The 57,671-nt window shown below is 63.9% G+C and carries 49 protein-coding genes (2 of these 49 running past the window's edge); 22 read left to right on the top strand and 27 right to left on the bottom strand.

What is annotated here, in order from left to right:
• From ABEA18_RS20015 to ppgK, 9 genes are all read left to right on the top strand, one after another.
• On the top strand, positions 1-232 hold the final stretch of the coding sequence (locus ABEA18_RS20015) for a hypothetical protein (RefSeq protein WP_345452091.1). 452 nt of this gene lie to the left of the window's left edge; only the last 232 of its 684 coding nucleotides appear in the window; its start codon lies beyond the left edge, outside the window; its stop codon occupies positions 230-232.
• 469 nt (positions 233-701) lie between these two features.
• Positions 702-1,916: an ROK family transcriptional regulator gene (locus ABEA18_RS20010; protein WP_345452089.1), complete on the top strand. Its 1,215-nt coding sequence runs from the start codon at positions 702-704 to the stop codon at positions 1,914-1,916.
• Complete coding sequence (locus ABEA18_RS20005; RefSeq protein ID WP_345452087.1) at positions 1,913-2,878, top strand: carbohydrate ABC transporter permease; 966 nt, start codon at positions 1,913-1,915, stop codon at positions 2,876-2,878. The genes ABEA18_RS20010 and ABEA18_RS20005 overlap by 4 nt, the downstream gene beginning before the upstream one ends.
• Entirely contained in the window at positions 2,871-3,686 is an 816-nt protein-coding gene (locus ABEA18_RS20000) for a carbohydrate ABC transporter permease (protein ID WP_284982621.1), read from the top strand. Before ABEA18_RS20005 ends, ABEA18_RS20000 begins: the two co-directional genes overlap by 8 nt.
• 41 nt (positions 3,687-3,727) lie before the next feature.
• Complete coding sequence (locus tag ABEA18_RS19995) at positions 3,728-4,978, top strand: ABC transporter substrate-binding protein (RefSeq protein WP_345452084.1); 1,251 nt, start codon at positions 3,728-3,730, stop codon at positions 4,976-4,978.
• Positions 4,979-5,074: 96 nt separating this feature from the next.
• Positions 5,075-6,262, top strand: a complete 1,188-nt coding sequence (locus tag ABEA18_RS19990) for a glycoside hydrolase family 15 protein (protein ID WP_345452082.1) — start codon at positions 5,075-5,077, stop codon at positions 6,260-6,262.
• The gene (locus ABEA18_RS19985) at positions 6,259-8,511 is read left to right on the top strand and encodes a glycoside hydrolase family 31 protein (RefSeq protein ID WP_345452080.1); all 2,253 of its coding nucleotides are present in this window, start codon (positions 6,259-6,261) and stop codon (positions 8,509-8,511) included. The genes ABEA18_RS19990 and ABEA18_RS19985 overlap by 4 nt, the downstream gene beginning before the upstream one ends.
• A 39-nt stretch (positions 8,512-8,550) precedes the next feature.
• Positions 8,551-9,549: an aldo/keto reductase family protein gene (locus ABEA18_RS19980; protein ID WP_345452078.1), complete on the top strand. Its 999-nt coding sequence runs from the start codon at positions 8,551-8,553 to the stop codon at positions 9,547-9,549.
• 65 nt (positions 9,550-9,614) lie between these two features.
• Positions 9,615-10,418 carry a polyphosphate--glucose phosphotransferase gene (gene ppgK, locus ABEA18_RS19975; RefSeq protein ID WP_345452076.1) on the top strand — a complete coding sequence of 268 codons (804 nt, stop codon included), beginning with the start codon at positions 9,615-9,617 and terminating at the stop codon, positions 10,416-10,418.
• Between the two features lie 111 nt (positions 10,419-10,529).
• On the opposite strand, the gene ABEA18_RS19970 is transcribed toward ppgK, so the two are convergent.
• The 7 genes from ABEA18_RS19970 to ABEA18_RS19940 form a co-directional block, all read right to left on the bottom strand.
• Positions 10,530-12,179 carry an HNH endonuclease signature motif containing protein gene (locus tag ABEA18_RS19970; protein WP_345452072.1) on the bottom strand — a complete coding sequence of 550 codons (1,650 nt, stop codon included), beginning with the start codon at positions 12,177-12,179 and terminating at the stop codon, positions 10,530-10,532.
• 75 nt (positions 12,180-12,254) lie between these two features.
• Positions 12,255-15,440: an efflux RND transporter permease subunit gene (locus tag ABEA18_RS19965; RefSeq protein WP_345452070.1), complete on the bottom strand. Its 3,186-nt coding sequence runs from the start codon at positions 15,438-15,440 to the stop codon at positions 12,255-12,257.
• Between the two features lies 1 nt (position 15,441).
• Positions 15,442-15,906 (bottom strand): hypothetical protein, encoded by a 465-nt coding sequence (locus ABEA18_RS19960; RefSeq protein WP_345452068.1) that lies wholly within the window; start codon positions 15,904-15,906, stop codon positions 15,442-15,444.
• A complete protein-coding gene (locus ABEA18_RS19955) occupies positions 15,903-19,100 on the bottom strand; it encodes an efflux RND transporter permease subunit (protein ID WP_425550556.1) in 3,198 nt (1,065 codons plus the stop codon). Before ABEA18_RS19955 ends, ABEA18_RS19960 begins: the two co-directional genes overlap by 4 nt.
• Positions 19,101-19,376: 276 nt before the next feature.
• A complete protein-coding gene (locus tag ABEA18_RS19950; RefSeq protein WP_345452064.1) occupies positions 19,377-20,369 on the bottom strand; it encodes a hypothetical protein in 993 nt (330 codons plus the stop codon).
• Positions 20,370-20,792: 423 nt separating this feature from the next.
• On the bottom strand, positions 20,793-23,558 hold the full coding sequence (locus ABEA18_RS19945) for a response regulator (RefSeq protein ID WP_345452063.1): 2,766 nt from the start codon (positions 23,556-23,558) through the stop codon (positions 20,793-20,795).
• A 139-nt stretch (positions 23,559-23,697) separates the two neighbouring features.
• Positions 23,698-24,585, bottom strand: a complete 888-nt coding sequence (locus tag ABEA18_RS19940) for a ribonuclease Z (RefSeq protein WP_345452061.1) — start codon at positions 24,583-24,585, stop codon at positions 23,698-23,700.
• A gap of 105 nt (positions 24,586-24,690) precedes the next feature.
• Between ABEA18_RS19940 and ABEA18_RS19935 the strand changes: the two genes are divergently transcribed.
• Entirely contained in the window at positions 24,691-25,665 is a 975-nt protein-coding gene (locus tag ABEA18_RS19935) for a dienelactone hydrolase family protein (RefSeq protein ID WP_345452059.1), read from the top strand.
• Positions 25,666-25,735: 70 nt separating this feature from the next.
• On the opposite strand, the gene ABEA18_RS19930 is transcribed toward ABEA18_RS19935, so the two are convergent.
• Together ABEA18_RS19930 and ABEA18_RS19925 are read right to left on the bottom strand one after the other, a co-directional pair.
• A complete protein-coding gene (locus tag ABEA18_RS19930; protein ID WP_345452057.1) occupies positions 25,736-27,292 on the bottom strand; it encodes a polysaccharide deacetylase family protein in 1,557 nt (518 codons plus the stop codon).
• A 118-nt stretch (positions 27,293-27,410) separates the two neighbouring features.
• Complete coding sequence (locus ABEA18_RS19925; RefSeq protein WP_345452055.1) at positions 27,411-28,541, bottom strand: PDDEXK nuclease domain-containing protein; 1,131 nt, start codon at positions 28,539-28,541, stop codon at positions 27,411-27,413.
• Positions 28,542-28,729: 188 nt separating this feature from the next.
• Between ABEA18_RS19925 and ABEA18_RS19920 the strand changes: the two genes are divergently transcribed.
• The 5 genes from ABEA18_RS19920 (at position 28,730) to ABEA18_RS19900 (ending at position 33,476) form a co-directional block, all read left to right on the top strand.
• Positions 28,730-28,924: a DUF1918 domain-containing protein gene (locus ABEA18_RS19920; RefSeq protein ID WP_345452053.1), complete on the top strand. Its 195-nt coding sequence runs from the start codon at positions 28,730-28,732 to the stop codon at positions 28,922-28,924.
• 67 nt (positions 28,925-28,991) lie between these two features.
• Complete coding sequence (locus tag ABEA18_RS19915; RefSeq protein WP_345452051.1) at positions 28,992-29,480, top strand: DedA family protein; 489 nt, start codon at positions 28,992-28,994, stop codon at positions 29,478-29,480.
• 32 nt (positions 29,481-29,512) lie between these two features.
• Positions 29,513-30,316, top strand: a complete 804-nt coding sequence (locus ABEA18_RS19910; RefSeq protein WP_345452049.1) for a thioesterase family protein — start codon at positions 29,513-29,515, stop codon at positions 30,314-30,316.
• Positions 30,316-31,092, top strand: coding sequence for a lipoate--protein ligase family protein (locus ABEA18_RS19905; protein ID WP_345452047.1), 777 nt, complete (start codon positions 30,316-30,318; stop codon positions 31,090-31,092). Before ABEA18_RS19910 ends, ABEA18_RS19905 begins: the two co-directional genes overlap by 1 nt.
• 56 nt (positions 31,093-31,148) lie before the next feature.
• Positions 31,149-33,476 (top strand): FdhF/YdeP family oxidoreductase, encoded by a 2,328-nt coding sequence (locus ABEA18_RS19900; RefSeq protein WP_345452045.1) that lies wholly within the window; start codon positions 31,149-31,151, stop codon positions 33,474-33,476.
• A 56-nt stretch (positions 33,477-33,532) separates the two neighbouring features.
• Here ABEA18_RS19900 and ABEA18_RS19895 read toward each other — a convergent pair whose 3' ends face one another.
• Together ABEA18_RS19895 and ABEA18_RS19890 are read right to left on the bottom strand one after the other, a co-directional pair.
• Positions 33,533-33,790, bottom strand: coding sequence for a mycoredoxin (locus ABEA18_RS19895; RefSeq protein WP_236811230.1), 258 nt, complete (start codon positions 33,788-33,790; stop codon positions 33,533-33,535).
• Between the two features lie 124 nt (positions 33,791-33,914).
• Positions 33,915-34,304 carry a hypothetical protein gene (locus tag ABEA18_RS19890; RefSeq protein ID WP_345452043.1) on the bottom strand — a complete coding sequence of 130 codons (390 nt, stop codon included), beginning with the start codon at positions 34,302-34,304 and terminating at the stop codon, positions 33,915-33,917.
• A gap of 184 nt (positions 34,305-34,488) precedes the next feature.
• Here ABEA18_RS19890 and ABEA18_RS19885 point away from each other — a divergent pair, with 184 nt between their 5' ends.
• Positions 34,489-35,709 carry an MFS transporter gene (locus ABEA18_RS19885; RefSeq protein ID WP_345452041.1) on the top strand — a complete coding sequence of 407 codons (1,221 nt, stop codon included), beginning with the start codon at positions 34,489-34,491 and terminating at the stop codon, positions 35,707-35,709.
• Here ABEA18_RS19885 and ABEA18_RS19880 read toward each other — a convergent pair.
• From ABEA18_RS19880 to trxB, 3 genes are all read right to left on the bottom strand, one after another.
• Positions 35,699-36,946, bottom strand: a complete 1,248-nt coding sequence (locus tag ABEA18_RS19880) for an APC family permease (protein WP_345452039.1) — start codon at positions 36,944-36,946, stop codon at positions 35,699-35,701. The genes ABEA18_RS19885 and ABEA18_RS19880 overlap by 11 nt on opposite strands.
• Before the next feature lie 4 nt (positions 36,947-36,950).
• Complete coding sequence (locus tag ABEA18_RS19875; RefSeq protein WP_345452037.1) at positions 36,951-38,201, bottom strand: Nramp family divalent metal transporter; 1,251 nt, start codon at positions 38,199-38,201, stop codon at positions 36,951-36,953.
• An 81-nt stretch (positions 38,202-38,282) separates the two neighbouring features.
• A complete protein-coding gene (gene trxB / locus ABEA18_RS19870; RefSeq protein ID WP_345452035.1) occupies positions 38,283-39,260 on the bottom strand; it encodes a thioredoxin-disulfide reductase in 978 nt (325 codons plus the stop codon).
• A gap of 66 nt (positions 39,261-39,326) precedes the next feature.
• Here trxB and ABEA18_RS19865 point away from each other — a divergent pair, with 66 nt between their 5' ends.
• A complete protein-coding gene (locus ABEA18_RS19865; protein ID WP_345452033.1) occupies positions 39,327-39,845 on the top strand; it encodes a GNAT family N-acetyltransferase in 519 nt (172 codons plus the stop codon).
• A gap of 38 nt (positions 39,846-39,883) precedes the next feature.
• Here ABEA18_RS19865 and ABEA18_RS19860 read toward each other — a convergent pair whose 3' ends face one another.
• Positions 39,884-40,576 carry an NUDIX domain-containing protein gene (locus tag ABEA18_RS19860; protein ID WP_345452031.1) on the bottom strand — a complete coding sequence of 231 codons (693 nt, stop codon included), beginning with the start codon at positions 40,574-40,576 and terminating at the stop codon, positions 39,884-39,886.
• A gap of 16 nt (positions 40,577-40,592) precedes the next feature.
• Here ABEA18_RS19860 and ABEA18_RS19855 point away from each other — a divergent pair, with 16 nt between their 5' ends.
• Positions 40,593-41,381 carry a DeoR/GlpR family DNA-binding transcription regulator gene (locus ABEA18_RS19855; protein ID WP_345452029.1) on the top strand — a complete coding sequence of 263 codons (789 nt, stop codon included), beginning with the start codon at positions 40,593-40,595 and terminating at the stop codon, positions 41,379-41,381.
• 21 nt (positions 41,382-41,402) lie between these two features.
• Here ABEA18_RS19855 and ABEA18_RS19850 read toward each other — a convergent pair whose 3' ends face one another.
• The 3 genes from ABEA18_RS19850 to ABEA18_RS19840 all read right to left on the bottom strand — a co-directional run bounded on the left by ABEA18_RS19850 (position 41,403) and on the right by ABEA18_RS19840 (position 44,914).
• Positions 41,403-41,999 (bottom strand): TMEM175 family protein, encoded by a 597-nt coding sequence (locus ABEA18_RS19850; protein ID WP_345452027.1) that lies wholly within the window; start codon positions 41,997-41,999, stop codon positions 41,403-41,405.
• A gap of 184 nt (positions 42,000-42,183) precedes the next feature.
• The gene (locus ABEA18_RS19845) at positions 42,184-43,227 is read right to left on the bottom strand and encodes an NAD(P)-dependent alcohol dehydrogenase (protein WP_345452025.1); all 1,044 of its coding nucleotides are present in this window, start codon (positions 43,225-43,227) and stop codon (positions 42,184-42,186) included.
• A 124-nt stretch (positions 43,228-43,351) separates the two neighbouring features.
• Positions 43,352-44,914, bottom strand: a complete 1,563-nt coding sequence (locus tag ABEA18_RS19840) for a CehA/McbA family metallohydrolase (protein ID WP_345452023.1) — start codon at positions 44,912-44,914, stop codon at positions 43,352-43,354.
• A gap of 235 nt (positions 44,915-45,149) precedes the next feature.
• Here ABEA18_RS19840 and ABEA18_RS19835 point away from each other — a divergent pair, with 235 nt between their 5' ends.
• Positions 45,150-45,392 carry a hypothetical protein gene (locus ABEA18_RS19835; RefSeq protein ID WP_345452021.1) on the top strand — a complete coding sequence of 81 codons (243 nt, stop codon included), beginning with the start codon at positions 45,150-45,152 and terminating at the stop codon, positions 45,390-45,392.
• 88 nt (positions 45,393-45,480) lie between these two features.
• On the opposite strand, the gene ABEA18_RS19830 is transcribed toward ABEA18_RS19835, so the two are convergent.
• The 4 genes from ABEA18_RS19830 to ABEA18_RS19815 all read right to left on the bottom strand — a co-directional run bounded on the left by ABEA18_RS19830 (position 45,481) and on the right by ABEA18_RS19815 (position 48,138).
• Positions 45,481-46,095 (bottom strand): DUF305 domain-containing protein, encoded by a 615-nt coding sequence (locus ABEA18_RS19830; RefSeq protein ID WP_345452019.1) that lies wholly within the window; start codon positions 46,093-46,095, stop codon positions 45,481-45,483.
• 135 nt (positions 46,096-46,230) lie between these two features.
• Positions 46,231-46,659: a hypothetical protein gene (locus tag ABEA18_RS19825; RefSeq protein ID WP_345452017.1), complete on the bottom strand. Its 429-nt coding sequence runs from the start codon at positions 46,657-46,659 to the stop codon at positions 46,231-46,233.
• A gap of 193 nt (positions 46,660-46,852) precedes the next feature.
• Complete coding sequence (locus ABEA18_RS19820; protein ID WP_345452015.1) at positions 46,853-47,683, bottom strand: slipin family protein; 831 nt, start codon at positions 47,681-47,683, stop codon at positions 46,853-46,855.
• 269 nt (positions 47,684-47,952) lie between these two features.
• The gene (locus ABEA18_RS19815) at positions 47,953-48,138 is read right to left on the bottom strand and encodes a hypothetical protein (protein ID WP_078108763.1); all 186 of its coding nucleotides are present in this window, start codon (positions 48,136-48,138) and stop codon (positions 47,953-47,955) included.
• 98 nt (positions 48,139-48,236) lie between these two features.
• Between ABEA18_RS19815 and hrpB the strand changes: the two genes are divergently transcribed.
• From hrpB to ABEA18_RS19800, 3 genes are all read left to right on the top strand, one after another.
• A complete protein-coding gene (gene hrpB, locus ABEA18_RS19810) occupies positions 48,237-50,951 on the top strand; it encodes an ATP-dependent helicase HrpB (RefSeq protein ID WP_345452013.1) in 2,715 nt (904 codons plus the stop codon).
• A gap of 69 nt (positions 50,952-51,020) precedes the next feature.
• Positions 51,021-51,773: a M50 family metallopeptidase gene (locus ABEA18_RS19805; protein ID WP_345452218.1), complete on the top strand. Its 753-nt coding sequence runs from the start codon at positions 51,021-51,023 to the stop codon at positions 51,771-51,773.
• A 113-nt stretch (positions 51,774-51,886) separates the two neighbouring features.
• Complete coding sequence (locus ABEA18_RS19800; RefSeq protein WP_345452011.1) at positions 51,887-54,064, top strand: elongation factor G-like protein EF-G2; 2,178 nt, start codon at positions 51,887-51,889, stop codon at positions 54,062-54,064.
• Positions 54,065-54,085: 21 nt separating this feature from the next.
• On the opposite strand, the gene ABEA18_RS19795 is transcribed toward ABEA18_RS19800, so the two are convergent.
• The 5 genes from ABEA18_RS19795 to ABEA18_RS19775 form a co-directional block, all read right to left on the bottom strand.
• Positions 54,086-54,751: an alpha/beta hydrolase family protein gene (locus ABEA18_RS19795; RefSeq protein ID WP_345452009.1), complete on the bottom strand. Its 666-nt coding sequence runs from the start codon at positions 54,749-54,751 to the stop codon at positions 54,086-54,088.
• Between the two features lie 2 nt (positions 54,752-54,753).
• Complete coding sequence (locus tag ABEA18_RS19790; protein ID WP_059389303.1) at positions 54,754-55,374, bottom strand: L-threonylcarbamoyladenylate synthase; 621 nt, start codon at positions 55,372-55,374, stop codon at positions 54,754-54,756.
• Between the two features lie 27 nt (positions 55,375-55,401).
• The gene (locus tag ABEA18_RS19785) at positions 55,402-56,202 is read right to left on the bottom strand and encodes an ABC transporter permease (RefSeq protein WP_345452216.1); all 801 of its coding nucleotides are present in this window, start codon (positions 56,200-56,202) and stop codon (positions 55,402-55,404) included.
• Between the two features lie 76 nt (positions 56,203-56,278).
• The gene (locus ABEA18_RS19780; RefSeq protein WP_345452007.1) at positions 56,279-57,265 is read right to left on the bottom strand and encodes an ABC transporter ATP-binding protein; all 987 of its coding nucleotides are present in this window, start codon (positions 57,263-57,265) and stop codon (positions 56,279-56,281) included.
• Positions 57,262-57,671, bottom strand: the 3' portion of a protein-coding gene (locus ABEA18_RS19775) for a LolA family protein (protein ID WP_345452005.1). It continues 676 nt past the right edge of the window; only the last 410 of its 1,086 coding nucleotides appear in the window; its start codon lies beyond the right edge, outside the window; it ends in the stop codon at positions 57,262-57,264. Before ABEA18_RS19775 ends, ABEA18_RS19780 begins: the two co-directional genes overlap by 4 nt.

The following is a 57,671-nucleotide window of genomic DNA, read 5'->3' as shown; positions in this document are numbered from 1 at the left end:
ATGGCTGGGAGGCATTGCTTGGGACCGATACGCCGGGGACAGCAGAGGTCGTCCAGCCAACCGTGCGGTGGCCGTTTGGATTGACGGCGTCGAGGTGCAGGGTGTGGAGATTGACACTGACCCCCTCGTGTATGGGGTTGCGGCGTCCCTCGGAGGGGGCGGGGTTTTGACGGCGGTCCTCCCACGCGATGAGCTCGGCTTCATACGCATTGAATTCGCGAAACGCCCGTGAGCTGTGATGACATCCATAGTGAGGGGGCCAGGGTGGAGCATTCAGGCACTGCGGCCGTTGTAGCCGTGCTGCTCGAAGTGCCGCGGGTGTCCAAACTCTCGGGGTTCGCGGCAAATAGCCACCAGTTTTGCCAAGTAATCAGCCCCAATCGCCAACTGGCCTCCGATCTCACATTTAGTCCTTCCTCCTCCCGTTCCACCGTTTTATGAGATAGACCGCCAGAGGGCCGCTCCGATTGCAGGAGCGGCCCTCTGGCGTTGATACCGGTGAGGTGTTGCGTCCCGGTCTGGTGGTCGACCGACTTGCCGCCTGCTCCGGTGGGGGACTAGTCCTTCCGGCGGATTCAGTCCGACTATCTTCGTAACCCAGCTTCTGCTTCGCGGACCTTTTCTATTAAGTCAACCGAGCCCTTGACGTGAGCTGCATCATAGTTCTAATCTTCATTTAGTCGTAAATAAAGGAGAATACAATGGTTCGGCCGAGCGGCAACGCTGACGTTACGCGGTCTGCGATCCTGGCATTTCTTGGTACCTCCGGAGGGGCTTCCCGGGCTGACTTGGCAAGGGCACTCAGCGTCTCCCCGGCTCTCATGACCCAGCTCATCAAAGAGCTCATCGCGGATGGCCTCGTGAGGGAACTGGCAATGTCTCCCTCCAACGGCGGTCGTCCTGCCCGGATGCTGGGCCTGGCCACCGCCGCGGGTCGCGTGGTGGGTATGAAGATCTCGAAGGACCATGTCGCCTTCGTTGAAACGGAACTTAGCGGGCATGTCGTCCGGTCAGACACCAGGGCATACGACGCTTCCTCGATCACTTCGCTTTCCGACGTCGTCTCACTCGTCCATTCATTCGTTGGCGAAGACCGTGTCACCCCCCTTCTGGGAATAGGTGTCGGTGTTCCCGGATCGGTGGACGCGCAAGGTAGTGGTGTTGTTGATTCAAGCCTCCTCGGGTGGCGGCAGGTACCGCTTGGAGCGGTTCTGAGCCGGGAACTCCATGTCCCGGTCCTTGTGGAGAACAATGTCAACGCCCTCGCTGTAGCCGAACGGCTCTATGGCTCGGGCCGCGAGCATGCCGAGTTTCTGGTTGTGACGATCGGCGAAGGCGTCGGTGCTGGATTTGTTACCGGCGGCGCCGTCGTGCGCGGCAGCAGGGGCGGTGCCGGCGAAATCGGTCACATACCAGCAGTTGCGGATGGACCTCTTTGCACCTGCGGCAACCACGGATGCATTGAGGCCCTGATCGGGGAAAAGACACTCGTCGCGCGGGCGCGGCAATCCGGAATCATTTCGTCGTCCGCCACCATGGCTGACCTGCAAGAGCGCGCGAACGACGGCGACCCCCTCGCGCAGGATATCTTCCGGGAAGCCGGTCAGCCGCTGGGTCGAATCGTCGCTGGGCTCGTGCAGATCCTGGATCCGGAGATTGTCATTGTCAGCGGGGAAGGAACCCGCGCATGGCGCCATTGGGCAGCAGAATTCGAGCGATCTTTCCGGGGTGCCCTGACGGCGGACCGCCGGAGCATTCCTGTGATCGTCGAGTCCTGGGATGACGAGGCCTGGGCGCGCGGAGCAGCCGCGCTCGTGGCGTCTGCGCCCTTCTACAGCGAAGAAAGTTCAGGTGAGCAGGGGAGACGGGTTCGTGCCCGGCTCACCCACGTACCGGCGGAGGTCGGAGGATTGTGACAGCACTACAAGACTCGAGGTCCGGCAGCCCCGGATCCACGGCAACTACGAAGCGCTACAGAGGACCCGGGGTTCGGCGTAACGCCACCGGCCCGCGTCTCAAATACGGGCTGACTGTCGCAGCGTTCCTCATCCCGAGCGCGTTGCCACTCTTGTTCTTCACCATCATTCCCATGTTTTCCGCGTTTTGGATCAGCCTGAACCAATGGAATCTAGTCGGCCCGATGAAATGGGTAGGCTTCGGGAACTACGGCAAGCTCATCGGCGACCCGGGCACGCAGGGCGCCTTCCTGCACACCATCTACTACATCGTCGGATACCTGCCGCTGGTGTACATCGGGGGGCTGGCAATAGCGCTTGCGCTCAATTCCCGGATCAGGGGACGCAGCATGATGCGCGGCCTCTACTTCCTCCCCGTGGTGACCAGCTGGATAGTTGTTGCCCTGGTCTGGCGTTGGCTACTGAATCCCAGCACGGGAATCGTCAACTGGCTGCTCGGACTCATCGGGGTGACAGGGCCGGGGTGGTGGACAGATCCGGCATGGTCCATGCCTTCGATCATTGTGGCTTCGGCGTGGAAGGACCTTGGCTTTGTGATGGTGATTCTGCTGGCTGGCCTCCAAGCCATTCCGGAGGACTTGTACGAGGCCGCGACCGTCGACGGCGCCGGCCGGTGGAGGCGGCTGTTCAGCATTACGCTTCCCATGCTTTCCCCCTCGACCTTCTTTGTCGTTGTGTTGTCGCTGATCAACGGATTCCAGGTCTTTGACCAGGTCTATGCCATGACCGGAGGCGGCCCCAACAACTCTTCCCAGGTGGTGGTCGAGCAGATTTACGACCTCACGTTCCGCTACGGCAGGGCCGGCGAAGCATCGGCTCTGTCATGGCTGCTGTTCCTTTTCATCCTAGTCATCACTCTGATTCAGGTGCGCGGTCAAAAGAAATGGGTCCACTATGCGTAAGCAGCGCCCCTCGATCACCCTGAACATCCTCGTCCTCGTTGGCGCCCTCATGATGGTCTTCCCTTTTCTTTGGGCGTTCGTCACGTCCATCAGCCCCGGCGCAGGCCTCTCCGCGACGCCGCAACTTATCCCGGAGAATCCTTCACTATCCGCCTACGCTCAGTTGCTCCAACGGCTCCCGTTTGCGCAGATCGTGCTCAACAGCCTGATCCTTGCCATCCTCACGACGGTGTTCCAGCTCGTCACCAGCTCACTGGCCGCCTATGTCTTTTCCCGGATGCCCTTCAAAGGGCGCAACGCGGTGTTCGCCGTGTATCTGGCTACCATGATGATCCCGATGCAGGTGCTGGTCGTCCCGTTGTTTGTGGAAATGAAAAGTCTGGGCCTTATCGATACCTATCTCGGCGTATTGATGCCGGGGATCGCCAGCGCCTTCGGAGTGTTCCTCCTACGGCAGGCAATGAATTCTGTGCCGCAGGACCTCGACCAGGCCGCGACATTGGATGGGGCTGGCCACTTCCGGATCTTCGGCCTCATTGTTCTGCCCTTGGTCCGCCCTGCGCTGGCCACACTGACGGTGTTCGCGTTCCTCAACAGCTGGAACAGCTTCCTTTGGCCGCTGATTATCCTGCGCACTCCCGCAATGAAAACCCTTCCCGTGGCGTTGGCAGGACTGCAAGGCCAGTACACCACCCAATGGGACATCGTGATGGCCGGATCAGTGGTCAGCGTCCTGCCAATGCTCGCCCTCTATATCTTCACCCAGAAGTACATCATCCAAGGGGTTGCGGGCACCGGACTCAAATAGACCGGATCGGCCAGTTTCCTCACCTATCAATGGAGATACACATGAACAAGAAGCCCCTGGCATCGCTGGGTCTAGCTCTCACCGCAATCCTGGCCATGTCAGGTTGTGGAACGGCGGCAAGCTCAAATGTTGCAAGCACCGAAAAAGTAACCATCAAATACTCAAACTTCACCTCGAACGGAGGCAATGAAAAGAACCTGGACACCATTGTTCAGGCCTTCGAGAAGGCCAACCCGAACATCACAGTCCAAGTCACTACGTTGCCCTACAAGGACTACGCCACGGCGCTCCAGACAGACCTGGCCGCCGGAACCCAAGCCGATACTTTCGACATTGAATACGCGAACCTGCGTTCCTACGTGGCCAATGGGGCCGTCGCCCCTCTCGACGGAGTTGACGGTTCCAAGTACAAGCAGTCCTTGCTGCAGTCCTACCAGTCGGACGGCAAGCAGTACGCACTGCCCAGTTCCTTCTCCGACGTCGTCCTCTACTACAACAAGGTACTCTTCGACGCCGCCAAGGTCGCCTACCCGACAGCCAGCTGGACCTGGGCCGATGAAACGGCTGCTGCGAAGAAGATCACAGACAGCGGCGCGGGTGTCTATGGAGACTTCCAGAACGTGAGCTTCTACGAGTTCTACAAGGCACTGGCCCAAACCGGTGGCAAGTTCCTCAACGACGACGGCAAATCCGTAGCCTTCAACTCGCCCCAGGGCATCAAAGCGGCCGAATGGCTGGCAGGGAAGAGCGGAACCACCATGCCCACACCCGCTCAAGGCGCCGGGACCCCGGACTTCGACACGAAACTGTTCAAGGACGGCAAACTTGGCATGCTCCACAGCGGCATCTGGGTGGCCAGCAGCTTCGCCGATTCACCCAAAAGCTGGGACATCGCCGTCGAACCCGGAGACACGCAGAAGGCAAGTGCGGAGTTCTCCAACGCCATTGGTGTTTCTGCCAACTCGAAGAACAAGGCCGCAGCCCAGAAATGGGCCGAATACATGACCAGCTCAGACGTCATGGCACAGACCCGCATCAGCGCAGGATGGGAACTTCCCGCCACCTCCGATGACTCAGTCCTGAAGCCGTATCTCGCAAAAGACAAGCCGGCAAACCGCAAGGCCATTTTCGACGCCCTCGACAACGTCGCCCTCCCGCCGGTCGTCGGCGACAACCAGCAGAAAATGGTCGACATCATCACCAATGCCCTTGGCGAAGTAGAAGCGAAGCGCTCCAGTGCGGCCGATGCCCTGAAGGGCGCCGCGGACCAAATCAACGCTCTGCTGAAATAACCGGGCATAGCCCGAACAAGGCCGGTGAGCGGGCCGCGGTAACACCGTGAGCTGCTGGCGGCACGGCGACCCGCTCACCATCTGAAAGAGAAGCCAATGATCGACAAATCAAAGCAAGGTCCAACGGTAATGCGCAACGGAGATCCCGCGGTCCGTTCGATAGTCCAGGCCGGCATCCGTCTCATCCTGGAACAGCAGACCCCTGGGGGCGCCTACCCGGCAAGCCCGTCGTTTTCCGCCTACGCCGGGTACTGCTGGTTCCGCGACGGCTCATATATCGCTGACGCCATGTCCGCCGCCGGGCACATCGAATCCGCCGAACGGTTCTTCGACTGGTGCTCGAACGCCTTGACTTCCCGTACGGGAAGGATCCGCCGTATCGTGGCTGAAAGCCTTGCCGGCAGGCCGGTGGCCGGCGACCAAATGCTTCCCACGCGTTTCACTCTCGACGGGGCCGAAGGAAGCGATGACTGGTGGGATTTCCAGCTCGACGGATACGGTACATGGCTTTGGGCCTTGGCTGAGCACAGCGCCCGCCATGACCGGCCACTCGCACGCTGGGCTGAGGCCATTGACCTCACAGTCGACTACCTTTCTGTCTCCTGGCAACGGCCCTGCTATGACTGGTGGGAAGAGTCGGCCCAGCACGTGCACGTGAGCACTCTGGGTTGCATCGCCTCCGGATTGGCCAGCATCGCCCAAAGCGGGCTGATCGAGGAGTCACTCTCAGAACGGGCCGCCTCGACCGCGCACCAGATCCGCCGTCGAGTCCAAGACGAAGGTGTCCAGGACGCCCATCTCACGAAATGGCTGGGAACAGACACGGTAGACGCTAGTCTCGTCTCGCTGATTGCTCCGATGAACTTCCTGTCCCCGCACGGTCCCTTGAGCGCAGGGACCATCGCGGTCATCGAGGAGCAGCTCACCGTCGACAACGGAGTTCACCGGTATCTTGCTGACACCTACTACGGCGGTGGCCAATGGCCGTTGCTTAGTTGCTTCCTAGGCCTGGCCCATGCCGCTTCCGGAAACAGGACCCGAGCCCATGAGCTCCTGGAATGGGCCGCGTCGACCGCCGGCGCAAACGACGAACTTCCCGAACAGGTCGACCATCACCTTCTTGACACCGATCATCTTCAACCTTGGAACGAGCGCTGGGGTTCCTCGGCAAGTCCGCTGCTGTGGAGCCACGCCATGTTCATCCGTCTCGCCATCGCCCTCGGCCTCCCGTACGACACCGCCGATCTGACTCCTGCTCCAACAGCGAAAGAGAGCGCTAAATGATCCGCCACAAGCCATTCGGTTCCGGCCACCCGTATGTGGACGACACCGATCAGCGCAGCCCGTCCCATCCTGTCGCGGGGGAGCCCGTCACCTTGGGCGTGCGAACTTCCCCGGAACTGACCGACGTTATCTGCGAACTCGAAGTCACCGGTCGCGACGGCGCTGTCACGAAATTGATCCAAACCCTCGAACGCGTACCGGCAGCATCCCGCGGACAGGTCATCGATGGAGGCCACCTGGCATCCGCCCAGGCCAAACTCGCCCGTTCGGCCAGCGGCTGGCAGGTAACCCTCGCGCCGGCGGAGCCCCAGACCACATACAAGTACCGCTTCACGGCGCAGACCCGAAGTGGAGGAACTCAAAAGACGCAGTGGTTCAGCCATACCGCCGCCACCTGGGCTGCTGCCAGCCAGGCTGTTAACGTCATTGGAGCTGACCGCGTGATCGCCGACTCCGTTGAGGTGTTGCACGACGGCGTCAGGCCCTTGCGTGTTCGTTTCGCACTCCCGTTGGCCTTGAACGAGCGTGTCACCGGTTTTGGCGAACGTTTTGATGCCCTCGACCACCGGGGCTCCAAGCTGGACGCGGTCGTTTTCGAGCAATACAAGAGCCAAGGAGCGAAGCGGAAAACTTACTTGCCCATGCCTTTCGCCCATGTAGTAGGCGGAGACGGCTGGGGATTTCACGTCGAAACTTCCAGACGGACTTGGTACGACATCGGTGCCTCCGACGAAAACCGCCTCGTCATTGAAGCCGAAGTCGGCCCCGAACCCCTGAACGGGGACACTCTTCTGAACCTAAGGTTCTTCGAAGGAACTCCGACGGCGGTCCTGAAGTCCTTCCTGTCCGTCGCCGGCAGCGCCAAGGAGCTTCCGGACTGGGTGTTCAAGCTCTGGGCGAGCGGAAACGAGTGGAACACCCAGGCAGAAGTCATGCGACAGATGGATCGGCACCGGGACACCGGGATTCCGGTCGGGTCCGTCGTCGTCGAAGCGTGGAGCGACGAGTCTACGTTCACGGCATTCCGCGACGCTGAATACGAGCCGAGTCCCGATGGCTCACCGCACCATCTCAGCGACTTCACCTTCCCGGAGCATGGTGCCTGGCCGGATCCGAAGGCCATGGTGGATGACCTTCACGCCCGGGATATCCGGGTGGTTCTGTGGCAGATCCCGCTTATCAAAATGCGACCCCACCCACAAGGACAAGCCCGATTCGACGCGGAGGCCGCGATTCGTGACGGTCGGCTCATCCGTGAGGAGGCCCCGGACGGCAGCCTGCGTCCCTACCGTAACCGAGGGTGGTGGTTCCCGCTCAGCCTGATGCCGGACCTGACCGATCCGGAAGCCGCCCGATGGTGGACGGAGAAGCGACGCTATCTCGTCGAAGAAATCGGCATCGATGGATTCAAGACCGACGGCGGGGAACACGCCTGGGGCGAGGAACTCCAGTACCTGAACGGAATGCGCGGAGACGAAGGAAACAACCTCTTCCCGGTCGCGTACGCCAAGGCCTACGGTGACCTTCTTGAATCCGCAGGCAAGGCCCCGGTCACCTTCAGCCGCGCCGGATTCACTGGTTCCCAGGGACATGGGGCATTCTGGGCCGGGGACGAGAATTCCACATGGGATGCTTTCCGTTGGTCCCTGTTTGCCGGACTGTCCGCGTCAGCATGCGGAGTCTTGTACTGGGGCTGGGACTTCGCCGGCTTCTCCGGCGACGTCCCGAGCGCGGAACTATACCTGCGGTCAGCGGCCGCAGCAGTATTCGTGCCCATCATGCAGTATCACTCCGAGTTCAACCACCACCGGAAGCCGTCGAGGGATCGCACTCCGTGGAACATTCAGGAAAGAAGCGGGGATCAGACTGTCATCCCGGTCTTCCGTGAACTCGTCGAACTGCGCGAACGCCTCGTTCCCTACCTGGCTGCACAAGCGCGGAAGGCTATCGACACCGGAGCCCCCCTCATGCGCCCGCTGTACTTTGATCACATCAAAGACGAAGAAGTATGGAAGCACCCCTTGCAATGGATGCTCGGTGAGGACCTGCTTGTTGCTCCCGTCACCGATGAGGCGGTCCGCACCTGGACCGCGTACCTGCCAGGCGGCAACTGGGTCGATGCCTGGACGGGGGAAAAATACGCAGGCCAGCGAACAGTCGAGGTATCCGCGCCGCTGAACCGCGTTCCTGTCTTCGCCAGGGCGGAAGCTTGGAACGAGATGAAGGACGTTTTCCTTCCGACGGCGTAATCAAGAACTGAACGGGACCAACAACCACGAAAGAAACCCTTGGAATACAGAAAACTTGGCCGGAGCGGCATGTATGTCAGCGAGATCGCCTACGGCAACTGGCTAACGCACGGATCGCAAATCGAGGACGACTCCGCAGCGCAGTGCGTGCATGCTGCGCTCGACGCCGGCATCAGCACCTTCGACACCGCCGACGCGTACGCTGAGACGCGTGCAGAAGCAGCCCTCGGTTTGGCGCTTTCCGGGGTCTGCCGTGAAAGCGTGGAGATCCTCACCAAGGTGTATTTCCCCACTGGGCCCGGAAAGAACGATCGCGGACTCTCTCGGAAGCACATCATGGAGGCTGTCCATGGAAGTCTCCGCAGGCTCAAAACCGACTACGTAGACCTATACCAGGCCCATCGGTTCGACTATGACACACCCCTTGAAGAAACGATGCAGGCTTTTGCTGACATCGTGCGCGCGGGGAAGGCCCACTACATCGGCGTCTCCGAATGGACGGTGGATGAGATCCGGTCAGCAGCCGCCTTGGCCAGGGAACTCAACATCGAGCTGGTCTCCAACCAACCCCAGTACAACATGCTGTGGAGGGTTGTTGAACCAGAAGTCATCCCGGCTTGCGAAGAGCTCGGGATAAGCCAGATCGTTTGGTCGCCGCTTGCCCAAGGAGTGCTGACCGGCAAATATTCACCAGGTATGGGCGCCCCTGCCGGTTCCCGCGCCACTGACCAAAACGGAGGCAAAGACACGATGGCTAGGTGGCTGGGCGATGACGTGCTCACAACGGTCCAACGCCTTCAGCCCCTGGCAGCAAGCGCAGGAATCCCGCTGGGAACCCTCGCCTTGGCATGGGTGCTTCAAAACCGGAACGTATCCACAGCCGTCGTCGGAGCCTCCAAACCAGAGCAGATTAAGGAAAACGCAAAGGCGGCAGGGCTGACGCTGGAGGACGCACTCCTGAAGGAGATCGATGAAATCCTCGAACCCGTCATTGAACGTGACCCTCGCAAAGTCGATAGCTGCCACAGCAGGCCTTGAGCACCACTAGCGGCAGTAGCGATAACAGGCTGCCGCCCTCCAACAGATCAAAGAATCGGACCAACATGCCTGTAAACATGACAAGAGCGGGCCATTTCATTGGCGTTGACATCGGTGGCACCGGCGTCAAGGGCGGGATCGTGAACCTCGAAAGGGGCGAGATTCTGGGAAGCTGCGTTCGTTTGGCCACGCCCCAACCAGCGGATCCAGAGTCCGTCGGAGATGTTGTTCGGCAGCTCGTGGAGGAACTCACCGCAGGAAGCGAAGCGGGACTTGATTCAACCGTTGGCGTCACCTTTCCGGGCATCGTCCAGCACGGCACGTCCCGATCTGCCGCAAATATGGACAGGACCTTCATCGATTTCGACATCGGCACCCATTTCTCCGACCGCATTCGGCGGCCCGTTGCCGTCCTCAACGACGCCGACGCTGCAGGACTCGCGGAAGCCCGCTACGGCGCGGGCCGGGGAACTCGCGGCACCGTTTTGGTCATTACCCTGGGCACAGGGATCGGATCAGCCCTGATTTTCGACGGAAACGTCTTGCCCAATGTAGAGCTCGGTCACATTTCCATCGATGGCTACGACGCTGAAACCAGAGCATCCGCCGTCGCCCGTGAACGCGACGGATTGGGCTGGCAGGAATACAGCGTTCGCCTGCAACGCTACCTTTCTGAGCTTGAGTTCATGTTCTCGCCCGAACTCATTATTGTCGGCGGAGGCATCTCCCAAAGAACCGATGACTACCTGCCCCTCCTCACGTTGAGGACTCCCGTCGTCCCGGCGAAGCTCAGGAACGATGCTGGCATCGTAGGCGCCAGCATTCAGGCAGCATCGACCGCGTTGGGCCGAGCTGCAACGATGGGTTGAGGACATATAACCGTTCCCAAGCCCGGCACGTTCGTGCCGCTCGAAAGCTTCGCTTCGCGAGCGCGCGCAGTTTGCCGGGGTTCACTCCGTGATCGTCACCGTGTTTCTCGTTCACCGCGCGCCTTGGTACGCGGCGCATTCCGGGAAGGGGTCGTCCAAGGGCACAGGCCAGCCCGGATCGCCTGACTCGGCCGGATCGTCGGCGCCGTCCATGTCGGTGTCGTCGTCGTCGTCGGAGTCGGGCCAGGGGTGTGCGGCCGCGAAGGCGTGCCAGTCCGGGAAGGGATCCGTGGGCGGTTCCGGTTCCGGATTCCCAGGCAGGTCTTGGTCCGGTGAGGTGTCTGTGATCGGAACATGGTCTGGCCAGCGGGGTGGTTCCCAGTCCTGGTTTTCGCTGGGGTAGTGCCGGTGTGAGGGTGAGGTCCACCCGGGCGGGTGGTCTTTGCTGGCCGGGGTGGGGGTCCATGCGGTGCGGTGTTTGAGGCGGTGGTGTTTGGGGCAGGGCTGGGCCAGGTTGGTGATGCCGGTGGTGCCTCCGTGGGCCCAAGCCAGGAGGTGGTCTGCGTCGTTGTCCAGGGAGTGGTTGTTGCAGCCCGGGAAGGGGCACTTGCCGTCGCGGAGCCGCAGCCATTGACGCTGGGCCTTGGTGAGGCGGTAGCTGCTGCGTCCGATTTCCAGCGGGGCCCCGTCGCGGGGGTCGGTCAGGACCCGGTGGAAGGAATCGGCACCGTCGGCGATCAGGCGGCGTGCCATGGAGGGCGGGATCGGCCCGTACCCGTCGAGCATGGCCGGCTCGTCCGTGGCGCCGATCAGGGACAGGACCGGGACGGTGACCAGGACCTGCGCCCGCGGGGACGGAACCCGCCCCGCCGTTCCCGCACCGGCGTCGTGCATGCCGCCGTCGGGAGTTGCACCGCTGTGGTTGGTGAGGAGCCAGATGGCGGTGATGTCGGCGCGGAGCTGGCCGAGGGTCCGGGTCTCGCCCGGGCCTTGGAGGGCGCGGGCGGCGGCGGTGGTCCGTTCCCAGATCCCGGCCGCGGTGTCTGCGGGGAGGTGGGCGGAGAACCAGGCCATGCCGTCGCGGTCCGGGAGGTATTCGACCCGCCGGTCCCGGGCGCTTTGGGTGTGGCGGTCTTCGATGCTGACGGGGTGGTGGCGCTCGCGCCAGATGCGTGCTTTGGCCCGGAACCGGGACGGAACGAGGTCCCCGGCAGGGCAGCCGCGGGCGGGGTTGGGTGCGTCGGGGTCCAGGAAGTGCGCTTCCATTGCCGCTGCCCCGGCGGGGCCCAGCCCGTCGGTTTCGTCGACGATGATGCGGGCGTGCTGCCAGGAGATCGTCCCGGACTGGAGGGCGGCCAGGGTCAGGGGCAGGCCCGTCGTCAGGGTCTGGGAATCGGAGAGCAGGGCCCCGGCGGTTCGTTCGCTGACGGTCAGGACGCAGGCCACCTCCGCGATCAGGGAGAGCTCCTGGGCTGTGGCTTCCTGCGGTGAGGACGCCGGCGGCGCCAGGGCCCTGGCTGCCTGGACGTAGTCCGCGGCGAGCCTCGCTTTCAGGGCGGCGGTCCGGGCTTCCAGCCGGGCGATTTCGGCGAGGCCGTCCAGGCAACCATCGGCCAGACTCCTCAGCGGATCGGCGCTTTCCGCGCCGGAGCCGGCGGGGGAATCAAAGTCCTGCGTGAAGGCGGCAAGCACGGCAACGGACGCGGCAACGGCCTCCACGGCCGCCCTGCCTCCCGCACTCCGGGCTGTCCTTCCATCCATACCCACAGCATCGCAGGAGGCACTGACAATTTAATGTTGGCGCCCCAGGCGCGTGCGCGAGGCAGACACTCTCGGCTAACTGGGTTCCTGCGCTCGGGAAGGAACCATTCGCCTGGGTCCCCGGAAAATGAACCTGAGTCCCCTCCGTGGAGCTCCGCTCGGGATGGACCCTGCTTTTGCGAAGCGGAGGTAGAGCGAAGGAACAATGAACAAATTGAGCAGTGTGGACGTGACAAGCCCGCCCAGAATGACCACGGCCATAGGGTGTTCGATTTCATGGCCCGGGATATTGCCCATGACTACCAAGGGCACGAGGGCAAGTCCGGTGGCCAAGGTGGTCATGAGGATCGGGGAAAGCCGTTCCGCAGCCCCGCGCATCACCAGGGCGCGGCCGAAGGCTTCGTCCTCGTTCCTTTCCAGATGCTGGCAGTGGCTGATGAGCAGGATTCCGTTGCGGGCTGCGATGCCCATGACCGTGAGGAACCCGACGAGTGAGCCGAGCGAGAGGACCCCGCCCGTGATGTAGGCGGCGAAAACTCCGCCGACCAAGGCTATTGGGAGTGTCAGCAGCGCGAGGAGGGCCAGCCGCCAACTCCGGAACGACGCCTGCAGTAAAAGGAAGATCAGGGCCAAGGCCGCTATGGCGAAAATCGTCAGGCGTTCGGTGGCCGCCTGGCGTTCTGTGTACTCACCGAGGAGTTGGACGCTGTAACCCGGCGGCAGGTTCATCTCTTCGAGGCGTTCCTGTAGCGTGCGGACAACGGTCCCGAGGTCCGCGTCCTTTTCGATAAAGGAGCCGACCTCGACTCTGCGGGAACCGTTCGTGCGGTCAATGAGGTTGGGTGTCGCTTGCACACTGACAGCGGCGACGTCGGCCAGCCGGACTCGCTGTCCGCTGGGGGTGTCGAGCGGCAAGTCTTCAATGCTGGTGACGCTGGCGCGGGTCTCCGGAGTGCTCCAAACCTGGACGTCATAGGCACGTCCGTCCCGGAAGACATCGCCGACCTCTTCGCCGGCGACGAGCGTCGCGGCTGCCCGCCTGACATCGCCGGGTTTCAGCCCATACTTCTGGGCGGCGGCTAGGTCCACCTTGACCGTAATCTGCGGCACCTCGACTTCCAGGGAAACGTGGGGTTCATTGGTGCCCTGGATGTGGTCAAGGATGGATTTGATCTTCTGGGCCTGGTCCCGAAGCACGTTGAGGTCATCGCCGTAGACCCGGACCAGGATTGGTTCGCTGGCGCCGGTCAGGACCTCTTCGATTCTCTCTTTCAGGTAGGTCTGGACGTCACGGTGCAGGCCCGGATAGCCGTCGACGACTTCCTGGACAGCGGCCACCGTTTTTTCGTAGTCGGCGTGGCGGTCGATGCTGATCCAGTTTTCCCCGGCGTTGACGCCGACGATCTCGTCTGCGGTGAACGCCTGGCCAATGTGTGTTCCGCAGTTCAGGACTCCGGGCACCTTGAGGAGCTCCTCGCAGCCCCGCTGTGAGATGCGGTATTCCTCCGCCGCAGATGTTCCGGGCTCCGAGACCCAGTGCATCAGAAAGTCCCGTTCCTTGAAGGTGGGGAACAAGGACTGGCCCAGCAGGGGAGCGATCGCCAGACCCACCAGTGCGATGGCGCCGAAACCGGCGTAGCCGTAGCGGGGCCGATTCATGGTCCGGGACAAGGCGGCGTGGTATCCGCGTTTGAGCACCCGGACCAGGGGAGGATCGCGCTGCTCCAGTTTCGCGTTGCCGAGCAGAACCAGGGCCAGCGCAGGGGTCACCGTCAGCGCGACCAGCATCGAGGCGAGGACGGCCAAGGTATAGGAGACAGCCAGCGGCCGGAAAAAGACACCGGTCAGTCCGTCGAGGAAGAAGATGGGAAGGGCCGCGACGACGATGATCAGGGTCGCGTAGACAATTGGACTTCGCATTTCCAAGGAGGCCCTGAGCACCACCGAGGCCGTTGGTTCCTCGCTGCCCAGGGCCCTATGTTGCCTTAGCCGGCGCATGATGTTTTCGACGTCGATGATCGCGTCGTCGACGACGACACCCACTGCGATGACCAGCCCCGCCAGGACCATGGTGTTGATGGAGCTCGCTGTGTAGTACAGCACGAGCGCCGCCGTCAGGAGGGAGAGGGGAATGGCCACGAGACTGATCAGCGCTGTGCGCCACTGGAAGAGGAAGGCGCCGAGGATCATGACCACCAGCAGGCAGCCAAGGAGCAGTGCGAGGCTCAGGTTGGAAATCGCCTCCTCGATGAAGCTCGCCGGACGGAAGATGGTGGTGTCAAAGGTGATCCCACTCAACCCTGGCTGGAGCTGGCGGAGGGCATCCTCAACTCCTTTCGTCACGTCGAGGGTGTTGCCCCAAGGGAGTTTTTCGACGATGAGCATGAGCCCGTGCCCGTTGTTGATGACCGCATCGCCGATGAGCGGCTGGTGGTCCTCCACGACCTTGGCCACATCGCCGAGGTGCAGCGCGACGCCGTCCTTTTCCCTGATGGTGACCTGCGCCAGGTCCGCGGGGCTGGAGACCGCCTGGACATGCCGGACGCCCATTCTCTGGTTCGGACTGTCGATGAAGCCGCCCGTGCCGATGAACCGGCCGGGGGAGTACTTCAGCAGGCCGGCGTCCACGGCGCCGGCGGTGACTTCCATGACCTCGTTGAGCGAGACGTTTTCAGCCTTGAGCCGGTCCGGCTGCACCTGGACCTGCAGCATTTGGAGCCGCTCACCCCAGATGGCGACGTTGGCCACCCCGGGTACGCGGAGCAACCGGGCGCGGATCGTCCAGTAGGAGAGCATGGACATCTCGATCAGGGACCGGTTCGAGGAGGTCATGCCGATCTTCATGACGCGGCTCGTCGAGGACAGGGGCTGCAGCATGACCGGCGGAGCCGCCCAGGTGGGCAGTGCAGAGGTCACCGCCGCCATCCGCTCCGAGACCAGCTGGCGGGCGTTCAGCAGATCGGTACCCTGCTTGAAGACAAGTACGATCGAGGACAGCTGGGGCACGGATTTGGAGCGCAGCTCATCCAGGCCGGGCATGCCGCTCAGCGAAGCCTCGATCGGGACGCTTACCAGCTCTTCCACTTCCTGCGCGGTCAGGCCCAGGCAGGCTGTCTGGATCTCCACGCGCGGGGGCGCGAACTCCGGAAAGACATCGATGGACGCTGAGCTCAACTGCACAGAGCCCAACAGCATCACCGCGCAGGCCAGTGCAACAACCACTGTCCTGAATTTGAGGCTGATGCCTATGATCCAACGCATCTCAGTGGGCCGTATCGAATTCCTCGCCGAACAATTCCTCGGCCCCTAGCGTGACCACCACCGTGCCGATCGGCGGACCCTCCTTCAGCAATGCGGCTTCGCCGGCGATTCGCTCGATACTTACCGACTGGCGGATATACACGCGGAGCTCCGGATTCGTGTAGACCCAGGTGTTGCCCTGGCTGTCGTACAGGATCGCCCCGTAGGGGACGGTCAGCTTCCCCTGCGGACCTGATGCCGCCATCCCGGTCTTCAGCCCAAGACGTTCGACGGCGCGTTCCGTCAGGGTGATGCGGTGCAGGTCCGTCCCCGGGACTTCTTCCAGGGTGGCAGGGTTGTCTGCGGCAGGCACGGCCTCGGCTTGCGGCTGGGAACAGGCCGGCAGCGACAGCGTCAGGAACGTGGCCACCACCAGGGCGACCAGGACCTTGGTGATGTGGCCCCGTCGGGAAGCTAACTTTTTCATGGTGCGTCCTCGCTCTGTGCCCGGAGCAGCGAATCGTTCCGGGTTGCGGTCCTGGGCGCCCGTTCCGGTCCGAATCGAAGCAACAGTGCGGGCAAGACAAATAGCAGGAAAAGAGTCGTGGTGAGCAGCCCGCCCCAGATGATGACGGCGAGCGGTTGGAGGATTTCCGTTCCGACCACGCCGCCGATGAGCACGAGGGGCAGCAGGGCAAGAGCCGTTATCAGGGCTGACATCAGCACGGGCATCAACCGGTCCCGCGCGCTTCGGATCACGAGCGCGGGTCCATAGGCCGCGCTGTCCTCGGACGTCAATCTTCGGACGTCCCGTATCAGCAGGATGGAACCACGCACGGCGATGCCCAGGACGGCAGAGAAAGCAGGAAGCGAGATCAAGGAGTTGATTCCGCCCGTCATTTGGGCGGCGAGCACCCCGCCCGAGAGTGCCGCAACCAGGCCCAGGAAGACGGTCGCACCTAGCCGCCAGCTCCCGAGCGCCGTCTGGAGAAGCACGAGGATTCCGGCCGCAGCGACCGCCGCCAGCAGCCACAGCCACCGGGCGCTATTCTGCTGCTCTGCGTACTGGGTGAGGATTTCCGCATGGTACGAGAGCGGGAATTGCAGCTGCTGGAGGCCCTTCTCGATGTCCTGCTGCACGTCGTTGAGCGCGCGCCCCTGAATTTCGGCCTTCACATCGATCCGGCGCGAGGTGTCATCGTGCAGGATGACCGCCTCGTTCCCGACCATGTTGACGTGGGCGACGTCACCGAGGCGCACATGCCCGCCGCCGGGGGTGTCGATCAGCAGCTCGCGGACGCTGGTGAGGCTGTTCCTGGTGGACGGGGTTCCTTTGACGATCACCGAGAAGACTTTTTGTTGCTGGTAGATGTTGCCGACTTCGATCCCCTGCAGCAGGGCAGCGGCCGCGCGCCTGACATCGCCGGGGATGACCCCCGCCTTCTGGGCGGCGGCCAGGTCAACCTGGACCTCCACGATTGGTTGTTGCGCGGGCGCGTCGACATGGGGATTGACGACGCCGCCGGTCCTGGCCAGGATTTGCCGCACTTCCTCAGCCTTCTGGCGCAGCGTTGCCATATCCAGGCCGTAAACCCGGACGGTGAATCCGGGGTCGGCCGCCTGATGGATCTGATCGATCTTCTGCTGCGGATACGTGGACACTTTGCTGGTCAACCCCGGATACCCATCTACCACGTGCTGGACGGCCGCCGCCGTGTCGCGGTAGGAGGCCTCCGGAGAAACTGTCACCCAGAGCTCCCCGGCGCTGATGTCACCCACCTGGTCCGAGGTGATGGCGCGCCCGACGTGTCCCCCCACATTGGCGACGCCGGGAAGTGCCCGGAGCTCTTGGGCGGCCGCATCAGTGATCCGGCTCATTTCCTGGTCTGATGTGCCGGCAATCGCATTCCACTGCACCACGAGGGTCCCGTCCGGCAGGACGGGCACCGTCTGATGGCCGGTGGCCAGCTGGGGCGCGAGGGCAAGCCCGGCGAGGGCGATGACCGCGGCGCCCGCGAATACCCACCGGCCCTTTCCGGCTACCCGGGACAACGCACGGCCGTATCGACTGTGTACCCGGCCCAGGGTTCGGCCATATCCGCTGTGGACCCGGCTCGCGGTGCGTCCATCCCTTGCGGTGGTCCCGCTGACGGGCAGGACGAAGACCAGCGCCGCGGTGACGGTCAGCGCCACGATCATCGCGACAGCCAGGGTGAGAAGGTAGGAAACGAGTAGCGGGCCGAAGAGCGCTCCGTCCTCGCCCGGTACGAAGAACACGGGCAGCACTGACAACGCCATGATCAGGAAGGAGTAGAGAATCGGCGTTCGCACTGCCCGCAGGGACCCCGCCACCAAGGTGCCGCTCGACTCCGCGACGCCGGGCCCGACTCCGGATCCGGCGCCGCCCCTGCCAGCGCGGACAGCGCCATTGAGGTCTTCGGCGACGTCTCCGACGATGACAGCCAAGGCCAGGATCATGCCCGCGAGGACCATGGTGTTCATCCCGTTGCCCGTCAGATACAGCACCAAGGCCGCCGCCGTCAGTGAGACCGGAATCGTGACCAGGCTGATGACCGCGGTGCGCCAGGAGCGGAAGAACGCGCCAAACATGGCGACTACCAGCAGAAGCGAGACAATCAGTGCGACACCAAGCGTGCCGACCTCTTCGTGGATGAACGATGCTTGTCGGTAGACGGTGGTATCGATCGTGACGCCGGACAGCCCGGGCTGGAGGGCATGGAGCGCATCATCGATGCCCCGGGTCACCTCCATCGTGTTCGTCTCCGGGAACTTCTCGATGACCAGGAGCAATTCGGCATCCTTGCCGGAAAGTGCATCCCCGATCAGCGGCTGGTGGTCGGTCACGACGTGGGCGACATCGCCCAACACCAGTTTTCCGGCCGGCCCCTCCAAGCTGACTTGGCCCAGATCCTCGGGCGTGGTGATCGGCAGGACGTGCTGGACCCCGAGCCGCTGGTGGCCGGTCTCCAGAAAACCGCCGGTGCCGGGCGTGGACGCCTCAAGGTAACTCAAAGGCGACACCCACACGGCGTTGCCCGTGGTAGTAATGACCTCGTCCAGCGTCACGCCCTTGGCCTCAAGTTCCCCAGGATCGACCAGGACCTGCAGTTGCTGGTCGCGGAGGCCCCAAATAGCCACGTTCGCGACGCCGGGCACTGCCAGGAGGCCGGGCTTCATGGTCCAGCGGGCCAGAACAGACAAGTCAATGGCGGACATCTCTTTCGAGGTCAGCCGAATCATCATGACCCTGCTCGTCGATGAGAGCGGCTGCATCAGGACGGGCGCGGCAGATACGTTCGGCAACGCGCGTGCCTGGGTCAGACGTTCAGACACAAGCTGGCGGGCTCGAAAAAGGTCGGTCCCAGGCTTGAACACCATCTGGATCGATGACAGGCCAGGGACGGATCTGGAATGAATGGCTTCCACCCAGGCCACACCGTTCAACAGGTCCGCCTCCATAGGGGAAGTGATCAGCTGTTCAACTTCCGCAGCGGAGAGCCCCAGGGCCTCAGTCTGGATTTCAACCTGTGGAGGGGCGAATTCCGGGAAGGCATCCACTGCCATGCCCGGCAGGCTCGTGAAGCCGAAACCCAGGACTCCCACTGCCAATGCCAGGACCAGAAACCGGAACTGCAGTACCCACCGGAGGATCGTGCCCATCATGGCCGCTCACCCGGCTCTTTGGGTGTGACTGTAGGGAAGACATAGCGGGGAGGAGACACCCCGGAATCGACTTCCGGTGAGTGCCTGTTGAAAAAGTTAGATCCCCGGTACCTGCCCACCACGCCGCTCCTTGGAACAGTGCCAAAGCGCCCCCAGACGTGTACGTCAATAATGAGCCTCGGGCAAACCCCGGGTCAACGCTCAATGCAAGGATTCTCAGGATAATGACAGGGAATTTTCCGTCTTTTCATAACTGATAGTGGTATACGCGCACTAGCCAGCAGAACCCGGCGACGAAACCTCGGCGCGGGGCGTCGTGGCGTAAACACTTGCGCTGACCTGGTAGGCGTGCCCGTCCAATTCCAGTGCCTGCCGATTGATCTCACTCAACGCAGAGTCTGCAAGCGCCTCCGCTTTGACGAGGTCCAACGACTCCTGGTCCACACCGCCAACCGCTGTCACTTTCACCAGCCCCGTGCCCGCTGAATAGAGCTTTTGCTGGTGGCCCACAGACGGTTCCAGCGGATTGTATTCATCAACAATCAACACGTCGTCGTAGCATGCGGTGGGGACGCATACCCGCTCGTGCTGCTTGAAGACAGTTCCGCAATCCAGGAAGCCCACGTCGGGTGCATGGGCCTGCACGTACCCTGGGGTGCCGGTCACCGGCTGATCCTGCATGGCGATCCCTGCCTGGGCCTTGGAAATGCCGCTGATGAAAGTGCGGGGGGCGCCGGTGAAAGTGCCGTTCTCGTACTCTTCCGGATACTCCCCGAAGAGCCAGACCGCGCCCTTCTCGGTCTGGGCAAAGAAGGCCAGCTCGGATTCCACGAGCTGTCCGTCGAAGTAGTCCCGGTCCCACATCACGAGGGTCTTCACGCCGTCTATTACCTTTGTCAGTCCGGTCACGGAGTGGACCACAGTGCGCTCCGAGGTGCCATCGGCACTCTTGACCGTGCCCTTCGTTGTGTACTGCATGCCGGGCTTCAGCGGAAACCACTTGTTGTCAATCCTGGGCGTCAACTGGAAGGCGGAGCGGTCATAGTGGATGGCGGACCCTGCCCCGCAGAACTCCGCGGCGTCCGACGTCACTGTCGCGGTCGCCGTCGACGAGGCAGATCCCGACGTCGGCCCTGTCGGCGTCCCGCTCGACGTGGCCGGGGAAGGCGTACCGCTTGGCCCGGAACACGACGCGACCGCGGACATTGCCAGAACCAGCACGAGTGCGGATCCGAACGCTGTTAGTCGTTTGCTTGGCTGGAACATCTCGGTGTCCTTTCACAACAGGCTGTTGAAAGGAGGGCCGGGACAGTGGGAGAGAGTCTTCATGCCGCACCGCCCACGGTCCAACATTTCTCAATTGTGCTCCGGCCGGCACGGAAAAAGAACAGACGGCGCACAAACCCGATGTGGCGAATGGGGTTCCCTTGGCCACCCCCGGGGGGGGCCGGCGGCGTCTGGGGTAGAGAGCCCCGAGCCCCGGGCTCCAGGGGCACTCCCGCCGTCGGCCCCGTCCAACGCCGGTCCCGGAGGGCCGGCTGGTCTGTTTCAAGCCGCGGATGTGTTCCTGTGTTAATTCAACATCTTTCCAGGCCCTGAAGCACGAGTGCCGCCTACTCGTTTTCCAAAGTACGCGCGGCCGCACACGTGGAGAGCCCTACGTAAGCAGGGCTTTCTCCGCGTCTACGGTCATTGCGTCCTAGATCCCTCCCGCTGGGGAACCCACCGGTTCAGGGCCGCGTCTAGGGCAGCCAGATCGACCGGCTTGCTGAGGTAATCATCCATGCCGGCTGCGAGGCAGCGCTCGCGGTCTTCGTCCTGGGCTCCGGCGGTCATGGCGATGATGGGCAAGCGCACGCTGCCGTTTTCCCTCGCTCGAATGCTCCTGGTGGCCTCGAAGCCGTCCATAACGGGCATGTGGCAATCCATGAGCACGGCCGCATAGGAGCGGGCGGCGATGGCGGAGACTGCCTCGGCGCCATCGGCAGCCACGTCGGCTTCGTAGCCCAGTTTCGCAACCATTTCACGGGCGACGAGCTGGTTCACCTCGTTGTCCTCCACTACAAGGATCCTTCCTTTGGAAGGCCTGGCCGGCCTCGGGGGCCGTTCACGTGCGAACGTTGGCCCGGTCCCTGGCTTGCCGGTTACCAGCCGGATCAGGCGGTCGTAGAGTTCGGAGCCGCGTACGGGTTTCGTGAGCCATTCCCGGATTCCCGCATCAGTCATATCGGTCGTGGATACCTGGGGCGCGGACGTCAGCATCATGAGCCGGAGGCCCCGAAGGCCGGGATCGCTCGAGAGCTCATAAGCAAGCTCAAGGCCGTCCATGTCCGGCATGCACATGTCGAGCATGGCAACGTCGAAGGGATCCCCCGCGGCGGCCGCCGCCCGTAACCGGTCGAGTGCCGTGCGCGCGTCGGCAACCGCGTCCGGCCGCAGCCCCCATGTGTTCAATTGCGATTCCAACACGAACCTGTTGGTGGCATTGTCGTCGACCACCAACACGCGCAGACCCGCCAGCAGGCTCGGGACCGGACGCTCCGGAATCGGCCCAGGTTCCGTAGTCAGCGGCAATCGGAGAGAGAACCAGAACGTGCTTCCCTCACCAGGGGTACTGGTCAAACCGATGTCCCCGCCCATCACTTCCGTCAGACGCCGGCAGATGGCCAGCCCCAGCCCGGTTCCACCGTACCGACGCGTGGTGGAGGCATCCGCTTGGGAGAACGAATCGAACAAGCGCAAATGATCCGCAGCGTCGATACCAATACCGGTATCGCTGACCTCGATTCGCACAAGCGCGGTTCTTGCGTCCTGGTCCTCGACGTTCACCCGGATGGCGACTTCACCGGACGCAGTGAACTTCACGGCGTTCGAAGCCAGGTTCAACAGGATCTGCCGGATCCGGCCGGCATCACCAGCCAGCTGTGCGGGAACATCGGGGTGGCAATACGCGATGAGTTCCAGGCCCTTGCCCTGAGCTGCTTCGGCCAGGAGCGAGGCGACTTCCTCCATCAGGTACTGCGGATCGAAGGAGGTGATGTCCAGGTCGATCTTCCCCGCTTCCAACTTCGAGAAATCCAGGATGTCGTTAATCAGGGTCAACAAAGCTCCGGCGGCAGTCTGAACCCCTTCGGCGTATTTGCGTTGTGTTTCATCCAGTGGCGTGTCCAACAAAAGCGTTGTCAGGCCTACGACTCCGTTCATGGGGGTACGGATTTCATGGCTCATCGTCGCGAGGAACTCGGACTTCAACCTGCTCGATTCCAGGGCCTCCTCCCGGGCGGCCAGCAGGTCAGCATCTGAGGCACGACGTGCGCTAATGTCCTGGCCGATGGTCGCAATCCCGATGACTCCGTGTTCGCCTCGGATCGGGGAGACCGTCAGGGACACGGGCACGATGGACCCATCCTTGCGCATCCGGTCTGTCTCGAAGCTGTGGGCCTGTCCGCCATTCTTGACGGCGGCCAGCACCTCGTCCTCGGCCTGGAGGTAGTCCGGAATGAGGAGCCGGACGTTCTGCCCGGTCGCTTCAGCGGCAGTGTATCCGTACAGCTTCTCCGCCCCGGGGTTCCAGCTGGTGATGAGGCCCGCGGGCGTCATACCGATGATCGCGTCAGCCGAAGACTCAACAATGGCGGCCAGGCCCTCCACTTGGGCGAGCGCCTCCCGCGCCTGGTCCTGTGCGCGCTGACGGGAAGTGACGTCACGGAAACTCCAGACCCGTCCCACGATCTCGTCCCCTACCTGTTGGGGCCGGGAATACCGTTCAAACGTCCGCCCGTCACGGAATTCCAACATGTCCAGGCTCTCCGCCCCCGGATCGGCGTACAGTTCCTGGACCTTGCCTATGAAGCCATCGGGATCCGTGAGCTGGTCGAGGACGAAAGCCAACAGCCGGCCGTCGTCGTGGGACTCCAGGAGATCCGCGGGGATGCCCCACAACTCGGCAAAGCGCTCGTTCGCCCCCGCGATAGTCCCGTCCGCCGCGACAACCAGAATGCCGTCGGCCGTGGACTCAAGGGTGGCACTGAGCAGGGAGAGGGCATCGCGGAGTTCGGCGTCAACGCGGACGCGGTCACTTACTTCCCGGATGGAGGCGACGAGTTGCATGCCCGGGGGCTCGCCTAGGGGAGCGAAGGTGACCTCAATCGGAAACTCTGTGCTGTCACGGTGGCGGCCGAACAGTTTCAGGTCAGTCCCGGCCCTGCGTACTCCAGGATCACGGGCAAAGAGATCCCGGATGGCGCCACCCTGGCCCTTGAACCGCGCCGGAAGCAGCATCTCATAGTGCTTGCCCAGCAGTTCGCTGCGTGAATAACCGAAGAGGTGCTCTGAATAGGCATTGCCGAACGTGATCTGACCGTCCGCGTCGATCACGAGCAAAGCATCCGGCACGGCCTCGACCAGGTCCCTGAAAGAGCCGACCTGATCCAGCGGCCGCATTTCGTTTGTCATTTCGGCCCCCAGAGCTGAATGGATGACAAGCCCGCCCACATCGGCGGAGCGTGGGTGTGCCGGTGTGGCCCTCCCCACGGACAGATTATCCGGGAACCTACCCGAAAGCATCACAAAATTGCCAGGTATTTCGAGTCCCCTACAACCACCGCTGCCGTTTCGGGAAGGGAACCCGGTCCAGGTCGTTCGCGGCCATGACGGCAGCCGCGCCCGACCTCGCCCCGGCTTGCTCCGCCAGCAATCCGACGTCGGGATAGCGCGACGAGAAATGGGTAAGGATGAGCATGCCCGCTTCGGCAGTTGCAGCCAACGCCCCCGCCTGCCCGGCCGTGAGGTGGCGGTACTGCGCAGCGAGGTCGTCGTCGTCGCTGAAAGTAGACTCAGCCACGAGAAGGTCAACGCCCTCGGCGAGTTCCTCAGCACCGTCACATGGCGCCGTGTCCATGACGAAGGCGAAGCTCTGTGCGGGCCTCGGCACGCTCACGTCTTCCAATCGCACGCCGCCCAGGCTCCCGTCCCGCTGCAGGAGGCTGATATCCGATCCGCTGATCCCCGCCGCCGCAAGCCGCTCCGGCAGGAGGCTGCGGCCCTCGGGCTCGACAACCCTGTAGCCGTAGGTCTCGATTCGATGAAGCAGCGGGCGCACCTCCACTCCTGCGGCGATAGGACCGGCACCACCGTGCGGATGAAGCCGAAGGTCGATGCCGGGGGACGCAACAGCCACTAGGGCACGGATCATGTCCTCGCCGGACGCGGGATAGTGCAAGTGGATTGGATGCTCCACCCGGTCCAGCGCCATGCGCGAAAGTACGCCCGGCAGCCCGAAGCAATGGTCGCCGTGGACATGGGTAATACAGATGCGCGTGATCTGGCTGGCCGAGACGCCGGCTTGGATCATCTGCCGCTGGGTGCCTTCTCCAGGATCGAAGAGCAGGCCCTCGCCATCCCAATGGAGCACGTATCCGTTGTGATTGCGGGTCCTGGTCGGGACCTGGGAGGCGGTGCCGAGAACCACGAATTCACGCATGGAACCGAGTGTCTCATTACTTGGCGCCTACACCCACCCTCCTGGGCACCCTTGCCCGGTGACGGTCTTCGGAGGAGGATATGCGCCACACCCAGGAGGCCTGCCATGATCCAGCTCGGGAAATTTGAAAAGTACCTGGTCGAGGAATTCTTCGACGACTACCGCTCGGGCGACATGTCGCAGCGGGCGTTCATTCGCCGGCTCGCATTTATCACCGGGAGCATGGCCGCCGCCTCCTCGACGATGCTGCAGCTCGGATGTACTCCGGATGAGGTCCCGCGAAGCACCGATCCCATGCCGAGCCCCGAGGCTTCATCCGCCCGACCCGCGGCGACGGCGACTGCCGGGCAGGTACCGGGGGCGAAGAGTCCACTTTCCGTACCTGAGGGAGCCTCTGGCCTTGTGACCGCTACCGTCCGGTTCCCCGCCGGCGGAACCGGCATCAGCGCGTACCTTGCCAGGCCTGAGGGGGCAGATGCGGGACCGGCCGTGCTCGTCTGCCATGAGAATCGCGGACTTACCCCGCACATCCAGGACGTGGCCCGCCGGTTTGCCAATGCCGGGTACGTTGCCTTGGCACCGGATCTCCTGAGTCGGGAGGGAGGCACACCGAGCGTGGATGCCGACGCCGTGCCCGGAGCGCTGACAAGGGCAGGGGCCGAGCGCCATGTTTCCGACTTTTCCGCGGCCTTCGATTACCTCCGGTCACTGGATTTCGTGGACGGGGAGCGGATCGCGATGAACGGCTATTGTTTTGGCGGCGGCATCACCTGGCAATCCGCGACCGAGATACACAGCCTGAAAGCCACAGCTGCCTTCTATGGCCCCGCGCCTGAGCTGGACAAGGTTCCATCAATTAAACCGGCCGTCTTTGGCGTCTATGCCGAACTCGACCAGCGCATCACCGGCGCAATGCCGGCACTTCGGGATGCGCTCGAAGCCAACGGCGTCCGCCACAAGCTCACTGTCTATCCCGGCGTCGACCATGCCTTCCACAACGACACCAGCCAGCGGTACAACGAAACCCAGGCGACCGCCGCCTGGCAAGACATGCTGGCCTGGTTTGGCGAGCACGTCTGAGTCCATGCCCTGTTGCTTCCCTAGTTCACTGCGTCAATTTGTTCACTGCGTCGTCAATTTGTTCACTGCTTCAATTTGCGATGATAGTGGCGCCACGGGTTGGCGACCACGTGATCAAGCCTCCTTGGTAATTCTGGGTTATGGAACCACCCGCTGAGGCGTACTCCTCGCTTGTCGGGTAGCCCAGGCGGCCGTTTTCCCAGCCTTGGGAGGCCCAGGCGGCGTCGATGGCTGCTCTGGTGATGTGTGCGCCGGTGGCCGGTGACCAGTGGATCTGTCCGCCTTGGAATGCTTGGTATGCGCCGCCGTTCTTGAGTCCGGTGATTTCATTCGTCATGGGGTAGCCCAGGTAGCCGTTTTCCCAGCCTTGGGAGGCCCAGGCAGCGTCGATGGCTGCTCTGGTGATATGTGCGCCGGTGGCCGGCGACCAGTGGAGCTGTCCGCCTTGGAATGCTTGGTATGCGCCGCCGTTCTTGAGTCCGGTGATTTCATTCGTCATGGGGTAGCCCAGGTAGCCGTTTTCCCAGCCTTGGGAGGCCCAGGCGGCGTCGATGGCTGCTCTGGTGATATGTGCGCCAGTGGCCGGCGACCAGTGGATCTGTCCGCCTTGGAATGCTTGGTATGCGCCGCCGTTCTTGAGTCCGGTGATCTCATCGGTGACAGGCAAGCCCAAGGGGCCGTTTTGCGCTCCCTGTGCTGTCCATGCGGCGCCGATGGCTCCGCCCGTGGTGTGCCCGCCCGCAGGTGGTGGTGGCGGTGGTGGCGGCGGCGTTGTCGACTGCCCCAAGGCCTGGGCGACGGTCCGGACCGATGTGGTTCCGTTGGCAGTCCGCGCAGCCAGCCAAGTGACGAATGTGTCAAAGAGCGTTGGGCTAATGGTCAGCGTGGGATCAGTTCCGACCGCGATGTGGTGGAAAGTCAACTCCAACCATCCGCCGGTGCTTTCGGCGTTGGTGACAAGGTCCTCCAGATTCTGGAGGGTCCATGTGCTGTCGACTTCGTCCGGGGCCTTGGTGACCAGGGGATTTGCCGGGGGAAGGGTCTCAGCAAACGGGCAGCTCGGGCAGCTGGCCGGCGAACGGATGTCGCCCAGCCCGCGTGCGCTGGCAAATCCACAGCTCTTTACATCAGCTTGGACGGACGCATTTTCGGCGGCAAAAGGATAGGCGAAGTTGTTCACCTGAAATCCCCAGCTTTCCAGCGTCGACTTGCCGTTGCAGATTTCAGCGCTTGCGGCTGCCGCGGTGAGCGTGGTGAGATCCGGGTGAGTAACCGTGTGGCCCCCGATCTCGTTGCCGTCGCCTGCAATGGTGTGCAGATCCGCCTGCGTGAGGTAACCCGGGGTGCCGATCCAACTAGTGGTAATGAAGAAGGTTCCCACCAGCCCGTGGGCTTTCAACACCTGTTCGGCGGCAAGCTGGTTGCCGTTGCCGTCGTCGAAGGTCAAACTCACGATGGTGGTGGCTGCTGCCCTCGCGGGAACGGCGACTCCGCTGAGGGCTCCCGCGGTGAGCAGCAGGGCACCCAAGACGGCGACGATCCGCTTGTACTTTTTCGGTTTGTTTATCCGACGAAACCCGGCCGCTCGTGGGCCTTGCTTCCCGAAACGCTGATCCAAGCTGCGCATGGCTCCTCCACGAGACGAGGGGCCCCCAGGCGGCGTATGAATGTAGGGTACGCCTTCAATCGCGCAGGGTGAACCCAAAAAACGGGCAGCGGCCGAATTCACAGCTTGCGTTCAGGTTCTATGGCAGGGCACGTCCCGCGCCCGCGACGTTTGCCGGTTCGTCAGCAAGTTCGGCCTCAAGGAGTTCGATGCTTGGCAGGCTTGAGGCGAGTACCTCTGGCAGCGATTCGATGATTTTGCTTTGCCACTCCGACACGCCGATGGGCAGGTTGATTCCCCGCAACGCGTACTTGGCCACCACGTTGTTCTTCTCCTTGCAGAGCAGGAGCCCGATGGTTGGCTTGTCATCGGGATGCGCCAGAAGATCGTCCACGGCTGACATGTACATGCCTAGCTGGCCGACAAATCCAGGCTCGAACTTCACTGCCTTGAGCTCGATCACAACATAGCAGCGGAGCTTCAAGTGATAGAAGAGGAGATCGGCGAAGAACTCATCGCCGTTGATTTCCAATCTGACCTGCTCGCCGACAAAGGCAAACCCTTGGCCCAGTTCCAGGAGGAACTTCTCCACATGCTGGACGAGCTGAAGCTCCAGCTCCCGCTCGTTGCGGCGGTCAGTCATGGCGACGAAGTCGAACACATACGGGTCCCTGGTGGCTTGTTGGGCAAGGTCCGAGTCCGCCGGCATCATGGTGGTTTTGAAATTGGTAATCGCTTGCCCGGAGCGCTCGTGGAGGCGCGTTTCGATCTGGTGGGCAAGAACGTTGCGCGACCATCCGTGTTCGACGGCGGCCGCTGCGTACCAGAGGCGGGTCGCGGCGTCGTCGAGCTTCTCAAGCAGCGCGATCTGGTGGTACCAGGGCAATGTTGCAAGCGGCGCTTGCAACATTGGGAACTCCGGCCAAGCCTGGGCGAAAGTCTTCATGTAGCGGAGGTTGCGTGGCGAGAATCCCTTCGAACCAGGAAACCGGGCCTGTACGTCCGCCGATAGGCGGGTGACGACTTTGGAACCCCAGCCTTGTTCTGATTCCCGCTCTGCCAGGTGCCGGCCGATGGACCAATAGGAGGCAAGCAAAGCCTTGTTCGCTGCTGAAATGGCCCGTGAACGTCCCGCGCCGACCTCCTTTGAGACGCTGGCAAGCAGCTCGGGGTACCAGTCCGGCATGGACGTGCGCGCGGGAGGAGCCGCGAACGACGCCGCTGCTGCCGCCGTCGTGGCCTGTTCCGGTTTCAGTTCTTGACTTGGCACTGGCTGCCCTCTTCTGTAGCGACGATGTACGGCGACGCAGTTTGTCAGCCATGTCGTCAAACGTAGGGGAGGGGACTGACACTTTAGGCGCTGCGACGTTGCCACTGCCCGGCCAATTGGATGGGCACCTGCGGCCTGTTCCCACGACGGCCCAACACTCGTAGTCTGAATGCTGGGAGGTGGTTCCTGTGGAAGCAGCCCAGGGAGATCGGATCATCATTCATGGCAGGACGGTCGGGGCGGCCGACCGGCACGGCGAGATCATCGAAGTCCGCGGTGCAAACGGTGCGCCGCCGTATTTCGTGCGTTTTGACGATGGCCACGAGACCATCCTGTATCCGGGTGGTGATTTCACGATCGATCGCGCAGTCGGGGGTTCGTGACCCGCGGACCGGCCGCCGCGTTCAGCTAAGGTAAGACTTAGCTGCGGAGACGACCGGGGAGGGACGCGTGGACCAGATCCTGGACCTGCCGTTTGAAGTGGCGCTTGCGGCACTCTTCGCCGTTGTGATGGTCCGGGTCAACGCGACGTACTGGATCGGCCGCAGCGCGGCGGCTGGACTCGAACGCACGCGTTTCGCACGCGCCCTGCATCGCCCCAAAGCCGGCAAAGCGCAGGCCTTGATTCAGCGCTTTGGCCCCTACGCCGTCGTGCTGACCTTCCTGACAATCGGACTCCAAACCGCCGTCAACCTGGCTGCCGGGGCTGCGAGAATGCCGCTCAGCCGGTATCTCCCTGCGGCAATAGTAGGCTCGGGGATCTGGGCGTTCGTCTACGCGACGATCGGCCTGGCGGCGATGGATGCCTGGCTCGCTGTCATGGCGGCCTCCCCTTTGGGTGCCGCTCTCCTGGCCCTCTCACTTGCCGGACTGGCAGTCTGGCTGGTCATCCGGCGTCGCCGTCGGACGGCTGTGGCGCCAGAAGATACAGTGGTCTGAGTTCCATTACCGGACCGGCGAAAGGGCAGGCGTTGAGTATTGAGCTTCCGGACCTTGCGGAAGGCAACTTCTACTACGAATCGCTCGGGAACGGGCGGTTCCGCTCAACCATCCACGCGCAGGGCGCATGGAATCCGCACGAGCAGCACATGGCGCCCGCATCGGGCATTATGGCTGATGCGCTGCTCCGCCATGAGCCCCGCGACGACGTCCGGATGGCCCGCCTCAGCTATGAAATCCTTGGATTGATCCCGGGGGGCGAATTCGAAATCACCACAGCCACGGTCCGCCCCGGCAGAACCATTGAACTGATCCAGGCGGAACTCTCGGCGGCAGGACGCGTGGCTATCCGGGCCACCGCCTGGCGTATGGCAACCAGCGACACGAGTGCCGTCGCCGCCATTGAAGACGTTGAAATGCCGGCCCCGGACGAATGCAAGCCGTGGGACGGTGCAAGCGTGTGGCCGGGCGGCTACATCCGGTCCTTGGAAATGCGGATAGCGGAAGGACACCGGGCAGGCTCGGGCAAAGTCTGGATCCGTACGGAGCATCCCCTCACCGATGCGGCGGACAGCTGCGATGTTGCGAGGCTCGTTGGACTCGTGGACACAGCCAACGGTATTGCCGCGCGCGTTTCGCCGGGCAAGAACAGCTACATCTTTCCCAACCTTGACCTGCAGATCCACATGTACCGTGAACCTGCGGGCGAATGGCTAGGCCTGGACAACATGGTCTCCTTCGGCAATGACGGCATCGGCCTGACGTCCACAGTGCTTCACGACATCAGCGGCCCCTTCGGCCGCGCGGAGCAGATCCTCACGTTGAGGAAGAGCTGATGGTTGAGGACCTCGCCCTGACACAGCGCACGCTCACGGTGGTGCGCCAGGAAGAGTCGCTCGGCGTCGCTGGTGACCTGGACTTCGGGATCGAGCTCCTCAACCGTGCCCGCAGGGGGCTTCTGGCGCCGACGCTGCGGTTGTACCGGCCCCGCCCGACCGTGGCGTTCGGGCAACGCGATGCCAAGCTGCCGGGATTCCAGGCCGCGTCCGAGGCTTGCCGGGACCTCGGTTTCGAACCGTTGATCCGCAAGGCCGGAGGCCGGGCAGCGGCCTACCACCGGGGAACCTTGGTGATCGACCACGTCGAGCCGCACGCCGACGCGATTGCCGGGGCGAAGGCCCGTTTCTCCTTCTTTGGCGAGCTCCTCGCGGGTGCGCTCCGCCGCGTCGGCGTTCACGCCGCCGTCGGGGAGATCCCCGGCGAGTACTGCCCGGGTGAGTTCAGCGTCCACGGCCTGGATCCGGATTTTCCAACACACCAGATCAAGCTGGTCGGCACCGCCCAGAGGGTGGTCTCCGGGGGATGGCTGTTCAGTTCGGTGATCGTCGTCGAGAACTCGGCACCCATCCGTGAAGTCCTCACTGCCAGCTATGGCGCCCTCGGACTGGAGTGGGATCCGGCCACGGCCGGGGCGGCCAATGACCTTTTGCCGCAGCTGGACGTACCCACAGTGGAGGACGCCGTCGTCGCGGCTTACGCAGAATACGCCGAACTCATCGACGGCGATTTCCAGAGCCTGCTCCCTGTGACGAGCACCAGCACGCCGTTGTAGACGAAAACCGCCAGGACTACGCTTGAGGCCACAACCAAGTGGACCGAGGTAGAACAATGGGCAAGAAACCATCCGTTGTCCACGATTCCGACGCGGACCTCACCGTCGGACCGCCGAAGCGATCCGCCGCGGGTTTGCCCAGCCTGGTGGACTCCTTACCCCATGCGTTGAGCCAAATGGGACCGTCCCGCACCTGGAAGTCCCTGCTGGCCATGAACCAGAAGGACGGCTTCGACTGCATGAGCTGCGCCTGGCCCGATCCTCCGGAGCGGAAGCTGGCCGAGTTCTGTGAGAACGGCGCGAAGGCCGTCGGGTGGGAGGCTGATCCGCTCAAGGTTCCGTCCGGTTTCTGGGACGAGAACGACGTCGATTCCCTCGCCGGGCGCTCGGAATACTGGCTGGGCCAGCAGGGCAGGCTCGTGGAGCCCGTCTACAAACCTGCCGGTTCGAGCCATTACAGTCCCATCAGTTGGGACAATGCGTTTCGGATCGTTGCCCGTGAACTTAATGCCCTGGAATCGCCCGACGAGGCCACCTTCTACACGAGCGGCCGGACGAGCAACGAAGCCGCGTTCGTCTACCAACTCTTCGTCCGGGCCTTCGGGACCAACAACCTGCCCGATTGCTCGAATATGTGCCATGAGTCCACGGGGCTGGCCCTCGGTGAGACAATCGGCGTGGGCAAGTCCGCCGTCAGCTACACGGACTTCGCCAAGGCTGATTTGATCATCATCATGGGCCAGAACCCGGGGACCTGCCATCCCCGGATGCTCACCGCCTTGGAAGAGGCAAAGCTCGCCGGTGCCAGCATTGTCGCGGTGAATCCTCTTCCGGAAGCCGGACTCATCAACTTCAAGAACCCACAGCGGCCCCGTGGGCTGGTGGGCAAAGGAACGGACCTGGCGGACCAGTTCCTGCAGATCCGCCTCGCAGGGGACATGGCGTTGCTTCAAGCCGTCTCCAAGCGGGTGCTGGACGCGGAGAAGGCAGCCCCCGGGGCAGTCCTGGACCATGCGTTCATTGAGGAGCACTGCCAAGGCCTCGAAGAGTTCCAAGCCCACATCGACAAGCTGGACGAGCAGGACGTCCTCGCCGCAACGGGCTTGAGGGCGGAGGAAATCGATGAGCTCGCCTCCCGCTACCTGCGCGCGGAGAAGGTCATCATCACCTGGGCCATGGGCCTGACCCAGCACAAAAAGGCCGTGGCGACCATCAAGGAGATCGTCAATCTGCTCCTGCTCCGCGGAAACATCGGCAAACCCGGCGCCGGCCCGTCGCCGATCCGAGGGCACAGCAACGTCCAGGGCGACCGCACCATGGGCATTTGGGAGAAGATGCCCGAGCCGTTCCTCAACGCCCTGCAGCAGGAATTCGGATTCGATCCGCCGCGGCACCCGGGCGTCGACTCCGTGGACAGCATCCGCGGCATGCGGGACGGCCGGATCAAGGTGCTCGTCGCACTCGGTGGAAACCTCGTGCATGCGATGTCGGACACCACGGCGGCCGAGGCAGCCGTCCGCAAGACCCGCTTGTCAGTCCAGATTTCCACGAAGCTCAACCGTTCCCACGCCGTGGTGGGGGAACAAGCGATGATCCTGCCGACGATGGGCCGAACGGAAATAGACCGCCAGGCGAGCGGCGAGCAGTTCGTCACCGTCGAAGACACCGTCTGCGCGGTACACCGTTCGGCGGGAAGGCTGGAGCCGATCTCCGACAAAGTCCTGTCTGAAGTGGCGATCGTGTGCCGCATGGCCGGGAAGGTACTCGGCGATAAAGTCCCCGTTGATTGGTGCGGTTTCGAGGCAAACTACGACTCAGTGCGCGAGCACATTTCCCATGTGGTGCCGGGCTTTGAGGACTTCAACCAGAAAGCCAGGAGCCGTGACGGTTTCGTCCTGCCCCATGGCCCCCGGGACGAGCGGAAGTTTCCCACCATCACGGGGAAGGCAATGTTCACGGTCAACCACCTTGAGACTATCCGGGTCCCGCAAGGGCGCCTGCTGCTCCAGACAGTGCGCTCCCACGATCAGTTCAACACGACCACGTACAGCATGAACGACCGCTACCGGGGCGTGAAGAAGGGCCGAATGGTGCTTTTTGCGCACCGCGACGACCTGGCTGAGCTGGGCCTTGCCGACGGCGGCTATGTGGACGTCCACAGCGAAGCCGACGACGGCGTGGACCGGGTCCTGCGCCAGTTGCGGTTGATCGCGTACCCCACAGCCCGCGGTTGCGTGACTGCGTATTACCCGGAAGCAAACGTCCTTGTACCGCTGGATTCGACCGCCGAAGGCAGCAATACTCCCGCGTCTAAATCCGTGGTGGTGCGCCTGGAACCGGCCGCACCACCGGGATTCAGTGTGAGCCGAACTGGCAGCAAATGACCCCTGCGTCGCTTTTTGGGGGTATCTGCTGCCAGCTCGCGCGAAGAAGGGGAAAATCAGGCGGCGAGGCGCGCTTCGACCTCGGCCGCGGAAGGGTTGGTGGCAGCAGTGCCGTCCGGGAAAAGGACCGTGGGGACGGTCTGGTTGCCGCCGTTCAGCTTCTCCACGAGTTCGGCGGTGCCCTCAACCTCTTCGATGTTGACCTCGTTGTAGCCGATGCCCTTGGCGTCCAGCTGCTTCTTCAGTCGGTTGCAATAACCGCACCAAGTGGTCGAGAACATAGTGATGGTGCCGGATTCGGGGGTGAAGTCCACGGATTCTCCTGCCGTCGTTGTTTTGAACTACTCGCATCAACGGTAACCCGGCAGGTGCTATTCCTTCGCGCGCATGTGTCACATGACACGCACGGGCGAATCGGGCATGGATGTGGCCGCCCGGCTAGAGCGACTCTTGGACGGCGACGCCGGACTGGAACTCGCGGCCGTCGGCTTCACTGAACGCCGTCATCACATGTCCCTTGCCAAGGCCGTTGATCGCCGAGAGAGGGAAATGCCCCGTAATAGTGTTCCCCGAGTGCTCAACGCCCTTGAGGTCGTAGTTCTCTTCGGCGCTTTGGTCGTGGTTAAAGGAGAAGAAGGCGATCGCCTCCCCGTTCATGAATTCGATGCCTAGTCTTCGTTGAGAGGAATAGTCCGGAGTCGCCGCGACCAGGCCTACGACATAGGCGCCGGAACCAGGGATGTTGCCCTCGATCTCGAACTTCGCCACGAGCGTGGCTTCCGTGGCGGTAACGCTGGCCTGCTTCAGAAGTGCCTCATGGATGCTCATGGCTCAATCCTGCTCTGTGCGACCTCCGCCGTCCACCCCTGATTCGGGTTTTGTCAGAGCCTCGCCGTCGGCCGGATCCGATCGGGCTTGCGGCCGGAATCCGCCCTGACCAGCCGGAAGACTTGCCGATACAGGTACCGGCAAGGCCTCCCTCGCGGCCCGGATGGCTTCTAGGGTTGAGGGCGTGGATAACCCGAATGTACGCGCGAAGCGTTTGCTCATCCCGTCCGCGGCGCTGTTGTGGGGGTTCCAGTTCGCGTTCCTCAACCCCGCGCTGGCACTCCTGCTGGTGGCGCTCTTCAACGCCACCCCGGCCGAGGTGGGATGGGTCCTCGCCGTCTACAATGCCAGCGGCTTCGTCGCTTCCCTTCTCGTTCCGGCCTATGCAGACCGAAAAAACGACTACTTGCGTCCCATGCTGGCCTGCGGCGTCCTGACCTTGGCGCTGTCCGCACTCCTGGCCGTGAGCACTTCGCTGCCGCTCGCCGTCGTGGGCTTGATCGTCCTGGGCGGCCCGGCGGGGGTCGGCAGCTCCCTGCTGTTCGCCCACCTCAGGCACTCAGGTGCCGGAGCGACGGATGTGGTGAACACACGCGCGATTGTCTCGTTCGCCTGGGTGGCCGGGCCGCCCCTCGCGACATTCATCATGGGCGCGCTGGGTAATCGGGCCATCCTGCTCGCCCTCGGTGCGGTCGCCGTCCTCAATGTCGGCACGACTGCTGCCATGATTTCCCGACGGCGCGCTGCCTCCGTCGAGGATCGTCCCAACGCCCATGCCGAAGAGGATGGGCACCCGTTCTCGAAATTCGGGGTCGCCGCGGTCGTCTTCGCCTTTGTCGCCTTGCAGGCCACCAACAGCGCCGCTGTGTCCATCATGGGCCTTTTCGTGACCCAGGGGCTCGGTGTGGATGTCATCTGGGCGGGCATCGCGCTTGGAGTGTCTGCAGCGCTTGAGATCCCGGCGCTCTTCCTGATCGGGCGGCTGGCGCTCCGCTACTCCGGCCGGGCGCTCATCGCCTCCGGATGCGTGGCCGGGATCGCCTACTACGCGGGCATGGCCTTTGTCTCCAACCCCGCCACCCTGATTGCGCTCCAGGTCCTGAATGCCTGGTTCTTCGGGATTGTGGCGGGCGTGGGGCTGACGTTGTTCCAGCGGCTGATTCCGCGTCCCGGCCTGGCTTCCGGGCTCTACACCAACACGCGGCGCGTCGGCGCTATCGTTTCGGGTCCCATCATCGCTTTGGGGTCGACGACGGCGCTCGGCTACCAGGGCATCTTCGCGGCTTGCGCCGCACTCACGGTCTTGGCGCTGCTAGTCATTGTCCTGGCCGGGCGGCCGTCGCGGCGAATGCCGCCGAAGGAACGTCCTGCTGCCCCTGCGCCAACCCATGACGCTATCGCTTGAGCCTCACGACGCGCAGGACGATGCCTGCCGCGAACATGAGGACGCCCAGGCCCGCCGATAGCGGCGGGAGCGTGCTCACGAGGACAACGCAGGCCAGGGCTCCGAACACCTGGAGCGCTTTGGGGTATCGGCGGTCTTCGGCCGGCTGGGTAAACGCCGCAATGTTGGCGACCAGGTAGTAGATGAGCACACCGAAAGAGGAGAAGCCGATCGCGCCGCGCAAGTCGGCGAACGCGACGATCACGCAGATCACGACGGCGAGGGTGACCTCGGCGCGGTGCGGGACACGGTACCGGGAGTGGACGGCGGCGAGCCAGTGCGGCAGGTCGTGGTGCCTGGCCATTGCCAGGGTGGTCCGGCCCAAGCCCGCGATGAGGGCCAACAGGGCACCGAGGGAGGCGACGGCGGCTCCCACGCGGACCGCCGGTACGGCCCAGGCGAAGGTCCCGGCTCCGACCGCGGCAGCGAGCGGCGTCGGGGTGGCAGCCACACGGTCCGGGCCGAGCACGGCAAGGAGAGTCACGGCGATGATGGCGTAGACGACGACGGCGATGCCCAAGGCGATCCCGATGGCACGCGGGATCGCGCGGCGGGGGTCCCGGACTTCCTCTCCCATCGTGGCGATCCTCGCGTAGCCGGCGAAGGCGAAGAACAGCAACCCTGCGGATTGGAGGATCCCGTACCCGCCGTGCGCAAGCAGTCCATCCCCGGGGATGTTGGCCAGGGACGGAGCTGAACCGCCCCAGCAGGCTGCCACGCCAATGGCGAGGGCCGCCAGTACTGCGAGAACCAGGATGCGGGTCAGGCCAGCTGTGCGGGTCACCCCGTGATAGTTCACGGCGGCGAGGACGACGACGGCGGCGATCGCCACGGGACGTTCCCACCCCGGAGGGGCCGCATACGCGGCGAAGGTCATGGCCATGGCCGCCGCGCTGGCGGTCTTGCCGATGACGAATCCCCAACCGGCCAGGTATCCGGCCCAGGGTCCCAGCCGTTCACGGCCGTAAATGTAGCTTCCGCCCGACGTGGGATATGCGGCGGCGAGCTGGGCGGAGGACGTCGCGTTGCAGAATGCCACAGCCGCCGCGATGACGAGCCCGATCAGTAGCCCTGATCCTGCGGCGGAAGCGGCCGGAGTGAAGGCGGCGAACACGCCGGCGCCGATCATCGAGCCCAATCCGATGACGACCGCGTCGAAGGTACCCAGCCGACGGGCCAGGGCCTGGGGGTTGCTCATGGGCCTAGGACTTCCCCGTGACTGTCAGGACGATGAGGACGCAGTTGAGTCCCACGATCAGTGCAGCGCTGGTCCACCCGGCAACCCTCAATGGCGTGGAATCCGCGTGGATGCCCATGACCTCGCGCTTGCCGGTGAGCCGGATCAGCGGAATCAAGGCGAAAGGAATGCCGAAGCTCAGCAGGACTTGGCTCAGCACGAGTGCCAGGGTGGGTTCGATGCCCGCGCCGAGAATGACCAGCGCCGGGACCAGCGTAACCACCCGGCGGAGCAGCAGGGGTATTCGGATCTTGAGGAGCCCGCCCATGACCGTTGCTCCGGCGTAGCATCCGACGGACGTTGAAGCGAGGCCTGAGGCAAGCAAACCGACACCGAAAGCCACGCCGATGATCGGACCAAGGGCAGATGTCACAGCGGCATGGGCACCGGCGATCGTGTCGGTTCCTTCGACTCCCCGCAGGCTGGACGCGGCCAAAAGGAGCATGGCGATGTTCACGACCCCGGCAAGCACCAAAGCCCCCACGACGTCCACACGGGTGATCTTGATGAGCCGCGTCCGTTCAGCGGGGTCCTCCGAGAAACCATGCCGGTCGCGGGCCAGGGCTGAATGCAGGTAGATCGCATGCGGCATGACCGTGGCGCCGAGCATGCTCGCGGCAAGAAGGACAGTGTCCGTGCCCTCGAACCGCGGCACCAGACCCGCCAGTACGCCACCGGTCTCGGGGGGATTGACGAAGAGACCCGAGACGAAACCGACGGCGATGACGGCCAAGAGCATCATGATGGCGTATTCAAAGGACTTCTGGCCCCGTGACGACTGGAGCGCCAGGAGCAACATGGAAGCCACTCCGATGATGATGCCGCCCATAAGAAGTGGCAGTCCGAAGAGGAGGTTGAGGGCCACCGCTCCGCCGATGACTTCGGCCATGTCGGTAGCCCCGGCCACCACCTCTGCCTGGACCCAGAACAGTCTGCGGCGGTGGGTTCCCAAGCGTTTGCCCAGGAGCTCAGGAAGGCTGTGCCCGGTGGCCAAACCAAGTTTCGCCGATTGGTACTGCACCAGGACCGCCATGATGTTGGCCGCTACCAGGACCCACACGAGGAGGTAGCCGTAATTCGCTCCTGCGGTGAGGTTTGCCGCGACGTTGCCCGGATCCACGTATGCGATCGCAGCCACGAAAGCCGGCCCCAACAAAAGCAGCCGGGACTTCCACCGGGGTTTGCTCGCCGGTCGCTCAACAATCGTGGCAGCCATGGCTTCCTCAACATCGGGGATACGGACATGATGAGGATACCGTTAAGTTAGGCATACCGAAAAGTGGGTTTTAGGTATGGCTTAGGCGTGGGTGGGTTCTTCCACCAGCGCCGTGGCGATGCTGTCCGCGTCGTCGAGCGCTGCGAGGTACCGCTCGGCATCCAGCGCCGCTGCGCAACCCGTGCCGGCGGCGGTGATGGCCTGGCGGTAGCGGTGGTCCACCGCGTCACCGCAAGCGAAGACTCCGGAGAGATTGGTCACCGTCGTGGGGGAGTCCACTTTGATGTAGCCTTCGGCGTCGAGCTCCACTTCTCCCGCAACGAGGTCCGTTCGAGGGACATGTCCGATGGCCACGAATATGCCCGTAGCCGCATGTTCACGCGATTCACCGGAACGTGTGTCGGCCAGGGTTACGCCGGTGACTTTGGTGTCGCCGTGGATTGCGGTGATGGCGGAATTCCACGCGAAGCGGATTTTTGGATTGTCCTTGGCCCGCTGGGCCATGATCCGGGAGGCCCGGAGCTCTTCCCTGCGGACCACGACGGTTACGGTCTTTGCGAACCGGGTCAGGAACATCGCTTCTTCCATCGCGGAATCACCGCCGCCCACCACGATGATTTCCTGCTCGCGGAAGAAGAAGCCGTCGCACGTTGCGCACCACGAAACGCCGTGACCGCTCAGTCTCTTCTCTTCGGGCAAACCGAGTTCCTTGTAGGCGGAACCGGTCGCAAGGATGACAGCCGGTGCCTCGTGGGTGTCGCCCGAGCCGGTGACCACACGTTTGAGGTGGCCACGCAGCTGGACTTCCGTGACGTCGTCGAACACTATCTTGGCGCCGAAGCGCTCGGCCTGCTCCTGCAAGCCATCCATGAGCTCGGGGCCTTGGATTCCGGCGGGGAAACCGGGGAAGTTCTCCACCTCGGTGGTGTTCATCAACGCGCCGCCGGCGGTGACTGATCCGGCAAGGACGAGGGGGCTCAGCCCCGCCCGGGCGGCATAGATTGCCGCGGTGTAGCCGGCAGGGCCGGATCCGATGATGATCAGTTGTTCTTTGCTCATGGGACAAGTGCAACAAGGTCGGGGGCTTCAATCAAGGGATCGTCAATCCACGTGCATAATGGGTGGATGTCCAGCGAAGCCGGAGCCGTCCTGATCCGGCCCATGAGTCCCGAGGATTGGCCCGAGGTCCGTGCGATTTTCACGGAGGGTATCGAGACCGGCCAAGCCACCTTAGAAGCGGCAGCACCCGAGTGGGAACAATTCGATGCGAGCCGCCTTCCTGATCATCGATTCGTCGCTGTTGCGTCCGGCCACGTGGTGGGATGGACGGCCGTTTCCCTGGTGTCTGCGCGCCCGGCTTATGCCGGCGTCGTCGAACACTCCGTCTATGTCGCCGGTTCTGCCCGCGGACGGGGTGTCGGAAGCCTGCTGCTGAAAGCGCTGGCCGCGTCGACCGAAGAGCATGGCATCTGGACCATCCAGTCGAGCATTTTCCCCGAAAACCAAGCCAGCATCCGCCTTCACCAGGCCAATGGCTTCACCATCGTCGGCCGCCGTGAACGCATCGCACGAATGAGCGCGGGCCCCCTTGCCGGCCAATGGCGGGATACGCTCCTGCTTGAACGGCGCTCACGCCGGGTCTGAAGTGCTTCGGCGAGCCGGGGACCGGACGCTTCGGCGGCTCATCGTATGTGGAAGAGGCTGTTGAGGGCTGCCCATTGGAGGAGCATGATCGATTTTCCGTCCACGATCCGGCCGTCGTTGATCATGGCGAGAGCATCGGCGAAGGCAATCTCGATGGTTTCGATGTCCTCGCCTTCCGCGGCTACTCCACCGCCGGGTCCTGTCTGGTCCGCCGGGGTGTAGGGCGCGACGTAGAAGTGCAGCCGTTCGGTGACCGATCCGGGGCTCATGTATGCGTCGAGGACGTGCCGCAGCGCTCCGACCTCGACGCCGAGCTCCTCGTTTGCCTCGCGACGGATGGCGGTTTCGGGGTCGTCGTCGTCCAGCAATCCGGCAGCAGTTTCGATCAGCATCCCGTCCGGATGATCGTTGACATAGGCAGGAAAGCGGAACTGCCGCGTGAGTAGAACCGTGCCCCTGCCGGCGTCGTACAACAAAATCGTCGCGCCATTCCCTCGATCGTAAGTTTCGCGTTCCTCCGTGACCCATCGGCCGTCCCTGCGGCGGTAGTCGAAGGTGGTGCGACGCAGCACGTGCCAACCGTCGGAAGTCACTTCGACGTCGCGCACCACCACGGCGGGATTGCGGTCGAGGCCTCGGCCGGCCTGGTCGAGACCGGTGCGGCCGCGGTGGTCGGGTACATCAATTCCAGGACGCAACGTTGTGGGCGGGGCATCGTTTCTCGGAGTCATCCCGCTAGAATAGTGCATGATCGTGCAACATCAGGAAGGAATGGGCATGCTTGCTGCCGAACGGCACAAATTTCTACTCTCGCGGCTTGCGGCCGATGGCAAGGTGATCGCCAAAGACATCGCCCACGAACTTGGATTATCCGAAGACAGCGTGCGCCGCGATCTGCGCGAGCTTGCCGCGGCCGGGCTGTGCCAGCGTGTGTATGGCGGTGCGCTGCCGGTTTCTCCTGCCATCGCCGACTACGCAACCCGCGTTACCGTTGAACCGGAGAGCAAAGGCCGCATTGCTGCCCTCGCCGCTTCGATGGTCCACCCGGGTTCCGCCGTGATCCTCGACGGCGGCACCAGCACCCTCGCGGTGGTTCACGCGCTGCCTGCGGAGCTCGACTGCACTGTGATTACCCACAGCCCGACCATCGCCTCGGCGCTTATCGACCACCCACTCATCGAAGTGTTCCTCCTCGGTGGTCGCTTGTTCAAACACTCCGCCGTGACGTGCGGGGCTGCCGCCGTCGAGGCGACCCAAGCCATATCCGCCGAGCTGTTCTTCCTGGGCGTCACGGGAATCCATTCCGTCCACGGACTGACAACAGCTGACGCCGACGAAGCCGCCATGAAACGTGCCCTCGCCGCCCGCGCGGCCGATACCTACGTCCTCGCCAGTACCGAAAAGATCGGGGCCGCTTCGCGCTATTCGGTATTGCCTTTTGCCAGCGTCGCCGGGATCATCACCGATGCGCCAGCCAAAGATCCGACCATAAGGGAGCTCTCGCGCCTTGGCGTCCCTGTCCTTGACGCTGGTTGATCCGGTGGTCCGTAGGCCCCGCTACTCTGCTCGCTCCTGGTGTGCGCGGATGACAAAGTGTTCCACGCGGCGGTCCGGAATCAGCCAGATCAATGCCACGACGGTGTACGCGGCAACGGCGAGCAAAGGATGCAGAAGACAGAGGCCAAGGCCGGCCAAATAGATGAGCGGCGACGTCTTCCCCTTCCAGTCCCGGCCAATCGCCTGGGCGAGCGCACCCTGCCGTCCCTGGTGCCGGATCAACGATTGCTGCAGGACGAAGTAGGCAATGGCGGCGCAGAGCAGGTTGAACCCGTAAGCCAGCACAGGGACCTCGGCGAAGCCTGAGTCATCCATCCATCGCGTGCTGAACGGGAAGAGGGATATCCAGAACAACAGGTGCAGGTTCGCCCACAGTATCCGGCCGTTGACTCGATCCGCCAGATGGATCATGTGGTGGTGGTTGTTCCAGTAGATCCCCACATAGACGAAACTGAGCAAGTAGCTGAGGAACGTGGGAAAGACGCTGAGCAAGGCATGCCAGCTCGGTTCCGGCGGAACCCGCAGCTCAAGCACCATGATGGTGATGACAATGGCGAGGACGCCGTCACTGAATGCCTCGAGCCGGTTCTTGTTCATCTAGTTGCCTTCATGGGGACATCATCGTTGCTGCGGACTCCCTCGGCCAAGGGATGCTCGCGGACAGCGAAAATCCCTGCGCGGCACAAGCGAGCGGCCGGGGCCACATGCTCGTGCCCCGCAGGGACTTTATTTACGGGGAGGGACGGGACCCGTGCACTGACGTTACGCCTGCCCTTTCCGCCTAGCCCAGTGTGGACGCGTCAATGACGAAGCGGTACCGAACATCTGAAGCGAGCACGCGTTCGTAGGCGTCGTTGATCTTGTCGGCCGGGATGACCTCGATCTCGGCGCCGAGTCCATGTTCGGCGCAGAAGTCAAGCATTTCCTGGGTCTCCCGGATGCCGCCGATCGCCGATCCGGCAAAGGAGCGCCGTCCCGTGATGAGTGAGAACACGTTGACGGGCAGGGGTTCCGCCGGCGCGCCCACGTTCACCAGCGAGCCGTCGAGCGCCAGCAACTGAAGGTAGGAGCTGATGTCGATCGGGGCGCTGACGGTGTTGATGATCAGGTCGAAGGTCCCCGCAAGCTCTTCGAAGGTGGCCGGCTCGCTCGTGGCGAAGTACTGGTCGGCGCCCAACCGCAGGCCGTCTTCCATCTTCTTCAGCGATTGGGACAGTACCGTGACGTCGGCCCCCATGGCGTGCGCGAGCTTGACGGCCATGTGGCCCAAGCCGCCGAGTCCGACCACGCCGACCTTCTTGCCCGGGCCGGCGCCCCAGTGCCGGAGCGGCGAATAGGTGGTGATGCCTGCGCACAGCAGGGGAGCGGCGGCGTCGAGCTCTATCCCTTCGGGGATCCGCACCACGAAGTCCTCAGTCACGACGACGTGGGTGGAGTAGCCGCCCTGGGTGATGGTCCCGTCGCGGTCAATGGCGCCGTAGGTCCCGGTCATGCCTTTCAGGCAGTACTGCTCCTCGCCCTTGCGGCAGTTCTCGCATTCGCGGCAGGAGTTGACCATGCAGCCGACGCCGACGCGGTCGCCGACCTTGTGGCTGGTCACTTCGGGGCCGATTTCGGTGATAATACCGGCGATTTCGTGGCCCGGAGCGAGCGGGTAGGATTGCGGTCCCCAGTCCCCGCGGACGGTGTGGATGTCTGAATGGCAGATGCCTGCGTACTTGATTTCGATCAGCACGTCGTGGGCACCGACGTCGCGGCGCTCAATGGTGGTCGGGACGAGGGCTTCGCTCGCGGACGGGGCGGCATAAGCATTGACGGTCAGCATTTTTCTCCTGTTGTGGACGGAGGATTGGCACTATCTACCCAACACGAGATTTCCGATGCGAGGGAGTCCCTGCTGGGAGGGGTATTGGCAGGGACTCCCTCAACTCAATCGGATCTGTTGGGGACTAGTTGGCGCCCAGGAAGATCGGGTTCGTCAGCGCTGCCATGGGACCGAGCGGGATGACCGTTCCCATTTCCGTGCCGCTGCCGGAGGTTCCGTCGATCTTCGGATGCCGGACCTCCACGCGCACATACGCGGCGAGCTGTGGGGTGGTAACCCACGTGCTGGTTCCCTGACCCGACGCGGGAAGCGTCACCTGCTGGGTCTGTCCTTCGTCCGTGATGAAGCGTACGACGCCGTTCGGCACGCCGGCGATTTTCGCCGTCACCGTGACCGGGGCGTCTACCGCGACCTTGAGCCGCTCGCCCACGGTTGCGCTCTTGCCGCCGGAGGTGACCTGGAAGTCCACCGAGACGTCAGCCGACTCGGCGATCCAGTTCCGGCCATTGCGGATGCCGTCAAGCAGGGCATCGCGGGACAACGCTACTGCGTTGACCACGTTGTGGGGGAATCCGATGACCTGCGGGACGCTGTGGGCGTCGCTGTTGCCCATCGCGGGGAGCCACCGGCCCCCCGTGCGCACGGAGTGGGCCAGCATTGCGTCCCACGTGTTGACGGAGGACTCGTCGTCAATGGTCCACGGGCCCGTCCATACCTCTACGGCGTCGGCGTCGTCGTAACCGAACTTCCAGCGGCAGGCGACGTACGGGCAGTACGGGTGGGCCGGAACAACAATGCCGCCTGAGGCGTGGATCCGCTGGGCTTCCTGCTCGAACCCTTTGTCGCGGGCCCGGTAGCGCCAATCGATCCATTCGCCCGGCTCCAGGCCGAGCGCGAGGTAGTGGCCGTTTCGCGTGGTGACTTCCTCGCCCGTGAGGATGAGGAGGTCGTTGCCGGCGAGCGGTCCCCAGACGCCGTGCGATGCCGGAGTGTTGTGGTCCGTCGAGATCATGAAGTCGAGGCGCGCGGCGCGGGCGCCGGCTGCGACTTCCTCGGGGGTGCGCTTTCCGTCGGAGTAGACGGTGTGCAGGTGAGCATCGCCGCGGTACCAGGCCGCGCCTCGGCCGGCGATCTGCTGCGGCGGGTACTGGGGCTTGAAAGGAGTGACGTCGGGTCCGTACTCAAGGGTCACGTTCACGGTGTAGTCAAGGCCCTGCTCGGCTACCTGGTAGGGGCCGAGCACGACGTTCCAGGTGCCCTTTCCAATGGGTCCCGGCAAGTAGCCCGGCGTCGTTTCGCCCGCGCTGATGCTGAATTCGGTCCGGAAACCGCCGGACCAGCCGCGGAAACCCTTGCCGGCGAGGTCGGTGCCCTTCTCATCGAAGATTCCGATGTCGCAAGCGTTCCCGAGGAGTCCGGAGGCCACTTGCGGTTTGCTGTAGATGTACGAAACGCTGATCTTGTTGACGCCGGACGGGACATCGATGGGCAAATAGACGAAGTCTGCGGCGCCCGGATCCAGATGGCCGGTGATCGTCTTGGTCTTGCTGGTTCCGGCAGCGGCTGCCGCGAACGAAACCGGGGCCAGGGTCAAGGCCGCGCCGGTCAGTGCGGCGGCCAGGAAGCCGCGCCGGGTAGAAGAAAAGGAAACATTGTCGCCCGAATGGGCTTTGCATGGTGAAGTCACTCCCTCGATGTTGCCTACCGTTACTGAACAGTAGGCAACGGAACCAAGAACGCAGCATGAAACCAGGGGCGTCGGCAAGTGGCGTCCATTTACTGGGCTTGTCTTTGATTGGACCCTTGCCACGAGCGACGCCCGGCCTTACTGTTCTTGGCATGCACCAAGGGCTGGGGCGACGGCGCAATCCATTCCCATGTACCGAACAGGACGGTGTTTTTAGATGTGCGATATTCCGGGTTTGATCAGTCGCCTTGAGGCCGAAGACCTCGCCCGATTGCGCGAGGCAGGCAAAGAAAAGCCCCTGGAACCAGGGATGATCGCCGCGATAGATGCCGCGGCCGGAGGGCCAGGCGAAGGCCGCGGTTATTACGTGGTCAGTGGGTCCCTGTATCCGGTCGACGCCAGGGAATACCACCTCAGGGAAGACGTAGCGGAGGCCGTGTTGGAAGCGGAAGGATCCTCCGTAGGCGTCACGGCATAGACCCGGGGACGGCATTACCAGGCCACCGGCACCGGCCCACAGTGGAAAACCAGGTGGGCCGGTGCTTTGGGATACAGGGTGCTTTGGGCTACAGAGCGCCCAATAGCTCCTGCATTTCCTTGATCTCGGCCTCCTGGGCCGTCACGATGTCCTTGCCGAGTTCGAGGGCATCGGCGTTCTTACCGTCGGTGCCTTCCTTCTGTGCCATGGCCACGGCCCCTTGGTGGTGGGCGATCATGTGGGTCAGGAACAGCCTGGCTGCTTCCTGGCCTTGGGCGGCCTCGAGTTTCTTCAAGTCCTCATCGCCCACCATGCCGTTCATGCTGTGGTCACCCGACATCCCGGCCGGCTCGTTCCAGTCCTTGAGCCAGCCCGTCATCTTCTCGATCTCCGGGCCTTGGGCTGCCTTGATCCTGCCGGCGAGCGCAGTGACTTGGGCAGGGAGTCCGGTCTTGGCGAGCACGACGTCGCTCATCTGAACGGCCTGGGCATGGTGAGGGATCATCATGCGGGCAAACTCTGCGTCCGCAGCGTTGTGGCCTCGAGCCGCGGACGAACCGACGCTCTCCGTGGCGGAATCAGACGGGGAGGCACTTCCGTGGTTCATTCCCGGCATGCTGCTGCCGCCGGTTCCGGCCGAGCAACCGGCAAGCGAGATGGCCGTGGCAACGGCAAGGGTGGTCATGGTCAGGTTTTTTCTCATGGTTTTGGGGTCCTTCAGTCAGTCAGCCTGCAGTGGTACGGCTGCGTGGGACGCGCACAGCAAGCCCACCGCGTGGGCGGCGCGTCAGGGTGGAGTCTTGTGCAGCGGGCTGGCGGCCCGGTGCGGCTGTGGATTCTACGTGCGGCTGATGCAGAGATCGCCCGGGGAAGGACTTCCCGGGCGGTGCGAGTAGCCGGGGACTTGGGCGCCAGCCTCGGCCGTGACCGCATTGGCATAGGGCGGGACGCCGGGTAGGGGTGCTGTCAGCGTGTTATGGCCCGGCGCAGGCACGCAGACGGCGTGCAGGGCAGACATCTCCGTGCAGGTGCCCGAGCTTGTGCAAGACGGTGTGGGCGGCGAAGCCGCGTGGTGGACTGCTTGCTGGCTAACGACGGAGGCTTGGCTCACGATGACGCCCGGGCTCATCGCGGCGGTGGCGTGCATGCTGTGCCCACCCGCCATGACATGCATCCCGAGGATTCCGGCGATGATCGACAGCAGTCCTGCCAACAGGCCGATGCGGAGGAGGAAGGCGGTGGCGCGGCCCCGTAGGGGGTCGGTCATGGTCTTCCTCCTTCTGTGGCTTGTACGCTCGGTCCTCAGGCTATACGACGGGTTCAACGAGCGTAGGCACCGTTCAGTTTCACCCTGGCTGTTTTTCCGCCCCCATAGTCCGTCCCGTCATGGTCCTCGGTGGTCGCCAGGTTTATCCCGCCGCCATAGTCCGTCCCGTCATGGTCCTCGGTGGTCGCCAGGTTTATCCCGCCGCCATAGTCCGTCCCGTCATGGTCCTCGGTGGTTGCGCGGCTTTTGCGGCGGCCGCTTCGCGGGCAAGGAACGCTCCGAGCTCGCCGATGGTGCTCATCAAGGGCGCCGGGAAGACGACTGTGGTGTTCTTGTCCACGCCGATCTCCACCATGGACTGCAGGTTGCGCAACTGCAGGGCCAAGGGGTGGGCCATCATGGTGTCGGAAGCCATGCCCAGAGCGGCGGCGGCCAAAGACTCGCCTTCGGCGGCGATGATCTTGGCGCGCTTCTCACGCTCGGCCTCGGCCTGGCGGGCCATGGCGCGCTTCATGCTGTCCGGCAGCTGGATGTCCTTGAGTTCCACGAGGGTCACTTCGACGCCCCATTCCAAGGTCAGTCCATCAAGGATCTGGCGGATGTTGGCATTGATGACATCCGTTTCTGCGAGCGTCTCGTCGAGGGTGTGCTGGCCCACTACTTTGCGCAGCGTGGTTTGTGCGATCTGGTCGATTGCGGCGTAGACGTTTTCGATGGCGAGGACCGACTTGATGGCGTCCACCACCCGGAAATACGCGACGGCGGAAATGTCCAGGCTGACGTTGTCCCGGGTGATGATGCCTTGGGACTGGATAGGCATGGTGATGATCCGCAGAGAGACTTTCCTTAGCCGGTCGACAAACGGAATGATGATCACAAGCCCCGGCGTCCGGAGGCCCTGGACCCTCCCAAGCCTCAACAGGACACCGCGCTCATACTGGGTGACAATGTGGACGGCCATCGCGAACCAGATGACCAGCAGGACAATCAAGACAATGAGCCAAGTGATGGCGTCCGCTGTCATGGCCGCCCACCGGCTTCGTCGCTTAGTGCTGATGCGTTCATGGCGGAGATCCTTCGGTGGCAGTGGAGGGAAAAGGGAGCCCAATTTCCGCAGCGAGGCAGGCGAACCCGCTTACGTTGTATCTCCAGTAAATACCTTGGATTCGCCGAGTTGTAGGGCCTGCCCGCCCACCTTCGCGGTCGTTCGAGGGGCGCCTGATCCAAGGGAATTGACGTGGTCAGACAAACGAAAGGAACGCCCCTCTGGGACGTTCCTTTCAATTTCGTGGCTTAGACCCTTTCGCGGGTCCGGTCGATAACCGGCTCCGGATCGTTCGTGAACTCACGGTGGCGGCGTGGGAAGGCCCAGAACATGAAGTCCTTCGCGTCGACCTTGGGCTCAGGGCGTTCCTCAGGTTCCTGTGAGGCATCTTTCCTGGTGTCCCGCCGGAAATCCTTGTTGTAGCCGTAGCACATCACAGACCTCCTTCTAGCAACTGCCCTTTAATCGTCCTCCCGATTCGGCAAGCAGTCCACCTTTCAGGGGCGGATCAGCATATAGGCACAATGGAGGAGTGAAATCCCCACTCGTTCCCCGGAACGCCGCGCTCGCATACCGCCCTTTCGACCTGGACACGATCGGCGCGGGACTCGTCTTCGGAGAATCGCTAGGGGAACTCGCCAAAGCCCTCGGTGCGGGAGGAACGGCAGGAACCGCCGTCGTGCAAGCGCCTCCGGGGACCGGCAAGACGACGCTCGTGCCGCCTTTGCTTGCCAATATCGCGCTCGCCGACATCCCGGCCGGCGCCGCCGCCGGGAAAGAGCGCCCCCGCGTGATCGTGACCCAACCACGACGGGTCGCAGCGCGCTCCGCCGCTCGACGCCTCGCCGCCCTCGACGGCAGCCGCCTCGGCGAGCGCGTCGGTTACACGGTCCGCGGCGAAAGCCAGACTGTTCCGGGGACCATCATCGAGTTCGTCACTCCCGGAATCCTGCTGCGCCGCCTACTCGCAGATCCGGGGCTTGAGACCGCCAGCGCTGTGATCCTGGACGAGGTTCACGAACGCGGCCTGGAGACAGACCTGTTGCTCGGAATGCTCATCGAGGTCCGCGAGCTGCGGGACGACCTCACCCTCGTCGCGATGTCGGCAACCCTCGACGCGCCACGGTTTGCCGCGCTGATTGGAGGCATCGGAGAAGGAACAGACGGAAAGCACGACGGCGGCAGGCCGGCACCCGTCGTCGACTGTCCGTCCGCGCTGCATCCCTTGACGGTGGACTGGGCGCCCGCGGCAGGTCCACGGTTGGACGGACGCGGCGTGACCCGCGCCTTTCTGAACCATGTGGCGGAGACTGCCACGGCGTCGTACTCGGACACGCTCGCAGCCAATCCGGACGTCGACGCCCTGGTGTTCGTCCCGGGTGCGTGGGAAGTCTCATATGTCGCTTCCCGGCTGCGCGCCGGCCTCGCTGCGAGGGTACCGGGCGCGGAGGTATTGGAGCTTCACGGCCAGGCAAGCCCGGCGGAACAAGACCGGGCGGTCTCCGGCCGCGAGCCCGGCGGATCTCCCCGGATTATCGTCTCGACTGCCCTGGCCGAATCCTCCCTGACAGTTCCGGGAGTGCGGCTGGTCATCGACTCGGGCCTGTCCCGTGAACTGCGGCGTGACGCCAACCGCGGCATGTCCGGCTTGGTCACCGTCTCGTGCTCCCGTGCGTCCGCCGAACAACGCGCCGGACGCGCTGCACGCCAAGGGCCAGGACGAGTGGTCCGCTGCTACGAGCAAAAAGCATACGGAGCCGCGCCGGCCCACCCCACACCGGAAATTGCGGCCGCCGACCTGACGGGCGCCGCGCTCGTCCTGGCCTGTTGGGGATCGCCGGGTGGCCGGGGGCTCGCACTTCCGGACGCGCCGCCCCAAGCAGCGATGGACGATGCCATCGAAGTGCTGCGGGAACTCGGTGCGATCGAGCCTGACGGACTAGCCACGGACGTGGGAAAGACCCTGGCCAGGATCCCCGCCGATCCACGACTGGCCCGCGCGCTGCTGGATGGTGCCGCCGCTGTCGGGCACCGCGCGGCTGCCGAGGCCGTCGCCCTCGTGGCAGGGGATCAACGGGCTCCGGGGGCTGACCTGACGCGCCTCCTGGCCACACTCCGGACAAGCAAGGATCCCGGAGCCCGGCGTTGGGCCGAGGATGTCCGCCGGATGGAGGCGATCGCACGCCAAGAGGGGCCCGCCGTCGGGCCTTCCCGGACCGCATCGCCGGGCTTGTCTTCCCCGGCGAGCCCCGCCGAGGCCTTGGGGTTCGTCGTCGCGCTCGCGTTCCCGGACCGTGTGGCGCGCCGCGTTCCAGGCACCGGTGCTGAACGCTACCTGCTGACATCCGGGACACGGGCCGGGCTGCCGGCTGGCAGTCCGCTCACCGGCCACGAATGGCTCGCCGTCGCCGAAGTGTCCCGCGCGGAGGGCCGGGACGCGGCAGGGACCGGCGCCGTCATCCGTTCCGCAGCGCCATTGGCGGCGGATGCGGCGGAAGCTGCCGCCAGCCACCTACTGGGCGACGCGGTGCAAGCCGAATTCAAACAAGGCCGCGTCACCGCCAGGCAAGAACGGCGGCTGGGAGCGATCCTGCTTTCGTCGACGCCCGTGCGGCCCTCCATCGACGACGGGCGCGTCGCCGTAGCCCACGCGCTGGCGAAGGAAGGTCTGGGGACCATTGGATGGTCGCCGGCTGCCGATGCGTTGCGCCGGCGATTGGCTTTACTGCACAGGGAACTGGGCGATCCATGGCCGGACGTCTCCGAACCTGCGTTGCTGGCCCGGTTGGAGAGGTGGCTGGCACCGGAGCTCGAAGCGCTCGCCGGAGGCGCTGCGACGAGCGGGATCGACTTGGCCGAGCCGTTGCGGCGGCTTTTGCCGTGGCCGGAAGCGGCCCGGCTCGGTGAACTGGTGCCGGAATGGCTCGAGGTGCCGAGCGGTTCGCGGGTGCGGATCGACTATCCGGACGCCGCCGACGACGACGGCCGGCCGGTTGTCGCCGTGAAGCTGCAGGAGTGCTTCGGCTGGGCTGCGACGCCGCGTTTGGTAGGCGGACGCGTGCCGGTGCTGTTCCACCTGCTTTCTCCAGCCAGGCGGCCGCTGGCCGTGACAGACGACCTGGCTTCTTTTTGGTCCGGCCCCTACGCCCAGGTCCGTGCGGAAATGCGCGGCCGCTATCCGAAGCATCCCTGGCCCGAAGATCCGTGGACCGCGCCCGCCACGGCCAAGACCAAACGGAAGATGTGACCTCGGCTCGCAGGCGGTTCCAGCCTTCTGGGTGGCATTCACAGGCTCTTTCTTTAGGATGCGACGGTGATGAACATGGAATTGCGTCCCGCCGACCTTGCCAACGACTGGTGGCAGGCCGTGCTGCGGGGATTCACCACCCAAGAGGTCCCGAATCTTGCGACCCCGGTGGTGTTCGGCATCCTGGCTGCGGCCGTTGTATTGAGTATCCCGCGGGCCACCTGGCGTTGGTTTGGCCTTTACGTGACCTTCGTGCATGAACTTGGCCACGCGTTCGCCGCCCTGATGACGGGGCGGATCGTCCATGGGCTCAAGATCGGGCTGGACCACTCGGGACAGCTCCTGAGCAGCGGGCGCGGTAAATTCGGCGCAGCCTGGTCCGGTTTCTGGGGATATCCGAGTCCCGCGGTGGTAGGTGTGGCGCTCATCTGGTCCGTGTCGGCAGGGCGGTCCGGGGCGGCCATGTCCATCGGCGCGCTGGTATTGCTGATCGCACTGATCTTTCTACGGAACTTCACTGGAGTCTTCGTGGCGCTCCTCAGCGCGGCGATTGCCCAGTTGCTTGTCATGTTCGCCACTGCCTCGACGGTGAGCCATGTGGTGCTCGGACTCGGCATAGCCCTCGAGGTGGGGGCGGTGCGGGACTGGTTCAAGGTGGCTTCGGTCCACACCCGTCGGCGGGACCGGCTCGCGTCGTCGGATGCCTACCTCCTGGCCCGGTCCACGGGGGTACCGTCCTTGCTGTGGCTGGTGGCTTTCGCTGTTGTCATCGCAGCAAGCGCGGTCTTTTCCCTTCGCATGGTGTGGGGCATGCTCTCCTAAGCCTGCGGTTTCGGCACAGACTGGGTCGATTGCTCTTGCCGTGCGCCGGTCCAGGGTGTGGAATCGGTTAGCAAAGGACGCGGGGGATCCGGCTTCTACTCCAGGAGGTGCTCATGTCGGTGAAAGGCCCAGGCAGTGCGACGAAGGGGTCGAACCGGACCAACCCCGATCTTCGACGGGCGGACCCTTCCTCGGCGCCGGCCGATCGGCCCGAAAACATCCGCAACGTCGTCCTGATTGGCCGCTCGGGCGCGGGAAAGACGATGCTGCTCGAATCACTCCTTTACGCTGCCGGGGTGGTGACCCGCATGGGTTCGATCGTGGATGGCACCACCGTGAGCGACTCGGAGGCGACGGCCATCCACCAGCAGCGGTCCATCGGGCTGTCCGCGGCGCCCTTGGTCTTTGACGACGTCAAAGTGAACCTTCTCGACACCCCGGGCTACGCCGATTTCATGGGCGAGCTGCGCGCGGGACTGCGCGCTGCGGATGCGGCGTTGTTCGTAGTGTCGGCCGTTGACGGAGTCGACGCCGGAACCACCGCCCTCTGGGGTGAATGCGAGCGCGTTGGCATGCCCCGGGCAGTCGTCATCAGCCGGCTTGACCATCCCCGGGCGAACTACGATGCCGTCCTGGCCGAATGCCGGTCCGCCTTCGGCGATTCCGTCCTGCCCCTTCATTTGCCGGTCCGAAACGCTGACGCTGTTTCGGGGGTGCTCGGGTTGCTTTCGGGCTCGGTGTCGGAGTACACCCCCGGGGAACCACGGCCTGCGGTCCGGGCTGCGACAGCGGCGGAACTGGCCGGCGCGGACGGTGTCCGAGGTGAACTCATCGAGGGCATCATCTCCGAGAGCGAGGATGAGACCTTGATGGACCGGTACCTCGGCGGCGAGGAGATCCCCATCGATACCCTCGTGGAGGATTTGGAAACCGCGATCGTCCGGGGGACGTTCTTTCCGGTACTGGCAAGCTCCTCCGTGACCGGAGTCGGCACGGCCGAACTGCTGGAGGTGCTGACCCGCGCGTTTCCGCCTCCGACTGAGAGAAGCCTCCCGACGGTTACTGACCTGGGCGGGACGCCCATGGAACCCCTGGCGTGCGATCCCGACGGTCCGCTCCTTGGCGAAGTGGTGCGGACTACGGTTGACCCGTTCCTGGGACGCGTGTGCCTCGTCCGTGTCTTCTCAGGGACGCTTCGCGAGGACTCTGCCGTGCATGTCGGCGGGCACGGCCTGGCCGAGCGCGGCCACCCCGACCACGACAGTGACGAGCGGATCACGCACCTTTACTCTCCGTTGGGGTCCAGCCTTCGGCCGGTACAGTTCGCCGTTGCCGGGGATATTTGCGCGCTGGCGAAGGTGGCGAGCGCCGAGACGGGAGACACGGTTTCCGCACGCGAGGCTCCATTGCTCGTGGAAACCTGGGACATGCCCGAGCCGCTGATGCCTGTGGCGATCGAAGCGGCCTCGCACGGCGATGAGGACGCCCTGTCGAAGAGCCTGGCGAAGGTGGCCGCAGGAGATCCGACCCTGAGGGTGGAGCGCAACTCCGAGACGCACCAGCTGGTCCTGTGGTGCATGGGCGAGGCCCACTCGGAGGCAGTTCTCGACCGCTTGCGGGAGCAGGGGGTGAAGCTGCAGACCGTGGACGTCATCACGCCCCTCAGGGAGACCTTCTCCGCCCAGGCCGCCGGCCACGGGCGCTACGTCAAGCAATCCGGCGGCCACGGTCAGTACGCGATTTGCGATATCGAAGTGGAACCCCTGGAACGCGGGGGAGGCTTCGAGTTCGTCGACAGGATTGTTGGCGGGGTCATCCCGGGAACGTATGTTGTGTCGGTCGAGAAAGGCGTCAGGGCCCAGATGAGCAAAGGGGTGCGCGCGGGTTTCCCCGTGGTCGACATCAGGGTGACCCTGGTAGGCGGCAAGACCCACAGCGTCGATTCGTCGGACGCGGCTTTCCAGGCCGCGGGCGCGTTGGCCTTGCGGGAGGCCGCGGCGGCGGGGAGCATTCAACTCCTTGAACCGATTTCGGCCGTGACGGTCCTTGTGGCCGACGAGCATGTGGGTGCGGTCATGAGCGATCTGTCCTCACGCCGCGGACGCGTCACCGGCACGACATCCGTGGGCGGAGAGCGCACTGAGATCAGCGCCGAAGTCCCGGAACAGGAACTGCTGCGGTACGCGATCGTGCTGCGGGGACTGACGGCGGGCAGCGGACGATTCCGCCGGGAGTACTTGCGGCACGAGCCGCTGCCGCCCGGCATCGCCGTTGCCTCGGCGAAAGCCTGAGGCTCAGCGTCTGCTTCCAGCTCAGCGGTTCTTACGAAGGAACGCCGACACCGGAGCCGCCAATGAGGCCCCCACCTCCGCAGCGCTCTTCTTGACTCCCACGCGGTCAAAGGAATGGTCACCGCCGTCCCACCACTCGATCGTTGCGGTGGGTCCGATCCGGGCCACCACGCTTTCGAGCAGCTCGGCCGTCGCGAAGGTGTCGCGGGTTCCCTGTAGGAAGAGCATGGGCAGCGTGAGCCCATAGAGGTGCTCATCGCGGAGCTTCTCCGGTTTTCCAGGCGGGTGCAGCGGGTAGCCGAGATAGACGAGTCCCGCGGCGGGCATGCCTTCGGCGACTGCCATCGACGCCATGCGACCGCCGAAGGACTTGCCGGCTGCCCACAACGGTTCGCCCTCTGAACGGGACGCCGCTTCCGCCATGACGGCCCGCCATGTCGCGATCGCGGCAGGCGGCCGGTCGGGGAACCGCTTGCCGGCTTCCCGGTAGGGGAAGTTGAAGCGCAAAGTCGCGACGCCGTCGTCATTTAGCGCATGCGCGAGGCCGCCCAGGAACGGATGCTCCATGCCCGCACCGGCTCCGTGGGCAAGAACGAGGGTCGCGATCGGTTTGTCCGGCCGGGCGTAGATACCCGAGATCGCCGTACCGTCGACGTCGATCGTGACATGGGATTCGGCGATGCTCATGCTCACTCGAATCGGGAGGGATCGCCGGTGCCGCGCCTGACTACTTCCGCCGTGCCGCTCGAGAAGTCCACCACGGTTGTGGGCTCTGCGCCGGTGTCTCCGGAATCGATCACCGCTTCGACCAGATTGTCCAGTCGTTCCTTGATTTCCCAGCCTTGGGTCAAGGGTTCCTCCTCGTCGGGGAGCAGCAAGGTGCTGGAAAGAAGTGGTTCGCCCAGTTCGGCCAGCAGTGCCTGGACAAAATTGTGGTCCGGAATCCGCACGCCTACCGTCTTCTTTTTGGGGTGCAGGAGACGGCGCGGCACTTCCTTCGTGGCCGGCAAGATGAACGTGTAGCTTCCCGGCGTCACGGCCTTGATGCTTCGGAAGACATCGTTGTCGATCATGACGAACTGCCCGAGCTGCGCGAAATCCTTGCAGACCAAGGTGAAATGGTGCTTGCTGTCGAGCTGCCGGATCGAGCGGATCCGATCGAGGGCTTCCCTGTTGCCGATTTGCGCGCCGAGAGCGTAGCAGGAATCGGTGGGGTAGGCGATGAGCCCGCCGGACTGGAGGATATTCACCACCTGGGCAATTGCACGTGGTTGGGGGTCCTGCGGGTGAACATCGAAGAATCTTGCCATGCCACGAGCTTACGGGCAGGCCCTACTTCAGGACAGGACATCCTTGCTCGTGAATTTGCCATAAGCCAGCGCTCCGGCCGCCACGATGTAGCCCGCCTGCAGCAGGGCATTGTCGCCGAAGCTCGTCCATGAGATGGGTTGGCGCAAGAGATCGGCAAAACCCAACCAGTAATGGCTGAACAGCCACGGGTGCAGCCACTCCAGTTGCGGAAGGTTGTCGGCCACTTGCGACACAACGGACAACACTATGGTTGCAGCCATGGCTCCGACCGGCACGTCCGTAAAAGTGGAAATCGCCAGCCCGATTGCGGACAGACCCAACAAGGACACTGCGATGTATGCAGCAATCAGCAGGGAACGCACTACTGATTCGCCGACGCCGATAGTGTCGCCGGAGAGCAGGGTGACGGGACCCACCGGGAAGAGTGCGACGCCGGCCAGCGCGCCGGCGGCGGCCACCGTAAGGGTTGCTGCCAGGCAGAACGTCGCGGCAGACGCGTATTTGATCAGCAAGAGGCGGACGCGTCCCGCCGGGGCGACGAGCAAGTACCTGAGCGTGCCAAGGTTCGCTTCTCCGGCAATCGTGTCGCCGGCCACCACTCCGATCGTGAGGGGAAGGAACAAGGGCACGGAGACGATCATTGCCGTGACGCCGACGAAAAGCCCGTTTTGGGTGATGCGATCAAGGAACGGCGGACCGCGCCCCGGCGCCACGGGATGCGAGCTCAGCTTGACCGCCGCGGCGATGAGGAGGGGGATCGCCGCGAGCGCGAGGAGCATGGCCCATGTCCGCAGCCGCCTGAACAGCACCGAGAGCTCGGAGGCCATGAGCGACCACGAGCTTGATGGCCGGGTGTTTGTTACCGGGCTTCCCGGCGCGGCAGTCGTGACTTCGGTTTCGTGTTCAGCCGGCAATGTCGAAACCTTCTCCGGTCAGGGAGACGAAGCGCTCCTCCAGGCTGGCGTCCTCCACGCCGAAGCCCCGCACCCGGACGCCGTCGGACACGAGGGCAGCCACGATCGCCTCGGGAGCCACCTCGTATCCCGGCGGGCCGGTGCTGACGAGGCTCTGGCCGTCGGCACCGTGCGAGCCGGGCGGCGGAACTGACAGTTCCGATTGCAGGCCGAGCCTGGAGAGGACACGCACGGCGGCTTCGATATCGGGCGTGTGGAGCCGGATCGTTGCCTTTCCCGCGGCGCGCAGTTCGTGCAGGGTTCCTTGCGCCACGAGCTTGCCCACACTCATGACTCCCACATGGGTGCACATCTGTTCCACTTCCGCGAGGAGATGGCTGGAAACGAACACTGTCGTGCCCCCCGCGGCCAGTGAGCGGACCAGGCTGCGCACCTCCCGGGTCCCTTGCGGATCCAAGCCGTTGGTGGGTTCATCGAGGACAAGCAGTTCCCTCGGACGCAGCAGGGCATGCGCAATCCCCAGCCGCTGCTTCATCCCGAAGGAATAGGCGCGGACTTTCTTAGCTGCGGCATGGGACAACCCCACCCTCTCGAGCGCGTCATCCACCCGCGAGGCCCGGGTCCGCGGCGAGGCATGAAGATCGGCGCTGTCCAAGCGCCGAAGGTTCGCCGCCCCGGACAGGAAAGGGTAGAAGGCCGGGCCTTCCACCAGCGAGCCCACATTGGGCAGCACCGTTGCAAGTTGGCGCGGCATCTCGCCGCCAAGTACCCGGATGTGGCCGTTCGTGGCGGCCGCCAAGCCAAGCAGCAACCGGATGGTGGTGGTCTTGCCGGAGCCGTTTGGACCAAGGAAGCCAAAGACCGAACCGCGGGGAACTGCAAGGTCAACGCCGTCGACGGCGGCCCGGTGCCCGAAGCGCTTGCTCAGGCCTTGGGTCTCGATCGCCAGTTCAGCTGGCGCGGCCGCCTCCGTCATTTCGTGGCGGCTGCGGACTGCAACCGCTCGAGTGGCACCATTCCCGCGAACACGCGGCCGTCGTCGAGCACCAAGACAGTTACCAGGCTGGTCGTCAGCGCACGGCCGCCCGCGACCGGCTGGGTGAGCTGGGCCAACATCGGAGCCGAGCGGACATCAGTGGGAACCGTGCCCGAGGGCAGGGCGATCACTGTGTCCCAACCGGTGCCTGTGATCGTTGGCCGGCCCGCTGTTGCCTTTCCCTGCGGTGCCTGCCCGGTCTTACCGGGGAGGGCACGCGGTTGCGGGGGTGCCTTCTCCTCCACGGCGGCACCGCGGGGCGGAGTGAAACTGAACAGGGCGGCGTCGGGCGCCGACAAGCTCAAGTCAGTGAACGCGAGCGAAAAGGCCGCTGCGGCCTGGCCCC

The organism is Arthrobacter gyeryongensis, from assembly GCF_039543785.1.
GTDB lineage: Bacteria > Actinomycetota > Actinomycetes > Actinomycetales > Micrococcaceae > Arthrobacter > Arthrobacter gyeryongensis.
This window is presented reverse-complemented; position numbering and strand designations above follow the sequence as displayed.

What these genes read in the sequence shown, in the direction of transcription:
- trxB (WP_345452035.1), bottom strand. Translation starts at nt 39,260, where the DNA reads ATGAGCAAAGAACAACTGATCATCATCGGATCCGGCCCTGCCGGCTAC.
- ABEA18_RS19945 (WP_345452063.1), bottom strand. Translation starts at nt 23,558, where the DNA reads ATGACAAACGAAATGCGGCCGCTGGATCAGGTCGGCTCTTTCAGGGAC.
- ABEA18_RS19965 (WP_345452070.1), bottom strand. Translation starts at nt 15,440, where the DNA reads ATGCGTTGGATCATAGGCATCAGCCTCAAATTCAGGACAGTGGTTGTT.
- ABEA18_RS19820 (WP_345452015.1), bottom strand. Translation starts at nt 47,683, where the DNA reads ATGACAGCGGACGCCATCACTTGGCTCATTGTCTTGATTGTCCTGCTG.
- ABEA18_RS19995 (WP_345452084.1), top strand. Translation starts at nt 3,728, where the DNA reads ATGAACAAGAAGCCCCTGGCATCGCTGGGTCTAGCTCTCACCGCAATC.
- ABEA18_RS19935 (WP_345452059.1), top strand. Translation starts at nt 24,691, where the DNA reads ATGATCCAGCTCGGGAAATTTGAAAAGTACCTGGTCGAGGAATTCTTC.
- ABEA18_RS19875 (WP_345452037.1), bottom strand. Translation starts at nt 38,201, where the DNA reads ATGGCTGCCACGATTGTTGAGCGACCGGCGAGCAAACCCCGGTGGAAG.
- ABEA18_RS19795 (WP_345452009.1), bottom strand. Translation starts at nt 54,751, where the DNA reads ATGAGCATCGCCGAATCCCATGTCACGATCGACGTCGACGGTACGGCG.
- ABEA18_RS19865 (WP_345452033.1), top strand. Translation starts at nt 39,327, where the DNA reads ATGTCCAGCGAAGCCGGAGCCGTCCTGATCCGGCCCATGAGTCCCGAG.
- ABEA18_RS19950 (WP_345452064.1), bottom strand. Translation starts at nt 20,369, where the DNA reads ATGTTCCAGCCAAGCAAACGACTAACAGCGTTCGGATCCGCACTCGTG.
- ABEA18_RS19855 (WP_345452029.1), top strand. Translation starts at nt 40,593, where the DNA reads ATGATCGTGCAACATCAGGAAGGAATGGGCATGCTTGCTGCCGAACGG.
- ABEA18_RS19830 (WP_345452019.1), bottom strand. Translation starts at nt 46,095, where the DNA reads ATGAGAAAAAACCTGACCATGACCACCCTTGCCGTTGCCACGGCCATC.
- ABEA18_RS19880 (WP_345452039.1), bottom strand. Translation starts at nt 36,946, where the DNA reads ATGAGCAACCCCCAGGCCCTGGCCCGTCGGCTGGGTACCTTCGACGCG.
- ABEA18_RS19940 (WP_345452061.1), bottom strand. Translation starts at nt 24,585, where the DNA reads ATGCGTGAATTCGTGGTTCTCGGCACCGCCTCCCAGGTCCCGACCAGG.
- ABEA18_RS19790 (WP_059389303.1), bottom strand. Translation starts at nt 55,374, where the DNA reads ATGGCAAGATTCTTCGATGTTCACCCGCAGGACCCCCAACCACGTGCA.
- ABEA18_RS20000 (WP_284982621.1), top strand. Translation starts at nt 2,871, where the DNA reads ATGCGTAAGCAGCGCCCCTCGATCACCCTGAACATCCTCGTCCTCGTT.
- ABEA18_RS19985 (WP_345452080.1), top strand. Translation starts at nt 6,259, where the DNA reads ATGATCCGCCACAAGCCATTCGGTTCCGGCCACCCGTATGTGGACGAC.
- ABEA18_RS19815 (WP_078108763.1), bottom strand. Translation starts at nt 48,138, where the DNA reads ATGTGCTACGGCTACAACAAGGATTTCCGGCGGGACACCAGGAAAGAT.
- ABEA18_RS19860 (WP_345452031.1), bottom strand. Translation starts at nt 40,576, where the DNA reads ATGACTCCGAGAAACGATGCCCCGCCCACAACGTTGCGTCCTGGAATT.
- ABEA18_RS19850 (WP_345452027.1), bottom strand. Translation starts at nt 41,999, where the DNA reads ATGAACAAGAACCGGCTCGAGGCATTCAGTGACGGCGTCCTCGCCATT.
- ABEA18_RS19930 (WP_345452057.1), bottom strand. Translation starts at nt 27,292, where the DNA reads ATGCGCAGCTTGGATCAGCGTTTCGGGAAGCAAGGCCCACGAGCGGCC.
- ABEA18_RS19970 (WP_345452072.1), bottom strand. Translation starts at nt 12,179, where the DNA reads ATGGATGGAAGGACAGCCCGGAGTGCGGGAGGCAGGGCGGCCGTGGAG.
- ABEA18_RS19800 (WP_345452011.1), top strand. Translation starts at nt 51,887, where the DNA reads ATGTCGGTGAAAGGCCCAGGCAGTGCGACGAAGGGGTCGAACCGGACC.
- ABEA18_RS19805 (WP_345452218.1), top strand. Translation starts at nt 51,021, where the DNA reads ATGAACATGGAATTGCGTCCCGCCGACCTTGCCAACGACTGGTGGCAG.
- ABEA18_RS19785 (WP_345452216.1), bottom strand. Translation starts at nt 56,202, where the DNA reads ATGGCCTCCGAGCTCTCGGTGCTGTTCAGGCGGCTGCGGACATGGGCC.
- ABEA18_RS19905 (WP_345452047.1), top strand. Translation starts at nt 30,316, where the DNA reads ATGGTTGAGGACCTCGCCCTGACACAGCGCACGCTCACGGTGGTGCGC.
- ABEA18_RS19990 (WP_345452082.1), top strand. Translation starts at nt 5,075, where the DNA reads ATGATCGACAAATCAAAGCAAGGTCCAACGGTAATGCGCAACGGAGAT.
- ppgK (WP_345452076.1), top strand. Translation starts at nt 9,615, where the DNA reads ATGCCTGTAAACATGACAAGAGCGGGCCATTTCATTGGCGTTGACATC.
- ABEA18_RS19890 (WP_345452043.1), bottom strand. Translation starts at nt 34,304, where the DNA reads ATGAGCATCCATGAGGCACTTCTGAAGCAGGCCAGCGTTACCGCCACG.
- ABEA18_RS19825 (WP_345452017.1), bottom strand. Translation starts at nt 46,659, where the DNA reads ATGACCGACCCCCTACGGGGCCGCGCCACCGCCTTCCTCCTCCGCATC.
- ABEA18_RS19900 (WP_345452045.1), top strand. Translation starts at nt 31,149, where the DNA reads ATGGGCAAGAAACCATCCGTTGTCCACGATTCCGACGCGGACCTCACC.
- ABEA18_RS19780 (WP_345452007.1), bottom strand. Translation starts at nt 57,265, where the DNA reads ATGACGGAGGCGGCCGCGCCAGCTGAACTGGCGATCGAGACCCAAGGC.
- ABEA18_RS19955 (WP_425550556.1), bottom strand. Translation starts at nt 19,100, where the DNA reads ATGGGCACGATCCTCCGGTGGGTACTGCAGTTCCGGTTTCTGGTCCTG.
- ABEA18_RS19960 (WP_345452068.1), bottom strand. Translation starts at nt 15,906, where the DNA reads ATGAAAAAGTTAGCTTCCCGACGGGGCCACATCACCAAGGTCCTGGTC.
- ABEA18_RS19845 (WP_345452025.1), bottom strand. Translation starts at nt 43,227, where the DNA reads ATGCTGACCGTCAATGCTTATGCCGCCCCGTCCGCGAGCGAAGCCCTC.
- ABEA18_RS20010 (WP_345452089.1), top strand. Translation starts at nt 702, where the DNA reads ATGGTTCGGCCGAGCGGCAACGCTGACGTTACGCGGTCTGCGATCCTG.